This is a genomic window from Cupriavidus sp. 86D6 (genome assembly GCF_057815095.1).
Genome location: NZ_JBYPSB010000003.1, coordinates 1 through 57,223 on the forward strand (window position 1 = coordinate 1; position 57,223 = coordinate 57,223).

Genomic DNA, 57,223 nt, shown 5'->3' on the forward strand with positions numbered 1-57,223 from the left:
GTGCGGACTACCCGTGTGAAAGTAGGTCATCGCCAGGCTCTTATACCCAGAACCCCCAAGCCCTTAAAGCTTGGGGGTTTTGCTTTGGCGGGTGCGAAACGTGCGAGCGCATTCGAGTCCCGCACACCCTCCTGCGTCGCGCATTCCAGGCGCGCGGACAGTCGGCAGCGGTGCAGCCGTTACAGTAGTCTTGTAAAAGCGCATGCAGACACCGGCTCAACCTTCGATATTTCCCCTTATATTGTGCCCAATAAGGCGCAAATATAACCGGCACGGCTTTCGCTCCGTAGTGGCTACAGGGACAGCACCTCCGTTGTTCCACTGCTTTCCGGAGCTGACCATGCCAATGATTCGACCCCGAAGTGTTATCGCCGCAGGCGCACTTGCGCTGCTTTCGATCTCGGCTTTCGCCCAGATGACGCCGGGTCCGCGCGATCCGTATACCCAAGGTGGTGCGACCAGCGGGACTTACGATCCCAACACCAGTGGAGCCCGCGCCGGCGACAAGTTCGATCCGTACTCCCAGGGTGCGGACAGTTCGACAAGGCAAAACCTGGCCCCGCAACCGCAGACTTATCAGTCGCCTGCCCCGTCGTACCAGCCAGCGCCGACTGCTGGCATGGCTCCTGACAGCGCGCCCGGCTATCGGGGCGACATGCGCTGGAGCGGGCCGATGCTCGGCACCCGACTGGGTCCTCGCAATCGTTTCCTCGACGGCGCATAACGAACTTATCCGTCATCGAAATACGACGTCCCCGCCTGTTGGCGGGGATTTTCATTGGCGCGCCTGGCACTCACTGCCTCGAACCACTGTCCCGGCTACGCAACACACTGTCTCGCGAACCGGCAAATCGGTGCCCGGTCCCCTTCGATCCGGCGGTCATCGTTTCAAGTTTCCCCGATTCGATCGAGTATTTCACTTCATTACGCGCAATTTTCTGTCATCCTGATTTATCTCCGAGCTGGTAGCATATCGGCCGACGCGCGAAATAGGCAGCATGCTTATTGAACTGTTTGCCAGGCAGGCGGCTCAAATGCTGCATTGCGGTATCGACGGCTCACCTTGGAGGAGGGAGCGGTCAAAGCCGGCAGTTTCGGCGCATATTGTGTGAAAGGCGCCACAACAGACATGAGCGTCTGCAGATATCGGTGAAAACGATTATTGTTGTCGGTCGGCAGGACGATGCCCGCACAGATCGGCGCACGGCCTACGCATGCAACGGTAATCCCGATAATCGAAGATCGGGCAGGACATTTGAGAGTACGGGGAGCAGGATCGTCCTGATGGGCGGCCCTGTGCCGGACGCGCGCGCGGCGTGGCCGGTGTTCAGATTTTCCTCCAGGCCGGCGAAGCCGGCGAAAGCAGGGGCCCATGGTGACAATCCGTTGAGCCGTAATCCGATACGTGCCTGGTGACAGGTACGCCAATTGCGTCCACGCGCGCCGTGGCGCCCACCCGGCCCAGGCCGGGAACAAGAAGACCAATTCCGTTTCATCCTCGAGGAAATCGCTATGCAAGCAATGCGCGCCAGGCGTGCTTTGATTCCAGGCATGCTGGCTCTTGCCGTGACGGCTCTGACCGCCTGCGGCAAGAAGAATGAAGCCCCCGCGGCCCAGACGCCTGAAGTGAAAGTTGTCACGCTGAAGGACGAAACCGTCACGCTGGATACGTCCCTTCCCGGTCGCACCCTGCCTTACCGGATCGCCGAAGTTCGCCCGCAGGTCAACGGCATCATTCAGAAACGTCTGTTTGTCGAAGGCACGGACGTCAAGCAGGGGCAGCAGCTGTACCAGATCGATCCATCCACCTACGAAGCCACGGCGAAGAGCGCCGAGGCCACGCTTGCGTCGTCGAAACTGCTCGCCGAACGCTACGGCCGTCTGGTCGGCGACGAAGCGGTCAGCAAGCAGCAGTACGCCGAAGCCCAGGCGTCGTACCTGCAGTCAAAGGCTGCCGTGGACCAGGCCCACATCAACCTGCGTTACACCCGTGTGCTGGCACCGATTTCGGGCCGCATCAGCCGTTCGCTGGTGACCGAAGGCGCGCTGGTCACCAACGGCCAGGCCAACGCGCTGGCCACGATCCAGCAGCTCGACCCCATCTATGTGGATGTGACCCAACCGTCGGCGGCGATCCTGCGCCTGCGCAAGGAACTGTCCGATGGCAAGCTGCAGGGCGCCGGCGCCAATGCCGCCAAGGTGACGCTGCAGCTCGAGGATGGCAGCACCTATTCCCAGGCCGGCCGGCTGGAATTTTCCGAAGTGGCCGTGGATCAGAGCACCGGATCGGTGACGCTGCGCGCGGTGTTCCCGAACCCGCGCAATGAACTGCTGCCCGGCATGTTCGTGCACGCGCGCCTGGCCGAAGGCGTGCGGCAATCGGCCATCCTGGCGCCGCAACGTGCCGTGACGCGTGACCTGAAGGGCCAGCCCACGTCGCTGGTGGTCAACGCCAACAACGAAGTGGAACTGCGCGTGCTCAAGACGGACCGCACCATCGGCACCAGCTGGCTGGTGACCGACGGCCTCAAGGCCGGCGACCGTGTCATCGTCGAAGGCCTGCAGTTCGTGCGCCCTGGCGCCAAGGTGAAGGCTACCGAAGCCACTGCGGCGCAGGCGGGTGCAGGACCTGCCTCCGCACCGGCCGCCGCTTCGGCGCCGGCCGCCAAGTCCTGACCGGGACCGACGCATAAGGATTTTCCATGTCTAATTTCTTTATCGAGCGGCCGATCTTTGCGTGGGTGATCGCGCTCGTGATCATGCTGGCGGGCGTGCTGTCGATACGCTCGCTGCCGGTCACGCAATACCCCGCCATCGCGCCGCCCACGATCGCCATCTCGGTGAACTATCCGGGCGCATCGGCACAGACCGTGCAGGACACGGTGGTGCAGGTGATCGAGCAGCAGTTGAACGGCCTGGACCGGTTGCGCTACATCTCGTCAGAGTCGAACTCCGACGGCAGCATGACCATCACGGCGACGTTCGAGCAGGGCACCAACCCCGATATCGCGCAGGTGCAGGTCCAGAACAAGCTGGCCCTGGCTCAGCCTTTGTTGCCGCAGGAAGTGCAGCAGCAGGGCATCCGCGTGACCAAGTCGGTGCGTAACTTCCTGATCATCGTCGGCCTGATCTCGACCGATCCGGCGACCACGCGCGAAGACCTATCGAACTACATCGTCTCGAACCTGCAGGATCCGATCTCGCGGACTTCGGGCGTGGGTGACTTCCAGGTGTTTGGTTCGCAGTACGCCATGCGGATCTGGCTCGACCCGGCCAAGCTCAACAGCTTCCAGCTGGCGCCGCTCGATGTCAGCAACGCCATCAAGGCGCAGAACGTCCAGGTGGCCTCGGGCCAACTGGGCGGCCTGCCGGCGGTGCGCGGGCAGCAGCTCAACGCCACGGTGATCGGCAAGACCCGTCTGCAGACCGCCGAGCAGTTCGGCGACATCCTGCTGAAGGTGAACCCCGATGGCTCGCAGGTGCGCCTGCGCGACGTGGCCGAAGTCGGGCTGGGTGGCCAGGATTACTCGATCAACGCGCAGTACAACGGCAGGCCCGCTTCGGGTATCGCCATTCGTCTGGCATCGGGTGCCAACGCGCTCGAAACGGTCAAGAACATCCACAACACGCTGAACCAGCTGGAGCCGTCGTTCCCGCCGGGCATCAAGGCGGTGTTCCCGTATGACACCACGCCGGTGATCGCCGACTCCATCCAGGAAGTGGTCAAGACGCTGCTCGAAGCCATCGTGCTGGTGTTCCTGGTGATGTACCTGTTCCTGCAAAACTTCCGCGCCACGCTGATCCCGACGATCGCCGTGCCGGTGGTGCTGCTGGGCACGTTCGGCGTGCTGGCCGCCTTTGGCTATTCGATCAACACCCTGACCATGTTCGGGATGGTGCTGGCAATCGGCCTGCTGGTCGACGATGCCATCGTGGTGGTGGAAAACGTCGAGCGGGTGATGTCCGAGGAGGGGCTGGGGCCGAAGGAGGCCGCCCGGAAATCGATGGGGCAGATCCAGGGCGCCCTGGTGGGTATCGCGCTGGTGCTGTCCGCCGTGTTCCTGCCGATGGCGTTCTTTGGCGGCTCCACCGGCGTGATCTATCGCCAGTTCTCGATCACGATCGTCTCCGCGATGGTGCTGTCTGTGCTGGTGGCACTGATCCTGACGCCGGCGCTGTGCGCGACGATGCTCAAGCCGATCGAAAAGGGCGACCACGGCGAGCACAAGGCCGGCTTCTTCGGCTGGTTCAACCGCGGTTTCATCCGGTCCACGCAGAAGTACGAACGTGGCGTGGTGGGCATTCTCAAGCGCCGCGCCCCGTTCCTGCTGGTCTACGTGCTGATCCTGCTGGTCATGGCCTTCCTGTTCACGCGGATCCCGACGTCGTTCCTGCCGGAAGAAGACCAGGGCGTGCTGTATGCCCAGGTGCAGACGCCGCCGGGTTCGTCGGCCGAGCGGACGCAGGCCGTGCTGGACCAGATGCGCAACTACCTGCTCAATGACGAAGGCAAGATCGTGGAATCGCTGTTCACGGTCAACGGCTTCAATTTTGCCGGTCGTGGCCAGAGCTCGGGTCTCGCGTTCATCCTGCTCAAGCCGTTCAAGGATCGCGAAGGCGATGCCACGAGCGTGTTCGACCTGGCCAAGCGTGCGCAAGCCAAGTTCGGCACATTCCGCGACTCTTTGGCCTTTGCCTTTGCGCCGCCCGCCGTGCAGGAGCTTGGCAACGCCACCGGCTTCGACTTCTACATGCAGGACCAGGCCGGCCTGGGCCACGAGGCGCTGATGGAAGCCCGCAACAAGTTCCTGGCGCTGGCCGCCAAGAACCCGGCGCTGCAACGCGTGCGGCCGAACGGCCTGAACGACGAGCCGCAGTACGTGCTCGAGATCGACGACGAACGCGCGCGGGCGCTGGGCATCTCGCTGAGCGACATCAACAGCACGGTGTCGATCGCGTGGGGTTCCAGCTACGTGAACGACTTCATCGACCGTGGCCGCGTCAAGCGCGTGTACCTGCAGGGCCGTCCCAACGCGCGGATGAACCCCGAGGACCTGAACAAGTGGTTCGTGCGCAACGACAAGGGCGACATGGTGCCGTTCTCGGCGTTTGCCACCGGCAAGTGGGGGTATGGCTCGCCGAAGCTGCAACGCTACAACGGCGTACCGGCCGTGGAAATCCTGGGCGAGCCGGCAGCCGGCAAGAGTTCGGGTGAGGCCATGGCCGCTGTCGAGGAAATCATGAAGCAGATGCCGCAGGGTATCGCGTACTCGTGGACCGGCCTGTCGTACGAAGAGCGCCTGTCGGGTGCGCAGGCGCCGGCGCTCTACGCGCTGTCGCTGCTGGTGGTGTTCCTGTGTCTGGCGGCCCTGTATGAAAGCTGGGCGATTCCGTTCTCGGTGATGCTGGTGGTGCCGCTGGGCGTGATCGGCGCCCTGCTGGCGACGCTGGCGCGCGGACTGTCGAACGACGTGTTCTTCCAGGTGGGCCTGCTCACCACGGTGGGCCTGTCGGCCAAGAACGCGATCCTGATCGTCGAGTTCGCCAAGGACCTGCATGACCAGGGCAAGGGCGTGATCGAGGCGGCGGTCGAGGCCTGCCGCATGCGTCTGCGTCCGATCATCATGACATCGCTGGCGTTCATGCTTGGCGTGTTCCCGCTGGCGGTGTCGCAGGGCGCCGGCGCGGGCAGCCAGCACGCCATCGGTACCGGCGTGATCGGCGGCATGATCACCGCCACCGTGCTCGCCATCTTCTGGGTGCCGCTGTTCTTCGTCGTGGTGACGTCGATCAAGGAGCGGCGCCGCAAGTCCGGACCGTCCTCCCAGGAAACGGGAGCCCAAGCATGAGAAAGACGCTACTTTGCCTGGCCGCAGCGGCGGCCCTTGCCGGCTGCAGCCTGATCCCATCGTATGAACGCCCGGCCGCGCCGGTCGATGCCGCGTATCCGCAAGGAGACGCCTACGCCGCTTCTGCCGGCGATGCGCAGGTGGCTGCCGCGGCGGAGCTTGGCTGGCGCGATTACTTTGCCGATCCGCGCCTGCAGCGGCTGATCCAGATCGCGCTGGACAACAACCGCGACCTGCGCGTGGCGGCGCTCAACGTCGACGCCTATCGCGCGCAGTACCGCATCCAGCGTGCCGACCTGTTCCCCGAGGTGGGGGCGACCGGCCAGGGCACGCGCCAGCGCGTGCCGGCGGATCTTTCCTCTACCGGCCAGCGTGTGATCAGCAGCCAGTACGGCGTGTCGCTGGGCACCACGGCATGGGAGCTCGACCTGTTCGGGCGGCTGCGCAGTCTCAGCGAAGCGGCGCTGGAGCAATATTTCGCCAGCGAGGAAGCGCGCCGCAGCACGCAGATCGCGCTGGTGGCCAGCGTGGCCAATGCCTATCTGACGCAACTGGCGGACGAAGCGAACCTTCAGGTCACGCGTGACACGCTCGGTGCGTACGAGCGCACGTACAACCTCACGCGGCGCAGCTTCGAGGAAGGCATTGCATCGCGGCTGGACCTGCGCCAGTCGCAGACGCAGGTCGAGAACGCGCGGGCACAGCTGTCGCGCTATACGCGCCTGGTGGCGCAGGATGTCAACGCGCTCACGCTGCTGCTGGGCGCCGGTATCCCGGCCGACCTGCCTGCGGGCCTGACGCTGGACCAGAAGCTCGTGGCGGAAGTGCCAGCCGGCATGCCGTCGGACCTGCTGCAGTTCCGCCCCGACATCCTGTCGGCCGAGCACCGCCTGAAATCGGCCAATGCCGATATCGGCGCGGCGCGCGCGGCGTTCTTCCCGCGCATCACGCTGACGGCGTCGGGTGGGACGGCCAGTCGCCAGCTGTCCGGCCTGTTCGATGCGGGATCGGGCACGTGGCTGTTCTCGCCGCAGATCACGCTGCCGATCTTCACGGCCGGCAGCCTGCGCGCAAGCCTGGACTACGCGAAGATCCAGAAGGACATCAACGTCGCCACGTACGAGCGCACCGTGCAGTCTGCGTTCCGCGAGGTGTCCGATGGCCTGGCCGCACGCGGCACGTTCACCGATCAGGTGGCGGCACAGACCCGGCTGGTAGAGGCTAGTTCGGACTACTACCAGCTGGCGGAAGGGCGCTACCGTACCGGCGTGGACAGCTACCTGACCGTGCTAGATGCGCAGCGCCAGCTGTTCACGGCGCGCCAGGCGCTGATCGAGGCCCGCCTGAACCAGCTGACCAGCGAGGTCAACCTCTACAAGGCGCTGGGCGGCGGCCTGAACGAGGCCACCGGCGCACCGGCGCCCGACGCCGGCACCACCACGGGCAGCACGTCGAACGGCAGCAAGTCGGCGTCCTGATCGGCACTGCGGCATGGTCCGCAGGCAATGAGGGAGGCAGCTTCGGGCTGCCTCTTTTTTTGGCCGACGATGCGTCCGGTGCCATGCGCCGCGAGCGGCAGGCATGGCGCCGTAGCCGCCTACAACGTCGATTTGCCGAACAGGCTTTCGAGCAGCTCCACCACCAGTTCGGCCGTCTGGTTGTGCACGTCGCGCGCGGGATTCAGTTCGAGCACGTCGAGCGAGCCGAGCGCGCCGGTATCCTCGATCATCTCCAGGGCAAGGTGGGCTTCGCGGTAGGTCGGGCCGCCGCGCACGGGCGTGCCCACGCCAGGCGCGATCTGGCTGTCCAGGAAATCGACATCGAAGCTGACGTGCAGGTGCGTATTGCCGTCGATACCCGCCAGGGCGTGCTCCATGGTCAGGCGCATGCCGTTCTCGTCGATATAGCGCATGTCATAGACCGTCAGGCCCAGTTCCCGCAGCCGCATCTTCTCTTCGGCATCGACGCTGCGGATGCCGATCTGGCGGATCTGCCGCGCCGTCACAGCCGGGGTGACGCCGCTGAGCGCAGTCAGCGGTGCCGGCCCGTCGCCGCAAAGGCAGGCCACCGGCATGCCGTGTATGTTGCCGGTAGGGCTGGTGCTGCCGGTATTGGCATCGGCGTGGGCGTCGAGCCACAGCACCATCAGTCGCTTGCCCTGTTCGCGACAGTGGCGGGCGGCCGCGCTGACCGACCCGATGGCCAGGCAATGATCGCCCCCCATCAGCAGCGGCATGTGGCCCGCCGCCAGCGTCGCATAGGCGGTCTCGAAAACCTGCTCGTTCCAGGTCAGCACCTCCTGCAGATGCCGCATGCCGTCGACCGGCGCCTGCCACGGGTTGCCCGGCCCACTCAGGTTGCCCAGGTCGCGGACCTGCAGCCCGTTGCGGGCCAGCGCACTGGCGATGTCGGCCACGCGTAATGCGTCCGGGCCCATCGAAGCGCCGCGAATGCTGGCACCGACATCGGTGGGCGCGCCAATCAATGTGACTGACTTCATGCAATCTCCCCGGAGCTGGATGAATGTGTCGTGGGCCCGGTGCATCGAATGTCTCCTGTGATGCACCCGTGGCCCGCTGTCAATGAATGTGCTGATACCCATCATCGCACCGATCCTGAAAACCATCGTAGGAACGCCAAAAATCTTCTGCCGGAACAAATTGCCGCCCCTATAATCTGAAGATCATTGATCGCACAATTATTGATCGGGCAATAGATATGGCATCGGATTCGGGGCACACGCAGGGCAAGGCACAGGCAGGCAGCCAAGGGCAGGTCTTGCCATTTCGCGAGTCGCTGCTGGCGATGCTCGGCATTGCCTTTGTCGTGATGCTGGTCGCACTGGACCAGACCGTGGTGTCCACGGCGCTGCCGACCGTGGTGGCCGAGCTGCAGGGGTTCGAGTACTACGCGTGGGTGGCCACGGCATATCTGCTCACTTCGGTGGTCACGGTGCCGATCTTCGGCCGGCTCGGGGATTACTACGGGCGCAAGCCGTTTGTGCTGGCGTCGATCGTCGTCTTTCTGGTGGCTTCGGTGTTATGCGGCATGGCTTCGAGCATGCCGTACCTGGTGGCGGCGCGTGCGCTGCAGGGAATTGGCGGCGGCATGCTGGTCGGCACGGCGTTCGCCTGTGTTCCCGACCTGTTTCCCGATTCGCATGTGCGTCTGCGCTGGCAGGTCATCCTGAGCACGGCATTCGGGCTGGCCAACGCGCTCGGCCCGTCGCTGGGCGGGCTGCTGACCGAATGGTATGGCTGGCGCGCGGTGTTCTATATCAATGTGCCCGTGGGCCTAGTGGGGCTGGTGATCGCCTGGCGCTACCTGCCGCATCTACGCCAGTCGCGGCATGAGGGGCCGATTCGCATCGACTGGCTCGGGGCGCTGCTGATTGCGGCCGGGCTGGGCAGCCTGCAGCTGTCGGTGGAATGGTTGCCGGAACGCGGCTTCGACATCGTGACCATCGGCCTGCTGGTGCTGTCCTTCGCGTCGTTCATCGCGCTGTGGCAATGGTCGCGCCGGTGCGAGGCGCCGATCCTGCCGCTCGACATGTTCCGCAATCCGGCGCTGGCGCTGTTCCTGCTGGGCGTCCTGGGCGGTTTTGCGATGTTCGCGCTGCTGCTGTACGCGCCGCTGCTGTTCCAGGGCGGATTTGGCTATTCGCCGAAGGAAGCCGGCCTGCTGGTCACGCCGCTGGTGGTCTGCATTACCGTCGGCAGCATCGTCAATGGCCGTATCATTACGCGCATTCCGCAGCCCAACAGCATGCTGTATGCAGGGTTTGCCATGCTGGCGCTGGCGCTGCTCGGCCTGTCGCAGGCGACGCGCAGCATGCATCACAATGTGCTGCTGGCCATCATGCTGTGCGCCGGCCTGGGGCTCGGCTTCGTCCTGCCTAACCTGACCGTATTCGCACAACAGACGGCGGGGCGCGCGCACCTGGGCATCGCCACCGCCATGTTGCAGTCTCTGCGCATGGTGGGCGGCATGGTGGGCACGGCGCTGGTGGGGACGCTGGTGACGCGCAGCTACACCACAGGGGTGACGGCGTCGCTGGCAGCGGCGAATGCATCGGACTGGGCGTCCCGGCTGACCGATCCGCAGATCCTGATCGACAAGGCCGCCCAGGCGGAATTGCTGACCCATCTGCAAAAGGCAGGGCACAATGGAGCCCTGCTGCTGGAACAGGCGCGGGTGTCGCTGGTAAGCGCCATCCATCTTGGCCTGTTGCTGGCGGCCGTCGCGGCGCTGATCGGCATATGGCGGGTGCGCCGCGTACCGCCGATCAGGCTGGCGCGGGTGCATGAACCCGCGATGGCCGCGGACTGATATCTGCCAACTGGAGACTCGATTTTGGAACTGGAGCGACAAAGCCTGGCCGTGCTGCAACAGTTCGGACGCACTTACCGCGCATACGCCGCCGCGTTCGAACAGCGCATCGGGCATCCGTTGCCGCGCTGGCGCATTCTGTTTGCCCTGTACGGACACGAAGGCCCGATTGCGCAAAAGCCGCTGGCCGACCGCGTGGGCATGGACCCGGGCGCCCTCACGCGCCAACTCAAGGCGCTCCAGGAACTGGGCTGGATCGAGCGTTCCACGAGCGAGCGCGACAACCGCATGACCAACGTGACGCTCACCCAGCTGGGCCGCGACATCGTTGACCAGGCCATGCCGCGCCGTTCGGCATTCCTGCAGGACGTACTGACGGGCGTGTCGGAAACAACGATGCACAACCTGTCGAAGGGGCTGGCCCAGCTGGAAGCCGGCATCGCCGACGCCGTGGCACGCACCGAACGCGACGCCGCCTGACCCGCCGCCCGCTATCGCGCTTCCGTCAGCATGCGCCCAGCACCGCCGCAATCGCGGCGGGATTCGACGGAAAATAAAAATGGACGTACGACGCGGTGAGGCTGCCGGCCTGATAGACCGCTTCTCCCGTGCCGCCATCGCGTGGCGACACGGCCCTGACCGCTGGCGTCAGCGGCGTTGCTGCGCTCGAATAGTGGAACGTATGGCCGCGCAGCACTTCGCCTGTGCCCGGTAGTGTGACGGCCTGGTGGCCAATCGCAGCGAGCCTGCGCTGCATCGTCACCGTTCCGGGCAGCAGACCGGCCATGGCATGGCTGACGCCGTCCTTGTCGAAGAGGCGCTCGAACAGCGCCATCATTCCGCCGCATTCCGCCAGTATCGGCACGCCGCGCGCATGCGCGTCGCGCAGTGCATCGTGCATCGCCGAGTTGGCTGCCAGTGTGGCGCCATGCAGCTCAGGGTATCCGCCCGGAAGCCACACGGCGTCGCAAGGCGGCAAGGCGTGGTCGCGCAGCGGCGAAAACCATGCGACATGCGCGCCCATAGCCGTCAGCGTATCGAGGTTGGCCGGATAGATGAAGCGGAAGGCGTCGTCACGCGCAATGGCGATGCGCTTGCCCGCCAGCAGCCGTGGCAGCGGGGCCGCAGTGTTGGCCGGCCCAAACGTCACGGGCGCGGGCAGGTGCGACAGCGGCAGTGCGGCCAATGCGTCGGCCAGCCTGTCGAGCCGCGTCATCAGGTCCGGCAGTTCGTCGGCACTGAACAGTCCAAGATGCCGCTCAGGCAGGCTGGCCGATGCGTCGCGGGCCAGCGCGCCGGCCCACGCAATGCCCGGCGGCACGCTTTCGCGCAGCATCTCGGCATGACGGGCCGTGGCAACGCCATTGGCCAGCACATGCATCGCCCGGAACGGCTCGCCGTAGTGCGCCAGCCCGTAGGCCAGCGCACCGAACGTCTGGGCCATCGCGCCGGCCTGGATCACCGCCAGCACCGGCAGGCCGAACAGGCGCGCCACATCGGCGCTGCTCGGCGTGCCGTCGTGCAGGCCCATCACGCCTTCCACCAGGATCAGGTCTGCGTCGGCCGCGGCGTCGCCCAGGCGCGCCCTGGCATCGGCTTCGCCCGTCATCCAGAGATCGATCGACTGCACTGGCGCGCCGCTTGCCGCGGCCAGCAGCGTCGGGTCCAGGAAATCGGGCCCCGTCTTGAAGACCCGCACGCGGCGGCCCTGGCGTGCGTGCAGCCGCGCCAGCGCCGCGGTGACGGTGGTCTTGCCCTGGCCTGACGCTGGTGCGGCGATCATCAAGGCGGGCACCGCGCGGCCAGGGGGCGCGTCGGGAGGTAGCGAAGGCGGTGGCGATGTCGGCAACATGAACGTAGCGGGTGCGGCGGGCCGGTCCCCGCACGGTGAGGGCTTCGGAGGGGCCGGTTGGCGTGGCCGATTATAGCGAGCGGCGTCCATGGTCATCCGCCTTGTGGCAGCACCATGCCCTGCAGGGCCGCACATTCGAACAGCTCGCGGTCGTTGGTGACCCCGAGCTTGTGCATGGCGCAGTTCTTCTGCCGGCTGATGGTCTTGACGCTGCGGCACAGCGTGGCGGCAATCTCGGTGACCGAGCGTCCGGTCAGGTACAGGCGCAGCACTTCCGTTTCGCGCGCCGACAGCCGCTGCATGCCTTCGCGCCCGATCGGCATCATGGGGCGCACTTCGGTCGGCGCCAACGCCCGTAGCGCCGACTTGCCGATATAGGTGAAGCCGCGCTGGGCACGGGCAATCGCTGTCACGATTTCGGAAAGCTGGCTGTCCTTGAGCAGCAGGCCCTGCACGCGGACATCGAGTATCGTGCGCAGCACCAGCGGATTCGTGATCATCGTCAGCACCACGACCGCCATGGCCGGATAGCGGCGGCGCAAGGCCGTGAGCAGGCGTACGCCATCGAGCTCGGCCGGCCCGGGCATGTGATAGTCGGTGACCACGACATCGGGCCGCAAGTTGTCGGCCTGCTGCAGCAGGTCGGTGGCACTGATCACTTCCCCGCAGACCTCCCAGCCGGTCTGCGTCTGCAACCTGGCCCGGATCGCCGCCGTAATGACGGGGTGGTCGTCGGCCAGCAAAATCCTCAACGTCATCCATCGACTCCTGTCCTGTTCACATGGCTCTTCAGCGTTCGGCTTCGCGCTGGCGTCAAAAAATGCGCCGCACGCGGGAGTGGCGTGCGGCGCCAACACGCATCGACTGCGTGCACGCGCATGGCGGACTGCATGGGAGACAGCCCGCAACACTGCGATGCCCGGCGAGGTTAATGCCCGCAGGCGCGGATGGGAGTAAGAGGATTCGCAAAATGCACGAAAGACTGCTGCGATTGCGCAGGGGAAATGCAGACGGCCCCGCGATGTCGCCATCGCGGGGCCGTGTCAGTGGGTCGGGGCCGTAGTTGGGGCTGGTGCTGGCCGGATCGCCAGGCTCAGGCGATCGCCGCCAGCGCGGGGGTGCGGTGCTGTGCGTGGCGGCGCCCGTCGATGGCCTTGAGCGGATCGCGCAGGATCGACGCGCCCACGTCCATGATGTCGCGCAGCGCGGCGGGGTCCTGTGCCCGCTGCGGCGTCCAGAAATGCAGCGCCGCCCAGGCCGGAAACGCGGCAGGCGGTGCCAGCAGCCGGGTTTTGCGGTCGCGGGTGACCAGCGGCACGTTGAAATCCAGGACCGGGCAGATGCCGCCGGCGGAATGCAGCAGCGTGATCTGCGTATGCCATGACGGCACCACGGTCTCGCGATGGCCTGGCGTATTGGCGCGCCGCGCCAGAAACGCATGCAACGGGCTGCCGCTTTCGCAGTCCTCCTGCAGCAGGATCCAGTCGGTTTCCGCTTCGTCGTTCGTGCCCCCACGCGCGGCGCTTACCAGGCGGCGCGGCGTGGCCAGGATGCTATGCGGCAGCACGCTGTCGGGCACGTTGGCGCCATCCACCACGAACGCGCAATCGAGATGGCCGGCGTCGAGACTGTCCCCCAGCGACGCATCGGCAATGACCGGCCGCGTGACGAAGCTGTCATGTGGAAAGCGTTCGCACAGCGTGGTAAGGATTTCCGTGATGACCGGATCGCCGATCGACGATGAGAATCCGATCGAAATGCGCCGACGGTTGCCGGTGGCATGGGCCGAGTGGTCCTGCGGCTGGACCAGATGGTTCCAGCGCGCCAGGATTTGCCGGGCCGTCTGTTCGAGCCGCAGCGCGTGGGGCGTAGGCTCCAGCGTGCCATTGCGCTTGACGAACAGCGCATCGCCGGTGATCTCTCGCAGGCGGGCCAGGCTGTAGGCCACGGTTGGAATGCGTCCCTGTGTGCAAGCTGCCACCGCGCCGAGGTCGCGGTACTCCATGAGCAGGACGAACACATGCAATAGCTTGGTACTGACGTGCCGCATACTGACTTCTCCCGATCCGAACTTCTGTTTTTCTTGTTGTGGCGAAGCGTTGCAACTTCGTGACTGCGAGACCTGCCGTTGCCGGTCCTGCCATCACGCAACGCCTGCGACCTGTACAGCATGAAACTACGGGGGGCGGGAACGAAAAACATGTGCGCCCGGGCAATGCCACCCGCGTCTTTGCACGCGGGTATATCCACGATTGCCGCGCTTCTTCGACAGCGCATCGAAGGCATGTGCGGTACGGCAGTGGCTCCTCTTCCTCAGGCCCGGACCCGGCAATCGCCATCATCACCATGGCGGTGAAGGGGCTGCCGGACGCCTGTCTGGGTGCGCCGGGGAGGCGTGCCCTGCAGGCGTTTGAAATTTAGTTGATGCGAAGAAATCTTAATACAACATTTTGGAAACTACTAGAACGGCGTGTGATGTCATGTTTGTCATCTGACTTGCAAAGGCCCCTTTGTTCGCACATCCATACAAAGCGAAAACCCGCATGACACGTACGTCGCAGGGCGATGCACCTGACGCGGCACTGACCCGGAGGCGATTGCACGGTGTGCCAGAAAAGTGTTTCAACCCGATGTTCCGGCATGAATTCGGAATCGGAATATTCCAAGATGGAAAAACAAAATTTGGTCGCGGTGCCAAGGCTTGCGCCATAGGGGCGGAGTCCGCATGGGATGGCCGCCGCCAGCGTCGTTGATCATGCCGATGCTTTCATTCAATTTGCTTAACTCGTGCGGCGAAGACACTGAATTCCTTTTGCGCAAGGGCTGGGCTACCTTACCGGCATGAACGGCAGGCCGTTGCGCCCGCCGCGCGGGGGGAGCCACGAGCGGAGGCATCGGTGAACAGACGCTATTCGGAGGAGCAGATCCGCATGTACCTCGCCGAGGCCGCGAATGGCGTGCCCGTGCGGGAACTGTGCGCGCGCTATGGTTTCAGCGATGCCTCGTTCTACGGCTGGCGTGCCAGGTATGGTCCGACACGGCATGGCGACGGCGCCGACACGCGGCGCGTGCGTCAGCTCGAGGAAGAAAATGTGCGCCTGAAGAGTATGCTTGCGGATGCGCTGCTGCAACTTGAGCTGCTGCGCAACCGAACCGGCAGGCGGAGCCACGGCAAGACGGATGCATGACATCGTGCCCGGACACCTCGCCTGCCGGAAGCCGTCGCAAGGCAACTTCGATGTTGCCAATGAATTCTGGAGTTTTTCTGGTGAGAAAGGTTTTGGCAGCCATGGCTGCAGCCGTATGCGTGGTCCCATTCGTTGCCTACGGGCAGGCGCCATCGACGGATCCGTCCACGCCGATGATCGCCCCGCCGCCCCCGCGCATGCTTGATCCCGCCACGTCCACGGTAGATGATCCGGGCGGCGCGTCAGGCACATCGCAGCGCGAGCATTGCCGCCAGCTGCTCGACAAGATCAATGCATTGCCCGCGGGGCCGCAGTGGTCGCAGGGCCAGTCGAATGTCACCACCGCCGACGGGCGCAGCTATTCCACGCTCGAACGCGCGCCGGAACGCAAGCGCCTGGAAGAAGCCTACCGGCAGGAGTGCGCGCAGGCCCGCAAGTAAGTCAATCAGTCAGCCAGTCAGTCGGGGTAACGGGCCTGGGCCAGCATTGGCAGGCAGGTGTAGCGGTCCTTTTTCGTCATTGAGGGAGTGATCATGTTGCGCGTGCGACGAATCGTGGCCTGGCTGCTCGGGCTGACCCTGCTTGCCACGGCTGGCAGTGCGTTGGCCCAGGCCAAGCTGGACAAGCCTCATCTTGACCAGTTGCTGGCGCCCGTGGCGCTTTATCCCGATGCGCTGCTGTCGCAGGTGCTGATGGCTTCGACCTATCCCGCCGACGTGGCGGCAGCCGCGCAGTGGTCGAAATCGAATGCAAGCCTGTCGGGCGATGCCGCCACCAAGGCCGTGGCCAATGAGCCATGGGACCCGAGCGTGCAGTCGCTGGTGGCCTTTCCGTCGGTCATGGACATGATGGGGCGCCAGCCGCAATGGGTGCAGTCGGTGGGCGATGCGTTCCTGGCGCAGCCTGACGACGTCATGGATTCGGTGCAGCGGCTGCGCGTGCAGGCCCAGAAGGCCGGCACGCTGAAGACCACCGAGCAGCAGAAGGTGGTGACGCAGCAAAGTGGCGGTACGACGATCGTACAGATCGAGCCGGCCAATCCGCAGGTCGTGTACGTGCCCGCCTACAACCCCACCGTGGTCTATGGCACGTGGCCCTATCCTGCCTATCCGCCCGCCTACTATCCGCCGCCGCCGGGCTCGGTGTTCGCGACGTCGCTGGTGGCCGGCATCGGCTTCGGGCTGGGTGTGGCGGCGGTGAATTCGATGTGGGGCGGATTCAACTGGGGCGCGCATGACGTCAACATCAACGTCAACCGCTATAACAATATCAACGTGAACCAGCGGCTCGACGTCAACCGGGCCAACGTGAACTGGCAGCACAACCCGGCCAACCGCGGCAACGTGCCGTACAACAACCCCAACGTCGCCAACCGTTTCGATGCGCAGCGGCAGCAGGCCCTGGCCAATCGGCCCCCGCCCGGACAAGCCGGTGGTCAGCGGCTGGGGCAGGGCGGTGGCGGCGTCCAGAACCCGCAGCGGCCAGGACAGGCCGGGGCCGCCCAAAGCCAGCGGGACGCCGCGCGCGACCGCGCCGCACAGTCGTTCCAGGGACGGACCGGCCAGTCGATTGCGGGACACGGCTCGCCCGGCGTCAATCGCCCGGGCGGCGGGCAGAATCCTCGCCCGGCCGGTGCAGACCGCCAGCACGCCGATCAGATGGACGCGCGCAACCGGGCCCGCGACACCAATCATGCCAACGCCTTCCACGATGCCGGCAATGGCGACCGCATGCGCCAGCAGGCCGAGCGTGGCGGTACAGGACTGCAGAGCTTCGGTGGCCAGCGGACCATGCCGGACCACGGTGGATTCCAGGGTGGCGGCGGAGGCGGCGGCCATTTCGGCGGCGGAGGCGGTGCTGGCGGCGGTCATTTCGGTCACGGTCGGAGATAACGATGAAGCACAACCAGGGAACTCGCGGAAACGCACGCGGTTGGAAGTCGTTGCGCGCGCTGGCCATGGCCGTGCTGGTCGGCGCGTCGATATCTGCGCCGGCCGTGGCGTTGGCGCAGCAGGTATTCCCGTCGCCCGAGGCGGCCATGGACGCGCTGGGCGATGGCGTGGCACGCAGCGACACCGACGCGCTCAAGCGCGTGCTGGGCGCGCAGTATCGCCGGATCGTGCCGCCCCATCTGGACCAGCAGGACATCTACGATTTTCTTGGCGCCTGGGCCAATCACCATGCTGTCCGCAAGGACGGCGAGAATACCGCCAGCGTGGAAGTGGGCGGCAGCGGCTGGACGTTTCCGGTGCCGATCGTGAAACGCAAGGCCGGATGGCAGTTCGACCTGACGGCAGGCGAGCGCGAGGTCAGGGTTCGCCGGATCGGCCGCAACGAGATCGTGGCCATGGACACGCTGCTGCAACTGGCCGATGCCCAGCAACGCTATGCCGAGCAGGTGGGCAAGGGCGCCTACGCCGGGCAACTTGTCAGCACGCCGGGCAAGACCAATGGCCTGTACTGGCCGTCGGCATCGAAGGAAAACGATAGTCCGCTGGGGCCGGATGCCCTGGCCATGGGCCCGGAGACGCCGCCCGACGAGGCGTTCTTCGGCTATCGCTACCGCGTCATCGCGCCGCCGAAGGGCAGCGACGCAAAATTCGCGTTCATCGCGTGGCCGGCGCGCTATGGCGATTCCGGCGTGCATTCGTTCATGCTGGACAGCGAGCGCCGATTCTACGAGCGCGACCTGGGCAAGGCGACGGCGTCGCGCGCGGCGGCCATCCGGACGTTCGCGCCGCAAGGGTGGAAGCCGGTGGCAAAGGAGTAGGAGTTCTTCAGTCGCCCGGGCCCCGCAGCGCCACGCGGTCGGGGTCCGCGTAGACGTCTGCCAGTCCGTCCGGATCGACGATCCGCAGCATGCGGTGCCGTACCGTAATCAGTCCCACCGACCGGAACCGCGATAGCAGCCGGGACACCGTTTCCAGGGTCAGGCCAAGGTAGCTGGCGATGTCGTTACGCGTCATCGCCAGCGTCAATCCGCCGTCGGAAATGCCGCGACGCGCCTGTTCGGCAGCCAGGTCGAGCAGCAGCATGGCCAGCCGTTGCGACGCCTTCATCGACCCAATGGCGACCATCAGTTCGGCTTGACGCCCGGCCTGCCGCCGCAGGTTGGCCAGAATGGCGGCGCGCAATGCCGGATCGGCAAGGCTGTCATGCAAGGCCTCGATGGGGATGGTGCAGCACTCGGTGTCCTGGAGCGCAACGGCGCTGGCCCCATGGGCGGCGGATTCGTTCGGCTCCAGGCCGCATACATCGCCGCACTGAAAAAAGCCGCTTACCTGCCGCCATCCCAGGCGGGATTCGTAGACCAGCTTCAGCCCACCCGTGCGCAGGGGGAAGACCGCCAGCGTAGGCCGGCCCTGCGCATACAGCACGTCGCCCGCCCGTAACCGCACCCGGCCGGGCGCAAGCGGCACGGGTGCCCGCAATGCGCTATCGCCGCAGGCATGGCGACATGCCTGGCGGAATGGACAAATTGTGCAGGATGGGGCGCTTGCGCCGGGACGTTCGAAGGACATCGTCGCGCCGATCGGTCCATGGGGTGTTTATGCGCTTCAGTATAAGTGTCCGCAAATGGCACGGATTTTCCACCGTTCTGCATTCTTTCGTCGCCATGACGTAAGTTTTTTCGAAGGCATTAACCCGTTCGGGGGCAGGACGAATTCCACAAGGAAATCTTTGTTTCCAAAATTCATGTTGCATCTTGCAAACATTGACGACAGTTCGTCACGTCGGCTGTGTTATGCTGCGTCGCACAAATAGAGGAGGAGACTCGTTCCTAGATGAGCAGGAGTCTTCATATGGCCAAAAGCCTGTCTCCGACTTGGGATGCGCAGTGGCGACAATTCGGTCGCCCGCACTCCCAGGCCGCGAAGCAAATTCGTTCCTGGCTGGGGCGCCTTGATCCGGCGCAGCCGGCTGCACGGCGGCTGCGACACCCCGCGGCGGGTGAGCCCGCGCCAGCCGAACTGCCCGGATCGTGGCAATCCCACAAGCTGGGCCTGGAACCGCTGCCGGGCGAGCTGGTGCCGCAGCTGTCGTATCGTCTCTATATTCCGTCTGGCGCCAAGGGCGCGTTGCCGCTGGTGGTGATGCTGCACGGCTGCCAGCAGACGCCCGAAGATCTGGCTGCCGGCACGCGCATGAACGCACTGGCCGAGCGCGAGGGATTCATGGTGGCTTATCCGCAGCAGCCGTTGCGCCGCTCCGTACACCGCTGCTGGCAATGGTTCGACCTGGGCGACGGCGTGGGCGGTCGCGAGGCGCAGGCCGTGGCCATGCTGATCGACGAACTGTCCAGCCGGCCTGACGTGCGCACGGGCGAGATTTATCTGGCGGGTTTGTCCGCCGGGGCGGCCATGGCTGCCGTGGTGGCGCTGCGTTATCCCGAAAAAGTCGCGGCGGTGGGTTTGCACTCGGGCGTCGTGATCGGCGCGGCCGGCAATCCGGGCGCGGGCCTGAAGGCGATGCGCCATGGCACCGAGCTGGAACCGGCTTTGCTGCTCGATGCCGCCGGCGTGACGCCGGGCGGCCCGGAAATGCCCGCCATCGTCGTGCATGGCATGACCGATGACGCCGTGAATCCCATCAATGGCCGCCTGCTGGCCCGCCAATTTCTGACCTACAACGGGCTGAGCGAACGCACCGGCGCGCGTCTGGACTGCGCCAACGATGCGCCGCCGCTGGAAGCGGGCGACTATCGGGAAGCCCGCTTTGGCCGGTGGAATCGCGACGTCGTGCGGCTGGTGGAGGTGGCTGGCCTCGATCACGCGTGGAGCGGCGGCGACGCCAGCGTGCAGTACCACAGCGACGTTGGGCCGGACGCAAGCTGGATGATGTGGCAGTTCTTCCGGCAGCATCGCCGCCTGGCGTGACGCGGCCGCCGCGGAATGGAAAAAGGGGAAGGCTTCTGGCCTTCCCCTTTTTTGTCCGCACGTGCCGGTGAATGCGCCCTGAATCAGGCTTCCCGCTTGCGCACGAACAGCGCGGTGATGATGCCCATGACGCAGACACCGACCACGTAGTGTGCCGGGGCCAGCTTGTCGGTCTTCAGCATCAGCGAGACGATGACCGGCGTCAGCCCGCCGAAGATCGCGTACGAGACGTTGTACGAGAAGGACAGTCCCGAGAAACGCACCTGCGCCGGGAAGGCATGCACCAGCACATACGGCACGGCGCCGATCGTGCCGACGAAGAAGCCGGCCAGTGCGTACAGCGGCAGCAGCAGGTCAGGGCGCGTGCCGATGGTGGTGTACAGCAGGTAGGCCGTCGCCGCCAGCAGCGCGCCGCCGATGGACAGCGTCAGGCGGGCGCCGATGCGATCGGCCAGCACGCCGGCCACCACGCAGCCAATCGACAGGAACAGCGTGGCCGCACTGTTGGCAACCAGCGCCGTGCGGGCGTCGAAGCCGAACAGCGTCTGCAGGTAGGTGGGGGTCAGCAGGATCACCACCACGATGCCGGCCGACAGCATCCAGGTCAGCAGCGCCGAGATCAGCACGGCGCCGCGATGGTCGCGCACCACGGCCTTCAGCGGCATTTCGGCGGCCAGCGCCTTGCGCTGCTGCAGTTCGGCGAACACCGGCGTCTCGTGCAGCCAGCGGCGCAGGTACATCGAACCCACGCCGAAGATGCCGCCCAGCACGAACGGCACGCGCCAGCCATGGGCCAGCAGTTCCTGCGGGTCGAAGATCGCATTGATGCCGGTGGCCACCAGCGAGCCCAGCAGGATGCCGGCCGTCAGGCCCGCCGTCAGCGTGCCGCAGGCATAGCCGATGTGGCGCTTGGGCACGTGTTCGGACACGAATACCCAGGCACCCGGCACTTCGCCGCCCACGGCGGCACCTTGCAGGATGCGCAGCACCAGCAGCAGCACCGGGGCCAGCAGGCCGATGGTCGCGTAGGTGGGCAGCAGGCCCATCAGCAGCGTCGGCACCGACATCAGCAGGATCGACAGCGTAAACATCTTCTTGCGGCCCAGCAGGTCGCCGAAGTGCGCCATGATGATGCCGCCCAGCGGGCGCGCCAGGTAGCCGGCCGCGAAAATGCCGAAGGTCTGCAGCAGGCGCAGCCAGTCCGGCACCGAAGCCGGGAAGAACAGCTGGCCAATGACCTTGGCGAAAAAGACAAAAATAATAAAATCGTAGAACTCAAGCGCGCCGCCCAATGCTGCAAGGGCAAGCGTCTTGTAGTCCTGGCCGGTCAGCGGGCGGGCGGCGTGGCCGCCTTGCGCGCCCAGTTCCCCGGCAGTACTGCTGGACGTGGACATGAAAAGACTCGCATGGATACATTCACATGCGAAGCGCGCAACACGGATGACGTGGAGGAAGACGGCCGAGGGATGACGACACGAACTTGGCGAACCGGGGCCGGCGGGTAAGCCGGCGGGCACGACGGGACGCTTCGCAAAGGCGTAAAGATACCAGATCGATGTGTTTCATCTGCGATTTTGATCAGATTGAATACTAAATCGGCCGTCGCGCTGCCATAATCCGTCTCCATAATACAAAAGCAAGTGAAATCCGGGGCACAAAGCGCGAAATGCGCGGGGTCATATATTCTGGGGTGACATGGCTTTCAAGGATTCCATCCAGGCTGCAACAGGGGCGGCCATGGCAACGCCGCGCCGGCGCGTGGCCGTGCGCGTGGCGGGCGGCGTGGTGGCTGCGCTGGCTGTTTTCGGGCTGGCCGGCTATGTTGGCGGGCCGCCGCTGATCAAATATCTGGTAGAAAAGAACGCGACCGAGGCGCTGGGCCGCAAGGTCACGCTGGGTGGCGCGCAGGTGCGGCCATTCGAACTGGGCGCGACGCTGAACGACCTGACCATTTTCGAGCCCGATGGCAAAACGCCCATGCTGACGCTGGGCGAGGTCGAGGCCAATACCTCGGCCGCGTCGATCTGGCATCTGGCGCCGGTGGTCGATTTCCTGCATGTGGACCGGCTCAGCGTGCATGTGGTGCGCAATGCCGACGGCCGCATGAGCTTTGCCGACATCCAGGAACGCTTTGCCGCCCAGCCGCCCAAACCGGCCGACAGCAAGCCGGCGCGGTTCTCGGTCAGCAATATCGCCGTGTCCAACAGCAGCTTTGTTTATGACGACAAGCTGCTTGATACCGTGCAGCGCGTGGAGAACTTCACGCTGACCCTGCCGTTCCTGTCGAACCTGCCGCACGATGTAGCCATCAATACGCGACCGTCATTGTTTGCCAAGATCAATGGCACGCCGCTGGCGCTGGACGGCACCTCGCAACCGTTTTCCGATACTCACCAGACCGACCTCAACGTGAATCTGGACGGTCTGGAATTGGCGAAGTACATGGCATTCGCGCCAAAACTGAAGGATGCGGAAGTCAAGGGCGGTCTCGTCGATACCCGGCTGAAGGTGGGCTTCCGACAGGAAAAGGACAAGCAGGACCTGTATGTGTCCGGCACGATTGCGCTGCGCGATGCCGACGTGCAGACGCACGCCGGGGCGCCGATCGTCAAGGCCGGACGTCTGGCCGTCGATCTGGACCGCGTGCAGCCGCTGGCGCACACGGCCCATGTGAAAAGCATCGAACTGGAGGGATTCGACCTGCAGGCGCTGCGTCGCCGGGACGGTACGCTGAACCTGGCCACCGCGTTCCTGCCGGCAGCGGCCCCAGCACCGAAGGCCGCGGCGCAGGCCCCGGCCAAGGCCGCGGCGCCGGCATCGGCGGCATCGGCGGCATCGGCATCCGCGCCCGCGGCCGCAGGGGTTCAGTCGCCGCCGAAGGCCGAGGAGGTGCCGTGGTCGTATGCCGTGGACCGCGTGACGGTCAAGGAAGCCAGGCTCGGGTTTGTCGACGAACTGGCGCCATCGGGCCCCGGCAAGCTCGACGTCGGCCCGGTCAACGTCGATATCGTCAATCTCGCCAGTACCGGCGACAAGCCCGCGAAGCTTGACGCCAGTATCACGATCGCCAACGGGCAGACCGTCAAGCACACCGGCGAACTGGGCCTGAAGCAGGGCACGCTGACGGGCACGCTGGAAACGGCGGGCCTGCGGCCGCAAGGCTTCTCGGCGTGGTGGCCGCGCGCGCTGCACAGCCAGCTGGGCGAGACGGCCATCAACGCCGCGCTGCATTACACGATGGCGTGGGCGCAGCCAGTGTTCCAGTTCACGCTGCAGAAATCGCGCGTCGAGCTGTCGCCGGTCTATGTGGCCACGCGCGATCCGGTCAAGGTGCCGGCCGCGCAGGGCGCATCGGCCGCCGCCAATGACAGCGATGACGATGCCAAGGCCGCACCGGCCCGGCGCGGGGCCCGGGCGGCACGTACGGCGCGCGTGGCGGATACCGCAGGCGCCAACCTGCCGCTGATCCATGCCGACAAGCTGATCCTCGACGATATCCAGCTCGACCTGGCCAAACAGACTTTCGAAGCCGGGCAAGTGGCGCTGGTGAAGCCGCGCATCGCGGCCACGCGCGATCGTCGCGGCGAGTTGCTGGAATCGGCGCAAATCTGGGCCACCGAATCTGCCGAACAGAAGGCAGCGGACCAGAAGGCCGCTGCGAAGCCGGTACCGCAGGCCAATGGCGGTGCGGCGGCGCCGGGCTGGAAGGTGCGCGTGGGCAAGGTGGCCGTGGACGGTGGCGAGGCACGGCTGGCGGACTACGCGCCTGCCGAAGTCAATCGCGGCCGTCCGGTGATCCACCAGTTCCGCAATATCGGATTGAGCACCGGCACCATCACGTGGCCGCTGTCGCCGGGCGCGTTGCCGATGAAGCTGCATGCCGAAAGCGGCCGCAAGGGCGTGATGAACATCGACGGGCAGGTCGTGCCGACCGGGCCCGCCGCGCAACTGCAACTGGACCTGCGCGATCTCGACATGGCGCCGCTGCAGCCTTATCTGGCCGATCGCTTCAACGCGGCGCTGCGCAGCGGCACGATGACGGTCAAGGGCAAGGTGGCGTACGACGCGCCGGCCGGCAAGCCGATCGCCGTGCGCTTCAGCGGCAACGCCTTTGCGGGCAACGTGCGTACCGTCGATCGCATTTCCGGGGATGACTTCCTGCGCTGGCGCGCACTGGCGGTCAATGGCATCGACTTCAGCATGGACGATGCCAAGGGGCCGATGCAGGTCGGCGTGAGCAACGTGGCGCTGAACGACTTCTATGCGCGCGTGATTCTCAATGCCAACGGCCGGCTGAACCTGCAGGACGTAGTGGCCGGTGGTGCCGAGAAGGGCGAGGCGGCGCCATCCACGAGCCTGACGCAGGCGAGCCCGGCGTCGGCCCCGGAGGCCAGGCCCGCACCGCAGGCCGCACCCGCCAGGCAAGCGGCCGGCCCGAAACCGCAGATTCGCCTGGGCGGCGTGACGATCAACAAGGGCAACATCAACTTCTCGGACTTTTTCGTCAAGCCGAACTACTCGGCCAACCTGACCGACATGAAGGGTTCGGTGTCGAAGGTGTCGTCGGCCGATCCCACGCCGGCGGACCTGGTGCTCGACGGCCGGCTCGACGACGACGCGCCGGTCAGCATCAGCGGCAAGCTTAATCCGCTGGGCGAGCAGCTCTATCTGGACATCGCGGCCAAGGCAGCCGGCGTGGAACTGACACGCCTGACGCCTTACGCGGCCAAGTACGCCGGCTACCCCATCACCAAGGGCAAGCTGACTGTCGATGTGGCGTACAAGATCGAGAACGGCAAGCTCGACGCGAGGAACCACCTGTACCTGGACCAGCTCACGTTCGGCGACAAGGTGGACAGCCCCGATGCCGTGAAGCTGCCGGTGCTGCTGGCCGTGTCGCTGCTCAAGGACCGCAATGGCGTGATCGACATCAACCTGCCGGTGTCGGGCTCGCTGTCGGATCCCGAGTTCAGCATTGGCGGCGTGATCATGCGCGTGATCGTGAACCTGCTGACCAAGGCGATCACGTCACCGTTTTCGCTGATCGCCTCGGCGTTCGGCGGCAGCGGCGAGGAGCTTGGCTATATCGAGTTCGCGCCGGGATCGTCCACGCTGACCGATGAGGGCCGCAAGAAAATCGAGACGGTGGGCAAGGCGCTGAACGACCGCCCGTCGCTGCGGCTGGAAATCAGCGGGCGGATCGACCCGGCCACCGATGCCGATGGCGCGCGCCGCGTCTGGCTGGACCAGCGCGTGGCCGAAGCCAAGCAGCGCGATCTGCGCCGGTCGGCCCAGGCTGGCGCGCAGGCCGAGGAAGGCGAGGGCGGCGACCAGGGGGCCAAGGTGACCGTGTCGAAGCAGGAGTATCCAAAGTACCTGGAAGCGGTGTACAAGCGCGAGTCGTTCAAGAAGCCGAAGAATTTCATCGGCCTGAACAAGTCGCTGCCGCCGGCCGAGATGGAAAAACTGCTGCTGGAAAACGCCCCCGTCACCGATGCCGAGCTGCGGGCGCTGGCGGACCAGCGCGCGCTGGCGGTCAAGCAGTCGCTGGAACGCGACGGCAAGGTGCCCGAGTCGAAGCTGTTCCTGACCGCGCCGAAGCTGACCGCCGAGGGCATCAAGGACAAGGGCACGCCCAACCGCGTCGACTTCTCGATCCGGCAATAGCCGTCGCCCGGCATGCTGCCCGGTGCGGCGTTTGAACGAAAGCTTCGAACGCCGCAGCCGGGGTGCCTGCACCGAAACCGCGTATCATTCGCCCCGGACTGACCGATTGACGATCAAAAGGAGCGAGTGTTGGAGCAGGAAGCGATTGCCTACAAGACCTGGGTTTGCCTGATTTGCGGGTGGGTGTACGACGAGGAACAGGGTTGGCCCGAGGACGGCATCGCGCCTGGCACGCGCTGGGAAGCGATTCCCGAAGACTGGCGTTGCCCAGAGTGCGACGTCAGCAAGGGCGACTTCTCGATGATCGAGATCTGAGTTCCGGCGGGAATTCAGGGGATGTGGGAGTGCCTCTGCCGCAACTCCCTGCAAAGGCCGGCGCGGGCGCGCCGGCGCGCGCATCGCGTGTAGCGCATCCGGAAGGGATGGCTGCATCGCCATAGCGCGGACGCCACGGTCAGGACCAGCAGCGCCGCCATCAAGGCAGCGAGCAGTGTCAATGACATCGCGCCTCCTTCTCTCTCACAGGCGCTTCACTTCCAGCGGTCGCGCAGCTATATCAGCAGCGGCAACGCCTCCAGCACGAGCACCCCAAGGAGTACCCCGATGATTGCGCCCGCGCACCGGCAGCTGATACGCAGCGCCTTGGCGGCCACCGGGATCGCACCCATCGCCAACAGCCCGACGAGCGCCATGGGGATCAAAAACACAAGATCGTGCGCCTGTACGTGAATCATGGCGGTCTCCTGTCTTGTTTCGTTCTGATTCCAGTATAGGCCGTGGGTGGCGAATACAAGGCCGGAAGCGTCAGGGTTGTCCCGCAATGTTTGAAACGCTTGCAGAGTTCTGTCCTGCGGCGCATGTCGCGTCCCAGCGGCTCCGATGGGACCGTTCGTGCGCTGCGCCGCGCTGCACAACGTGACAGGAGGGTGGGCCGTCTGCATCTGCCGCGGCCGGTGTCCTATGCTGGACGCATGATGGCTATCGTCGGCCACCAATGGGAGGAAGCTATGGAACTTCACATGCATTCGCACCACTACGTGCGCCGCCTGCCCGACTGGTCTGCCGCCGCAGTATCGGGCCTGGCCGCAGGGGCGTTGCTGATCGTCGTGGAGATGTTCTGGTCGAGCATGGTGGCCGGCGTGCATCCGTGGGGCACCACGCGCCTGATCGCTGCCATCGTGATGGGCCCCGACGTGCTGCAGACGTCGATGTTCAGTGTCAGCACGGTGGCCGTGGCGCTGATCATTCACTTCGTGATCGGCATTGTGCTGGGGTGTGTGCTTTGCGCCATCATCGCGCCGTTCCAGCTCGATTCGAGCGTGGGCATGTCGATGCTGGTGGGCGCCGGATTCGGGCTGGTGGTCTACCTGTTCAACTTCCATGTGATGACGGCCGCGTTCCCGTGGTTCATCGACGCGCGGGGCTGGCATACGCTGGTGGGCCACCTGATCTTCGGCATGTGCATCGCGCTGTGCTACTGGAAGCTGGAATCGCGCGATGTCGTGCACTAGATACATCGTCTCGTGATGCAAGGTGTTGAGCGCATGGCATGGCTGTGAGCCACCGCCCGCGTGCGCCCACGGATGGCAGTTGGGACCAGGATGTCCCCACTGCCATTTTTGCTGTGCTGCACGCGTGACATGCCGGGTGCGGCCGCGCGAGTGTCTCCGAACGATATGGGGCACATGTCGCCTTGCAGTGGCCTGAACCGATGCACTAGTCTTATTCCACGTGCGTGAACGGGCGCACCTGCCTGCCCCTGCCTTCCGGCCCGTTCCCTTGCGTGCGTAAGAGGAGGGGGACATGGCGATCGCGGTCGTGCTCGTCATCATGGTCGCTGCTTCGGTGCTCTTTCATTTCCTGAGCCCGTGGTGGCTGACACCGCTGGCGTCCAACTGGAAACAGATGGACGACACGCTCACCATTACCCTCGTCATCACCGGCGCGTTCTTCGTCGGCATCAATGTGCTCCTGGGCTATATCGTCTGGCGCTTCCGGCATCGCGCGGGGCATCGGGCCGCCTACGAGCCCGAAAACCGCCGGCTGGAGCATTGGCTGATCGGCCTCAGCGCGGTGGGCATCATGGCACTGCTGGCGCCCGGGCTGATTGTCTACGCCGACTATGTCAGGCCGCCGCACGAGGCCATGGCGATGGAGGTGGTGGGCCAGCAATGGCAATGGGCATTCCGTTTTCCCGGCCGGGGCGGCACGCTGGGCACCACGGACCCGCGCTTCACCAGCGCCACCAATCCGATGGGCCTGAATCCGGACGACCCGAACAGCCAGGACGATGTGATCGTACTGGGTCCGGAAGTGCACCTGCCGTTGAACCGCCCGGTCAAGGTGCTGCTGAGATCGAAGGACGTGCTGCACGATTTCTATGTGCCACCGTTCCGGGCCCGCATGAACATGGTGCCCGGCATGGTGACCTCGTTCTGGTTCACGCCCACGCAAGTGGGCAAGTACGACATCCTGTGCGCGCAGCTTTGCGGCGTGGGGCACTACAACATGCGCGGCCATGTGGTGGTGGAGGAACCCGCGGCATTCGACGCCTGGCTGGCCAAGCAGCAGACCTTCGCGATGACCCAGGCCAAGGCGCCGCAGCCGGCCGCGCTGCCGGGAACCGGCGTTGCCCCCGGCGCGGGCGCCAGTGGCAACGTCGAGCAGGGTCGGGCGCTGGCGCAGAGCAAAGGTTGCGTGGCATGCCACAGCATCGACGGCACGCAGGGCGTGGGCCCGTCGTGGAAGGGCTTGTATGGCAGCACGCAGACGTTTGCCGATGGCAGCAGTGCCACCGTCGACGACGCCTTCCTGAAGAAGGAAATCGAGGATCCGCAGGCGCGTGTGGTCAAGGGCTTTGGGCCGGTCATGCCGAAGGTGCCCGTGACCGATGCGGAGGTGGCGGCGCTGTCCGCCTATATCCATTCGCTGGGCTCCGGCGCCGGTGCGGCGCCCCAGGCCGGGAAGTAGGCAAGGAGGACACGATGGCCTATGCCGACGACGCCACCCATCACGGTCCGCAGAGCTTCTGGACGCGCTACGTCTGGAGCCAGGACCACAAGGTGATTGCCGTGCAATACACGCTGGTGGCCATCTTCGTGGGGCTGGTCGGCGTGGCGCTGTCGAACCTGATGCGCATGCAGCTGGGGTTTCCGGGGAAGTTCGAGTTCATCGACGCCAACCGCTACTACCAGTTCGTCACCATGCACGGCATGATCATGGTGATCTACCTGCTGACGGCACTGTTCCTGGGCGGCTTCGGCAATTACCTGATCCCGCTGATGGTGGGCGCGCGCGACATGGTGTTCCCGTTCCTGAACATGCTCAGCTTCTGGGTCTACTTCCTGTCGGTGATCGTGCTGCTGGCCAGCTTCTTCGTGCCAGGCGGGCCCACGGGCGCGGGCTGGACGCTGTATCCGCCGCAGGCGATCCTGCCGGGCACGCCGGGGCATGACTGGGGCATCATCCTGATGCTGGTGTCGCTGCTGATCTTCATCGTCGCCGCCACCATGGGCGGGCTGAACTACGTGACCACCGTGCTGCAGGCGCGTACCGAGGGCATGACGATGTTGCGCATGCCGCTGGCCGTGTGGGGCATCTTCATGGCCACCATCCTGGCGCTGCTGGCGTTCCCCGCGCTGTTCGTCTCCGGGGTGATGATGCTGCTCGACAAGACGCTGGGCACCAGCTTTTTCATGCCGGCCATGGTGTCGATGGGCCAGCAGCTCAACTACAAGGGCGGCAGTCCGTTGCTGTTCCAGCACCTGTTCTGGTTCTTCGGGCATCCCGAGGTGTATATCGTGGCGCTGCCGGCGTTCGGCATCGTCTCCGACCTGGTCAGCGTGCATTCGCGCAAGAGCATCTTCGGCTACCGTACGATGGTCTGGGCCATCCTGGCGATCGGCCTGCTGTCCGTGGTGGTCTGGGCGCACCACATGTTCGTGAGCGGCATGAATCCGTACTTCGGCTTCTTCTTCGCCACGACCACGCTGATCATCGCCGTGCCAACGGCCATCAAGGTGTACAACTGGGTCATCACGCTGTGGCGGGGCGACATTCATTTCTCGGTGCCGATGCTGTTCGCCATCGCGTTCATCAGCACCTTCGTGATCGGCGGCCTGACGGGGCTGTTCCTCGGCAACGTCAGCGTCGACATACCGCTTTCCAACACCTATTTCGTGGTGGCGCACTTCCATATGGTGATGGGCGTGTCGCCAATCCTGGTGGTGTTCGGCGGCATCTACCACTGGTATCCGAAGGTGACCGGGCGCATGCTCAACGACACCATGGGCCGCATTCATTTCTGGGTGACGTTCGTGGGCACCTATGCGATCTTCTTCCCGATGCACTACCTGGGCATCATGGGCATGCCGCGCCGCTACTACGCCTGGGACAACTACAGCTTCATTCCGGAATCGGCGCATACGATGAACATGTACATTTCCATCGCGGCCTTCGTGGTGGCGGCGGCCCAGCTGCTGTTCGTCTTCAACCTGTTCTGGAGCCTGCGCCGCGGAAGGGTGTCCGGCCCCAATCCCTGGCGCGCGGCGTCACTGGAATGGCAAACGCCGCAGACGCCTCCCGTGCATGGCAACTGGGGGCCGCATCTGCCCGTGGTGTATCGCTGGGCCTATGCGTACAGCGTGCCGGGCGCCAGCGAGGACTTTATCGCGCAGAACGCGCCACCCGATGCCGGGGGTGGCGAGCCCGAGCCGTATCCCAGCCGGGGAGCCGTGGCATGAATGCCGATCCGATGGCGGCCGCTTCGGGAGCCGGCGTTTTCCGCGTATCGCCCGATTCGCCCGGCAGCGGCGCGGGCGGCGACGCCATGCACGGCCACGGCCAGCGTGCACCGGGCAGCACGGGGCTGTGGGTATTCATGGGCGTGGTGGCCGCGTTGTTCACGCTGTTCCTGGCGGCCTACGTCATGCGCATGGACAGCCCGGACTGGCATCGGATTGCCTTGCCGTGGCAGGTGTGGCTGTCAACGGGCCTGCTTGCGATGGCCAGCGTGGCGATGGCGGTGGCATCGCGTGCGGCCAGGGCTGGGCGCATGGCGCGCGCGCGCGGGGCGCTGCGGCTGGGCGGACTCGGCGCGTTGGCGTTCGTGGGATCGCAGCTTTGGGGGTGGGCGGCGCTTTATGCCGCGCATGTCGTGCCCGCCAGCAATCCGGCCGGCAGCTTTTTCTACCTGCTGACGGCCATGCACGGTCTTCACATGATTGGCGGGCTCGTCGCCTTTGCATTCGTGGCGTTCGATCGCGGCAGCGGCATGCGCACGCAGGTGCGCATCGGTCTTTGCGCCCGGTACTGGCATTTTCTGCTGGGCGTATGGATCGTACTGCTGGCCGCGCTGGCGTGGTTGACGCCCGAGCTCGTCAACTACATCTGCGGCCGGGGATGAGGGAGGTACACCGATGAGTTCGCAACTCTCCACCCCGGCGGCGTCGCCGCACGATCATCCGCCGGGCGGCCTGCGCGGCCTGGTCGCCGACTGGTCTTCGGACCAGCGCGCGTTCAAGGTGTCGTGGGGCAAGGCGATGATGTGGATCTTCCTGCTGTCCGACACCTTCGTCTTCAGCTGCTTCCTGACCGGCTACATGACCGTGCGGATCGCCACCACGGTGCCCTGGCCGAACGTGGCCGAGCTTTTCGGCATGAACATTGGCGGCCGGCAGGTGCCAATGCTGCTGATTGCGATCATGACGTTCACGCTGATCACCAGCAGCGGCACGATGGCCATGGCGGTCAACTGCGCCTACCGGCGCGACCGCATGAACTGCGCCAAGCTGATATTCGTGACGGCGTGGCTGGGCGAAGTCTTCGTCTGCATGCAGGCATACGAATGGACCAAACTCATCGTCCTGGAAGGAGTGCGGCCGTGGGGCAACCCGCATGGCGCTGCGCAGTTCGGTTCCGTGTTCTTCATGATCACGGGATTCCATGGCTTTCACGTGACGTGTGGCGTGATCTATCTGCTGGTGATCGCCAGCAAGGTGCTGCGCGGCCATTACGACATCGGCGGGAACTACCAGCCCGTGGAGATCGCCGGCCTGTACTGGCACTTCGTGGACCTGGTCTGGGTCTTCATCTTCGCGCTGTTCTACCTGTGGTGAGGCGCATCATGGCATCGACACCAACCCAAGCGGCGCCGCACGGCGAACCGGCCCAGGAGCACGGGGGGCAAACGCATTCGATCAAGCTGTACCTGAAGGTGTGGCTGCTGCTGTTCGTGCTGTCCACCATGTCGTACATGGTGGACTACTTCAACCTGACCGGGTACCTGCGCTGGTTCCTGCTTCTGCTGTTCATGTTGCTCAAGGCCGGGCTGATCGTTGCCGTGTTCATGCACATGGCGTGGGAACGGTTGGCGCTGATCTGCGCGATCCTGTTGCCGCCGCTGTGCCTGCTGGTGCTGGTATGGCTCATGGCTGCGGAAGCGGATTACACTTTCCTGACCCGCGGCGTGTTTTTCCGCTAGCGTCCCCATGCTGGCGGCGGGCGCCGCGACGTTTCCCAGGGACCTCGCACATGCACGCCGTCACCGAAAGCATCCTGCTCTACAACCATGGCCGCGACCCGGACCGGCTGACCATGAAGCTGGCCGCCATCGCGGCGGAGCCGTTCGCATTCTTCCGGGGCACCAACCATCTCTACGCGGCATCGCTGCGGGCCGAGATCGGGCTGGATGCGCCCCGCACCTATGTCTGCGGCGATCTGCACGTGGAGAATTTCGGATCGTTCAAGGGCGACAACGGGCTGGTGTACTTCGACCTGAACGATTTCGACGACGCGCTGGTGGCGCCATTTACCGTGGACGCCGTGCGCATGCTGTCGAGCGTGCTGGTGGCCGCGCACCAGTACGGCCTGTCCGAAGCGGACGCCCACGTGGCCTGCGCCAACATGCTGGGCGAATATACCCATACGCTGCGCACCGGCAAGCCGCGCTGGATCGAACGCGCGACGGCAACCGGGCTGGTGGCCACGCTGCTGCGCCAGGTGAAACGCCGCCGGCGGGGGGCGCTGCTGGCGGCGCGCACCACGCTGCGTGGCGGGCGCAGGCGGCTCAATCTTGACCGGCGGGCGCTGCGCGCCGAACGCGATGCGCGCGAACGGGCCGCGCATATCCTGGCCCTCTACTCGCAGCAGGAGCATCACGGTCATCGCTTTGTTGCCGAAGATGCCGCCCGCCGCGTGGCCGGCGTGGGCAGCCTGGGACTGGAACGCTACGTCGTGCTGGCGCATGACACGCAATTCCCCACATCGCAACGACTTATCGATATCAAGCGCGCGGCGCCCAGCGCCTGGCTGGATTTGCAGCGTCACCAGCCGCACTGGAGCAGCGACGCCCAGCGCGTGGTGACGACCCAGCAGATCATGCAGGCGGCCTCGCCGGCGCTGCTGTCATATGTCGCGCCAGGCCGGCGCGAGTCGTTTGTCGTCAAGAGCCTGCAGCCGACCACCGATCGCGTGGACCTGGCGTATTGCCGTGACAAGGCCGCATTGGTCGATGTGCTGGCCTGCATGGCGCGCGCGGCTGCCTGGGCCCACCTGCGTGGCTGCGGCCATCAGGCGGCGGACCGGATCGAGAAACTGCAGGATTACGCCGCGGGCGGGCGCTGGCAGTCGATGGCGCTACGGCTGGCCCGGCACGGCCGCGACGTGTCGCTGGCGCAGTGGAAGGCGTATGCGGAGGACTACAGGAAGGCCAGGGGCGGAAAGTAAGGCGCAGGGGCGGTGAACAACAGGCGGGGACAGCAAGGGCAAGGCGGAAGGCGCCCCTCTCCGGGTGGGAGAGGGGCCGCAACGGCGCTTAGACCTGCGTAATAAACTTGGTCACGAGGTAGCCGTCGAAGGTCTCCTGGCCGCCTTCGCTGCCGATGCCGGAATCCTTGATGCCGCCGAACGGCGTTTCAGACAGCGCCATGCCGAAGTGGTTGATATTGACCATGCCGGCTTCCAGGCCGTTCGAGACCTGGTGGGCCGTCTTCAGCGAGTTCGTGAACACGTACGAGGCCAGGCCAAACGGCAGGCTGTTCGCGCGGCGCAGTACTTCCTCGGTGTCCTTGAAGCGGGTCACCGGCGCGACCGGGCCGAACGGCTCGTCCACCATCAGCTTTGCGTCGTCGGGCAGGTCGGTCACCACGGTGGGGGCAAAGAAGAAGCCCTTGTCGCCGATGCGCGAGCCACCGGCGACGATCTTGCCGCCACGATGGTTGGCATCGTCGAGGAACTGTTCCATCGAGGCAATACGGCGCTCGTGCGCCAGCGGGCCCATTTGCGTACCGTCGTCGAGGCCGTTGCCGACCTTGATCGATCCGATCACCTCGGTAAAGCGCGCCAGGAAGCGGTCATATGCCTTTTCCTGGACGTAGAAGCGCGTCGGGGACACGCACACCTGGCCGGCGTTGCGCAGCTTGAAGCGAGCCAGCATCTCGGCGGCCGGCTCGATGTCGGCGTCATCGAACACCAGCACCGGGGAATGGCCGCCGAGTTCCATCGTCACGCGCTTCATGTGGGCGCCGGCCATGGCCGCAAGCTGCTTGCCCACCGGCACCGAGCCCGTGAACGAGATCTTGCGCACGATCGGCGACTCGATCAGGTAAGTGGACACTTCGCTCGGCACGCCCCAGACGATGTTCAGCACGCCCGGGGGCAGGCCTGCATCGTGGAACAGGCGCGCCAGTGCCACCACGGCGCTGGGCGAATCCTCGGGGCCCTTCAGGATCAGCGTGCAACCGGCGCCGATGGCTGCCACGATCTTGCGGATGGCCTGGTTGAACGGGAAATTCCACGGCGTGAACGCGGCGCAGACGCCAATCGGCTCGCGCACCACGATCTGACGCACATTGGGATTGCGCGGCGGAATCACGCGGCCGTAGATGCGGCGGCATTCCTCGGCGTGCCACTCCGCGTGTTCGGCGCAGATGGTGACTTCGGCCACGGCTTCGGCCAGCGGTTTGCCCTGGTCCAGCGTGATGTCGCGGCCGATTTCCTTGGCGCGGGTGCGGGTCAGTTCCGCCACGCGGCGCAGAATGGCCGAGCGTTCCAGCGGTGACGTTTTCTTCCACGTCTCGAAGGCACGCTGCGCGGCGGCCAGCGCGCGGTCCAGGTCGGCCTTGCTGGCGTGGGGCAGCTTGCCCAGCAGTTCCTGGGTGGCCGGGTTGATGACGTCCTGCTCGCGCCGGTCGCCTCCCTTGACAAATTCTCCATCGATGTAGAGGGCGAGATCCTGGTACGCCATGCGTGTCTCCTGTACGGGTTGGGACGGCCGGCCGGCGGCCGCGAACGATCGGTCGGAAAGCCGCAAGCTTAACGCGTCGCGGCTAAATGCGCATAGAGATCAGCGGTGGTCGATAATCGGCCGGGGCGTGTCAGCGCAATGCCGGTGGCGCGGCGGCGGACCGCCAACTAGACTGGCGGGTCCGCTGCCCGCTCCCGACTCATCCAACCGCGCCCTGCTGGTCTTTATTGCTGCAGTGCGGAAAAAATAGATTCCCCTATGAAGCCCGATGCCAGACTGACCACCGGCCCGATTGGCCGGACGCTGCTGATGTTCTCGCTGCCCGTGCTGGGCAGCAACATCCTCCAGTCGCTGAACGCCTCGATCAATTCAGTGTGGGTGGGCCGCTATCTGGGCGAAGCGGCACTGACCGCCACGTCCAACGCCAACATCATCCTGTTCTTTCTGCTGGGCGTGGTGTTTGGCATCAGCATGGCCAATACGATCATGATCGGCCAGGCTATCGGGGCACGGGACATCGACGAGGCGCGCCGGGTGGTGGGCACCAGCACCACGTTCTTCGTGGGCATGTCCGTGCTGGCATCCGCGCTGGGTTTCGTGTTCACCCCGCAGATCCTGGCGGCAATGCAGACGCCGCACGATGCCGCGCCACTGGCCGTCATCTACCTGCGCATCATTTTTGTCGCGCTGCCGTTCATGTATTTCTACAACTTCGTGATGATGACGCTGCGCGGCGCCGGAGACTCGCGCACGCCGTTCTATTTCATGCTGCTGTCGGCGGTGCTCGATGTGGTGCTGAATCCGGTGCTGATCTTCGGCGTCGGGCCGCTGCCCGCGCTGGGCATTGCCGGATCGGCGCTGGCCACGCTGATTGCCCAGCTGACCAGTCTGGTGGCGATGATTGGGCTGCTCTACCGGCGCAAGCATTTCCTGCTGCTGCATCGTACGCAACTGGCGCTGCTGAAGCCCGATGCGGCCATCCTCAGGGCGCTGGTGGCCAAGGGCCTGCCGATGGGCCTGCAGATGGTGGTGATCTCGTCGTCGGCCATCGTGATGATGTCGCTGGTCAACGGCTACGGGTCACAGACCACGGCCGCCTACGGCGTGGCGTCGCAGCTGTGGACCTACGTGCAGATGCCGGCGCTCGCGGTGGGCGCCAGTGTGTCGTCGATGGTGGCGCAGAACGTGGGCGCGGGCCTGTGGGCGCGCGTGTCGCGCATCACGCAGGTGGGCCTGCTGTTCAACGTGCTGATGACGGGCGCGCTCGTGGCGCTGGTCTACCTGTTCAACCGCCATTCGCTTGGCATCTTTCTGGGCGACGACAGCGTGGCCATCGAGATCGCCCAACACATCAACCGCGTGGTGCTCTGGTCGTTCATCCTGTTCGGCTTCACGATCGTGGTGTTCGGCACGGTGCGGGCAACCGGTGCGGTGATGGCGCCGCTGGTCATCCTGTTCATTTCGATGTGGGTGATCCGGCTGCCGTTTGCCTGGGGGCTGGCCGGTCATATCGGGGCCGAATCGATCTGGTGGAGCTTTCCGCTGGGTTCGGTGGTCTCGGTGGCGCTGGCCTTCCTGTACTACCGTTTTGGCAACTGGAAGCGCAGCCATATCCTGCCCGCCACGCCGCAACCCGAAGCGGTGGGCCAAGCGCCCGACACGAGCATGGGATGTCCGTGCGAGGACGTCGACGCAGGCGCCGAAACGGTCCGCTGAAGAAAAAAGACGCATGCACACATGCATCAGGCCCTCCGCATGACAACACATATGATTTCCACGGCCCGCGGCCCGATGCATCTGTAAGCCAGTCGAAAGCTGCGCGGCACCCCGGACGCCGCGCGGCCGCTTCACTGCGCAATCTTTCCTTTCATTCGTCTTACCACTCTGCCTTTCAGTTGGCTTGCACCGATGTCGTCGATGCCGGGCATTTGTATCACGATGTGATGTATTGCGGCAAGGTGCCCGCCGAAGTGGAGATCGGGAAATACCCTAAACCCAGACAAATGAAAGGCGGCTGAAAGTTCCTATTTTTATCGTTCGCCCCATCGCGTCGAACGTGTCCACACTCGCGCGTTCGCAGCGTGGCGTGCCAGAGCCGGTGAACCACGCGTACCGCTTTCACAACTTTGAGGAGAATCGTTTTGCGCATACGCAGCCAAAAGGACTTTGCCTCCGGCCTGATGTTCGTTCTGGTCGGCCTGGGCTTTTCCTTCGTCGCTCGCGGCTATTCCATGGGAACTGCCGCCAAGATGGGCCCCGGATATTTTCCGTTCCTGCTCGGGCTCGTGCTTGCACTGCTGGGCGCGGTCGTGACGATCGGGGCCCTGTCGTCCAAGGGTGAGCAAGACCAGCTCGCCCGCTGGGACCTGAAGATCCTGTTGTGGATTCTCGGTTCCGTCGTGCTGTTCGGCCTGCTGCTCAAGCCGCTCGGCATGGTGTTGTCGGTGTTCGTGCTGGTGATCGTGTCGTCGATGGCCAGCCATGAGTTCAGCTGGAAGGGCGCGCTGCTCAACAGCGTCGTGCTCGTGCTGATCAGCATGGGCGCGTTCGTGTACGGCATCAACCTGCAGATGCCGGTGTGGCCTGCCTTCATCACCGGCTAAGGAGTCGCCTCAAATGGAATTGTTTGAACACCTTGCCTTGGGCTTTTCCACGGCACTGACGCTGCAGAACCTGGCGTACGCGTTTCTGGGCTGCGTGCTGGGTACGCTGATCGGCGTGCTGCCGGGCCTCGGGCCTCTGGCCACCATCGCCATGCTGCTGCCGGTCACGTACTCGCTGCCGCCGGTCGCTGCACTGATCATGCTGGCCGGCATCTACTACGGCGCGCAGTACGGTGGTTCCACCACCGCCATCCTGGTGAACCTGCCCGGTGAATCGTCGTCCGTTGTGACCACCATCGATGGCTACCAGATGGCACGGCGCGGCCGCGCCGGTGTGGCGCTGGCCACTGCCGGTCTCGGTTCGTTCTTCGCCGGTTGCGTGGCCACGCTGATCCTGGCCGCATTCGCAACGCCGCTGTCGGAACTGGCGTTCAAGTTCGGCCCCGCCGAGTACTTCTCGCTGATGGTGCTGGGCCTGATCGGTGCCGTGGTGCTGGCTTCGGGTTCGCTGCCGAAGGCTGTGGCGATGATCGTGCTGGGTCTGCTGATGGGTCTGATCGGTACCGACGTGAACTCGGGCGCTGCGCGCTTCTCGTTCGACGTGCCTGAACTGACCGACGGCATCGACTTCGTGGCGCTGGCCATGGGTATGTTCGGCTTCGCGGAAATCATCGCGAACCTCGAACAGAAGGAAGCCCGCGAGACGTTCACGAACAAGGTGACGAACCTGTTCCCGACCAGGGAAGACTTCCGGCGCATGGTTCCTGCCGTGCTGCGTGGCACGATGCTGGGCTCGGCGCTGGGTATCCTGCCGGGCGGCGGCGCGGCACTGGCTTCGTTTGCAGCCTACTCGCTGGAAAAGAAGACCTCGAAGTACGCACACGAATTCGGCAAGGGCGCCATCGAAGGCGTGGCAGGTCCGGAATCGGCCAACAACGCCGCGGCACAGACGTCATTCATCCCGCTGCTGACGCTGGGTATCCCGCCGAACGCCGTGATGGCGCTGATGGTGGGTGCGATGACGATCCACAACATCCAGCCGGGCCCGCAGGTCATGACCAGCAACCCGTCGCTGTTCTGGGGCCTGATCGCCTCGATGTGGATCGGCAACCTGATGCTGATCATCCTGAACCTGCCGATGATCGGTATCTGGGTGAAGCTGCTGACCGTGCCGTATCGCTTCCTGTACCCGGCCATCCTGACGTTCTGCTGCATCGGCGTGTACTCGGTCAACAACCAGACCTTCGACGTGTTCATGGCAGCCGCCTTCGGTGTGATCGGCTACCTGTTCCTGAAGCTCAAGTGCGAGCCGGCGCCGCTGCTGCTGGGCTTCGTGCTGGGACCGATGATGGAAGAGAACTTCCGCCGTACGCTGCTGCTGTCGCGTGGCGAGTTCACGGTATTCTTCACCCGTCCGCTGTCTGTGGGCCTGCTGATTGCCGCAGCCGCCCTGGTTGCCGTGGTGGCGCTGCCGTCGATCAAGGCAAAGCGCGAAGAAGCGTTCCAGGAAGAATAACGCTCCGTGGCGTTCCTGAACGATCGCGCCGCCCAGGCGGCGCGACACTAGCAAGCTTTCGGGGTGCCACTGCGTGCACCCCGTTTTTTTGGCATTCAAGACGATGAGGGCCTGGCTGCGCAAGCAGTCTCGGGCTGCGCATGATGATTAGACTTACCGCACCTCTGGCTGCGTCACCTGCGCCTATGAAACCGCCTTCGCTCGACCGGATCGTTTCCCGGCTGTACATCCTCAAGCTGGTGCAGTCCAGCCCATCCACGGTGTTCAACCTGATGGAGCGTCTGCGCGAGCGCGGCATCGACAAGAACATCCGTGCCTTGCGGCCAGTGCTGCGCAGCCTGATGATGGCTCGCGCGATTACCGCCGAGCTGGTGGAGGGCAACGGGCGCGTGTACACGATCACCGATCAGGGCCGTGCCGAGCTGGATAGCTACCTGTCGCACCTTGCGGTGCTCAAGGACGAAGCCGGCATCGGCCAGGACTGACCGAGGCGGACCCGCCGGGATAGCCGGGGCGTCTGCCGGAAGCCGCTGGCGGTCGTGTGGACACTGCGGCGGATAGATTAAACCTGGCTGCCCCAGGAAAAACGCCCCGATGCCGCAAGGGCATCGGGGCGTCGCTGCCGAAAGGACCGGCGCAGGTCTGGCGTTACTGCGACGATGTCTGCGTCACCAGTTCCTGGGCCGTCGCATTGTTGGTGTTGCTTTGGGCCACCAGCACCTTGATCTTGTTCGGCACCACGGCGCCAAAGCCATCGGCCGGGATCGTGGTAATCAGCCAGTCGGCGTTCTTGCTGATGGTCAGCGCGCCCGAGTCGAAGATCACGTTCTTGGTGCCCGCCGTAGTGATGCGCAGGCGATAGGTGCCACCATCCACATATTGCGAGTCCTGGCCCGACGCTGGTACGGCGGCCTTGTACTGAACCGATGCCATGTTCGGCGACACCGAGTTCAGATCCACCGCGGGCGTGGTCAGGTACACGTCGATGTTCTGCGCGTTGATCGACGCATTGAAGGTCCGCACGCGCGCCGACGTATCAAGCAGCCCCTTGCCATACGGATCGTCAATCTGCGCCACGTCGGCGGTCGTGGTGCCGGGCAGGGCGATCACGGTGTACTTGTGGCCTGTGTGCGCATCCACGGTGGCCGAGCCAATCTGCGTCGACGTGCCCGTCAGATTGAAGGCGAACAGGTTGTTGCCCGTCGAGACGTCGAAGTAGCCCGACACTGTCTTGTACGGGATGTTCGTCAACGACGTCTTCGCGCCATTCTGCAGCACGTCGACATTGGGGCCTGCCGTGACTGCATGGATCACGCGCACCGCCGGCTTGCTGACGCCGATGCGGTCATCGATGCCGTCGTCGCCACCGCCGCAGGCCGCCAGTACGGCGGTCGTTGCCAGCGCCAGTCCCAGAATGATCCTTTTCCTGAATTGCGTCATGCTTTCACCTCGTTTCCGTTTGAAGTTCAGGGAGCGAGCCAGACATGCCTGCGACGACAGAATCTCCCGGCACCGACGTCGCGGTGCGTACCAAGGAAGATGCGTCGTTGCGTGCGATGCGCGCCGCGCTCGGCAATCGTTGATGCGGGTTGCAGCTGGCAGCCTTGTGTCATTGCGCTTGCCGTGATGACACGATAGGCATCCGGCCACAGGCGAAACAGACGCGGGGCTCCGAAATGGCTGTCGGAGGAATCCGACAATTTGGTTGCAAAGCTGACACACGCGCGTACGTTTCAAACGCTGGGCGAGTTGTCGCGCGATCGATGCATCCGCCGGCCTGCGGGGGACGCGCTAGAGGCCGAAAGGCCACGTCTCTGGCATGCCCATGCCGGGCGTCTGGTCCACGGGCAAGGGCGTGACGGCCGAGGTCTCCTCGAACCAGACCCACCCGTCGAACTGTTCTGGCAGCACCGCGCGTGCATAGTGGCTGACCAGTTCGGTCTCTGGACGGTAGATAACGCCGATAAACCGCTCCTGCCGGGGCGCCATCAAGGCCGCGCGCAGCGCCGCGCTGGAGGACGCCACATTGCCGCGCAAATCCACGAATGCGCGCGGCACCTCGGCTTCATGGGCGACGAAGCCGTAGCTGTCGGTCCGGGCGGGCAGCACGCGCTTGACCTCCATCGGACCATCCCAATCGGAGGCCGCCGCCACAGTGCCGACATAGGTGTCCTGGCCGATCAACGCTGCGCGGGTTCCGAAACGCTCGCGGCACAGTTGCCCGATGTTCAGTTCCTGGCGGTCGGTGCCCATGGCGGTGGCTGCCGCATTGCCAATATGCGAGTTGTGAGCCCAGACCACCGCCTTGGCGTGCTGGCCGTGTGCGTCGAGCAGGCGGGTGAGGACATCGAACATGTGGGTGTCGCGCAGGTTCCAGCTCGCGGCGGCACCGTAGTACATCAGCCGATAGTACTGTTCGGCCGACGCAACGAGCCGCGCGTTCTGGGCCGCGTCGAAATAGTCTTCGAAGCCTTGGGTGCCGTAGTCGATGCGTTGGGCCAGCAGCGACTGCAACTGCGCGATCACGGCGTCTTCGCATGCCGAGTATGCGCCTGACAGGACCGCGCGACCGTAGACAGCGGGCTGCTGCCGCCAGGGGTCCAGGCAGGCGTAGCGTTGCCGCGCCTCGGCCGCCGCTGCGGGGTCGATCCTGTCGAGGTAGGCCAGCACCGACGCCATCGACGCCTTCATGCTGTACAGGTCCAGCCCGAAAAAGCCCGCCTGGTCTGGCGCGGGGCGCTGCGCGTTGTAGCCGCGCAGCCATTGCACGAACGCCGCCACCTCCTGGTTGCGCCACATCCATGTAGGGAAGCGCGAGAACGGCGCGAACGCGTCGATGCCGCTGCTGGCCCGGGCGCCGGACGGCGGCGGCCGCTGGCGCACATAGCGGTCGATGGAGGCGGCGTCGGGCCAGTCCGCTTCCACGGCAACGATCGTAAAGCCGTGCCGTTCGATGAGCCGCTGCGTGGCGCGGGCACGGGCGCGATAGAACTCCGACGTGCCGTGCGACGATTCGCCCAGCAACACCACGCGGCAATCGCGGAAACGGTCGATCCAATCGGCAAAGTCGGGGGCGTCGATATCGGGAAGCGGGATCGCCGCATCGGCGAACGCCCGCGCAGCGGGGCTCATGTTGCCCGCGCGAGGGTCCTCCCATCCTTGCTCGCCGATCAGCGGCACGAACATGACCTGTCCGAGGTCGTCGCGCGTAATGCGTCCATCGGCCTCGCGAACGAGCCGCACCAGCGTTTGCTGCGAATGCAGGGCGCCCAGCGGCATGATCAACGCGCCGCCCGGTGCCAGCTGCTCGATCCATGCATCCGGGATGCGGGGGCCTCCCGCCGTGGCGATAATGGCGTCGTACGGTGCGCCCGCGGGCCAGCCAAGCGTGCCGTCCGCAATGTGAATCTCTACGTTCGATATACCGAGCGCCGCGAGCCGTCCGGCCGCTGCGTTCGCCAGCGCACCGTGCCGTTCCACGGAGACAACGTGGGCCGCGACGCGCGCGGTCACAGCGGCCGAATAGCCCGACCCTGTGCCGATCTCCAGCACGCGCGCAGCGGGCGACAGGCGCGCCGCTTCAATCATGCGCGCGACGATATAGGGCTGGGAGATCGTCTGGCCCTGTCCGATGCCAAGCGGCGCATCGTCGTAGGCGCTCGGCGTGGCCGCCTCGGGGACGAACCGCTCACGCGGCACGTCGCTCATGGCTTGCAGGACACGGGCATCCACGATGCCGCGCCGGCGTAGCTGCAGCGCCACCATGTTTCGGCGGCGATCAGCGGGGGTATCCATTCGGTGCCCCGGACATTGCGGCGGCTACCGCGCCGGCTTTTGAATCACCGGTTTGTAAGGCGTGCAGTCGCGGGTAGATACGCGCCCCCGCCGACGCCGCGCACCCGTGTGGTACGAATGCGCGGTGGCAGTCGGCGCGACGCGTCATCCGGTGGCGAAGGTCAGACGGGGCCGCCCACATTGGTCCAGTACGGGTCGCGGCCGTAATACTGGTGGACGGTGGTGGCCCACTGCGGATCGGCCATTCTCGGCCAGCTGTCCTTGTTGAAGCCGGGGGAGTTCTTGATGCGGTCGGCGGTCATTCCAAGCCGGAAGCACTTCGCGTCGGTGTCCATGACCAGCGCGCTCCAGGGAATCGCATGCAGCGTATCGCCAATGCCAAGAAAGCCGCCAGTCGTCAGCACGGCGTATGCGACCCGCCCGCTTTGAACGTCGATCATGATCTCCTTGATCTCGCCCACGTGCTCGCCATCGGACGCATAGACCTTCGTGTCGTCGAGGCTAGACGCGGCCATGACTTCGGGGCCCGGGCCTTCGCCCACGCCCGAACCGACGATGCCGGCGCCCTGGGAGGAAGAGAGATTGGATGCCATTGCAGTCTCCTGTGATGTGCCATCGGAAACCACCGTGGCGCAACAAGCGTGCCCGTCGATGTCACTGGCACCGACTGCCGCTTGCGTCGCCCGGCGACTGCTTATCCGGTAACGGCTAGTTCCAGCTGGTTGCGGATCTCATGGGACGGCAGGCATTCCTGCGCCACGCGTCCGATCCGGGCTTTCGTTTGCACGTCGTGCACGTGCCCGGTCAGCACGCAGACGCCGTCCGAGATCGTTGCCTTGACGGTGCCGGGATCGACCCACTGGGCCAGGCGCTCGTCCAGCACCTCGCGCTGCTGGATGGCGCTGCGTGGCGCGATGGCCTGCATGTCGACGTTGTCGTACTGGCCAAGAGAAGCGGGCCCGGGCAATGGTCGGGTGGATTCGGCCATGGTGGGCGGCGCGGCCGGGCGCGGCGCGGTGCCGTACATGCCGTGCTGTTCGATGCCGGCTGGTTCCGTCGTGCCGCACGGCGAATAGCGGGGCGTGGGAGCGTTATCGAGATGCGCAGGCATGGCCTGCTCGTATTGGCGCTTTCGATGATCGTCGCTCACGCCGCTGTGGCCGCCATAGCGATGGTTCGTCAGCGGCGCGCTGGTTTCAGGGCCGGCCGGGTTCTCCAGCTGCACGCCTTCCGGTGTCGTGTCGCTCATGGTTGCGCTCCTCATGCATGGGTTGCGAAGGGCTTTAGTCGACGCATCGACCGTGCCAGCCCGCAAAGGCACGACGCAGAGCACGGATGCAGCCGTTGCACGTACATCTGACGATCGGGCGGAGATTTTTACTACCCAATGGTCTATTGCGGCACCGCACGCGCCACATGCCGGCGACGCTGCGTTGCCGGCCCCGGCGGGTGACGGCAGGTGGCGCAAAGGCGGGATCTGACGCTTGAAGGCACGGCGTGCTGGAGCGGCCCGTCACCCGGCATGGGCGTTGCGAGGATCGTGCAGATCTTTCATCCACCGATTGGGAGAAAAGGCATGAAATCAGGCAAGCTGATCGCGATGACAGCAGTCGTGCTGTGCACGGGCGCCGTATATGCGCAGACAGGCAGCGGCGTGGGTGCAGGGGGCACCGGTGGCGGCGCCGGTTCGACGTCGCCCGGCGCGACGACGGTGCCCGGCGGTACCGGCTCCAACGCTGCCGGAAATCAGGCGGGCCAGCGCGGCCGCGCCAATCCGTCGAACTCGGGCAATCCATATGGCGCGCCGAATACGCGCCCGGGCACGGGGCCCACTGACAGCAGCAACTATGGCAGCGCGACGCCGTCCCCGGGCATGCCTGGGACGACGGGGACGCCGGGTACCGTGGGCAGGCCCGGCACGCCGGGAACGCCGGGTACTGCCGGCAGGCCCGGTACTTCCAGCGTGAACCCTGGCGACGGCAGGACCGATACGCCGACTGGCCTGCCACCGGGAACGGGCATGACGCCGGGCGGACGCGTGCCGGGCGGCAGCGCGGGAAGTGGCACGACGGGTGGCGCCACGGGCACCGGCACCATGGGTGGCGGTACCTCGGGCGGCGGGGTGGGTGGCACCTCCGGTGGCGGGATGGGCGGCACCTCGGGCGGCGGGATGGGCGGCACGTCTGGTGGCGGCGCGGGTGGCGGCGCGGCGGGCGGCGCCGGCGGTGGCGCGCGGTAATCGGCACCGGGGAGGAACACCATGAACCGGTTCCAGGACAAGGTCGTGATCGTGACAGGTGCGGGCTCGGGCATCGGCGCAGCGGCCGCGCGCAGGTTTGCATCGGAGGGTGCGGCCGTGGTACTGGCAGGGCGCACACGCGACAAGCTCGAACGGGTGGCCAGCGATTTGCCGAACGCGCAACGCCTCGTACAGGTGACCGACGTGAGCCAGCTCGACCAGGTGGAAGCCCTGGTCCGCGCCGCAGTGGATCGCTTCGGCAAACTCGATGTCATGGTCAACAACGCCGGTGTGGCGCCTGAGGGCCGTGCGACGGAAGCCAGTGTGGAGGATTGGCGCACTGTCATGGCGACCGACCTCGACGGGGTGTTCTTCGGCGCACGGGCAGCGCTGCCGCACCTGATCCGCACCAAGGGCTGCATCGTCAATACCGCGTCGGTGTCGGGGCTTGGCGCCGACTGGAAGCTCTGCTTCTACAACGCGGCCAAGGGCGGCGTGGTCAATCTGACGCGCGCGCTGGCGCTGGACTATGGCCGCGATGGCGTGCGCATCAACGCGGTGTGTCCCACGCTGACGCGCACCGACCTGACCGTCGACATGTTCAAGGACGAGGCGCTGCTCGACAAGTTTCGCGAGCGCATCGCACTGGGACGCACGGCGGAGCCGGACGATATCGCCGGGGCGATTGCCTTTCTGGCCAGCGACGATGCGCGCTTCATCACGGGCGTGAACCTGCCCGTGGACGGCGGCCTGAGCGCGTCGAACGGCCAGCCGCCGCAGTAACCGGACGATGGCGGACAAGCAACGGCAGGCCCCCCACGCAGAGGCCGCGCAGGACGTGCGCAAGGGGCAGGTCACGGCACAGATGCCGCGCGAGGTGTTCCGCGAACGCTTTCGCGCCCGGTTTTATGACCCCGCCTTCCGGACCGAGGACGCCGCGATCGACCGGCTGGAAGCCATCGCGTGGGATGCCTACCGCGAGGGGCGCAAGGCACCCGTGACCGCGAAGGCAGGCCCCGGTGCGGCCGATCCGGACTACGACCTGTCCGTCGAATGGCGCCAGTCGCGCGATGCCGTGCGCGATGCGCAGCGCGAGCATGACGATCCTGCCAGCCCATCGCGTGTGCTGCTCGTGGTTGGCGCGGCCAGGAATGACTACACCTGTCCTGGCGAGATCTCCAAATCGTGGCGCCTGGCCGGCATCGCCCGGGCAAGGATGGAAGCCCTGCGGATGACCGTCGACACGCTGGACCTGAGCCTGCTGACGTCCGATCCGGACCGGCATATCCACCCCTGCAAGGGGTGTGTCTCCACGTCGATGCCGCTTTGTCACTGGCCATGCAGTTGCTATCCGAACCATTCGCTGGGGCAGGTCAATGACTGGATGGCAGAGATCTATCCGCGCTGGGCCCGCGCGCATGGCGTGCTGATCGTGACGCCGACCTACTGGTATCAGGTAGCGAGTCCGCTGAAGCTGATGATGGACCGGCTGGTCTGCGCCGATGGCGGCAACCCCGATCCCAGCAGCACGCATGGCAAGAAGGTTCCGGAAGCCAAGGCGCTGGAACTGCAGGGCTGGGACTATCCCAAGCACCTGGCGGGCCGCGTCTTCGGCGTGGTGGTGCATGGTGACGTGGCGGGCATCGAAGGCGTGCGCCGGTCGCTGTCGGACTGGCTGAACTGGATGGGACTGCTCGAAGCGGGTCCCCAGGCACAACTCGACCGCTTTATCGGGTACTACGCTCCCTATGCCACGTCGCACCGGGCGCTCGACGCGGATACGGGCGTGCAGAAGGAGGTCGAGAATGCCGCCGCTGCCGTGGCGCAGGCCGTCACATTGCGCCGGCAGGGCAGGTTGCCCGCCGTGGGCGAAGACCTGAAGCCGCCGCGTCCGAAGTAACCGGGCAGACCCCGGTGCGCACGGCATGCTTCTTGCGCCAGCCACGATATCGGCAACCATGAGGAGCGGATCATGTTCGATTTTTTGCGCCGGCACAGGCATGACCCTGCCGGCGACGAAGCCACGCGCGATGCGGCACGCGATACCGAACCGCAGCGCCGCGAGTCCCGTGCGTCGTCCGGCGCCGAGAGCTGGCGTGCCAAGGCGCACCGCGACCGCGACCAGCGCCACGATGAGCCCGGCTATGGCGGTGCCGGGTACTTTGGCAACAGCGACAGCGGTGGCCAGTCATTCAACGGTGCCCAGCGCGTGTATCCCCGCGATCCCGGCTACCGCGCGCATCCCACGCAGCAGGTCAATTCCGCGCGTATCGGCGCCGCGCGCCATGCCGGCCCGAAAAACTACCAGCGCGCCGACGACCTGATCCGTGACGAAATCTGCGAGCGGCTGACCCTGCACGATGGCGTCGATGTGTCGGAGGTGTCGGTCGAGGTGGCCGCCGGCGTCGTGACCCTGTCCGGCATGGTCGAGGACCGCTATGAAAAGCACCTGATCGAGGATATCGCCGATGATGTGTTCGGGGTGCAGGATGTCGAAAACCGCATCCGCGTGCAGCGTCGTGAAGATCTCCACGACCGTAGCGATGGCCGGGTCGATAACGGGGCCGCGTCCGGGCAATCGGCATCCACGGCGCCCTCGGAGCGAACCCTGAACCTGAGCTGACGGTACAGGCCTGCGCATGGCGGCGAAGCGAGACATCCCGATTGCCGATGCGGCGCACCTGAATGCGTGCCGACGCTGCGACCTCTGGCACGACGCCACGCAGGCCGTGCCGGGCAAGGGGCCTGCGCACGCGCCGCTGATGCTGGTCGGCGAGCAGCCCGGCAACGACGAGGACCTCCGGGGCGAAGCCTTTGTCGGGCCCGCGGGGCGCCTGCTGGACGAGGCGTTGGCGCGGGCCGGCGTGCTGCGCAGCGCCGTCTACGTGACCAATGCCGTCAAGCATTTCAAGTTCGAACTGCGCGGCAAGCGCCGCATGCACAAGACGCCTGGGCAGCTTGAAGTCGAGGCCTGCCACCTGTGGCTGGAACGGGAAATCGCACAGGTGCGCCCCAAGGCCATCGTGGCGCTGGGCGCTACCGCCGCCGGGTCGGTACTCCACCGGAAACGCGTGACGCTGTCGGAACTGATGCGCGCACCTGTTGCGTGCGACGACATGCTGGTGGTCGTGACGTACCACCCCTCGTTCGCCTTGCGCCAGCGATCGTCAGAGGCGCGCGACGCGGCGCTGGACAAGATTGTGGCAAGCCTGCGCGAAGCCGCTCGCCTGGCCCATCTGGACACCGCGCGTACAGGCTGACCTGGCCGGGTGCAACGCCGGCCGGTCAGCCGCACCGCCTAGGCCGGAATCTTCATCGCATCGGGCCGTTGCCACCAGCGGTGCTGGCCCACCGCGTCGAGAAACGCCTGATGGGTCTTGGCATCCTCGCTTTTGCCGATCACCAGGCCCGGACCGGCAAAGCCGCCCTGTATGCCGGCGCGCCGCGCGGCTTCGGCCACCAGCATTGCACCGCTACCGCCGGCACCCACCGCCTTGAAGTGCTTGTAGGCCTCGCTGACGAACAGCAACGCGCGCGGATCGGGGTCAGCCGGCGGGTTCTTGCCGTCTGGCACGTAGACCGCATCGAACAGCACCGAGCCGACGGACGCCAGTGCATAGTCCACCGGCAGCGCGGCGCCGCCTGCCGTGGTCACGCTGCTGGCGCGCGGGCCGACGATCTTCGCGCTGGCGCGCAGCCCTTCAGCCAGCGATTGCAGCGACTGGATCGCGGCATCGTCCACGCCGTCGTTGACCAGCACCGCGATCTTGCGGCCCGTGATGTCGCCCTTGGGTTGCGCGTCGAGGCTCAGCGCAGGCGATGTCTGCACGCCATAGTCGTTGATCTGCACCGCCGGCCCGACCGGCTCCACGGCGATGCCCAGCTGCTGCGCCACGCCGTCTGCCAGCTCCTGCGCGATATGCACGATCTGCCCCACCACGCGCGAGCGGATGGCCGGGTCCTGCACCTTGGACAGCTCGAAGCTGTAGGCGTCGATGATCTGCTGCTTTTCCACGTCGGACTGGCTGCGCCAGAACAGGTTGGCCTGCGAGAAGTGATCGGCAAACGTATTGCTGCGCACGCGCGCCTTGACCGCGCCATCTTCGGCCGGCGCCGGATAGTGGCGGTACGCGTCCTTGTCGCCGGCCAGGAACGGGCAGCCGCCACTGACCGAGTTTGGCTGATAGCTTTCCTTGCCCTGCACCACGGTTTGCCGCATGAAGCCGTCGCGCTGGTTGTTGTGGACCGGGCATAGCGGGCGATTGATCGGCAGCTCGTGGAAGTTGGGACCGCCCAGCCGGGTGATCTGCGTGTCGATGTACGAAAACAGGCGCGCCTGCAGGAGCGGATCGTTGGTGAAGTCCATGCCGGGCAGCAGGTGCCCCGGGTGAAACGCCACCTGTTCGGTCTCGGCGAAGAAGTTGTCCGGGTTGCGGTTCAGCACCATCCGCCCGATGCGCTTCACGGGCACCAGTTCCTCGGGGATGATCTTGGTCGGGTCCTGCAGATCGAAGCCCAGCTTGAGCATGTCGGTCTCGGGCACCAGCTGCACGCCGAACTCGTATTCGGGGTACTGGCCCATCTCGATCGATTCCCAGAGGTCGCGCCGATGGAAGTCGGGGTCCTTGCCATTGATCTTCAGCGCCTCGTCCCAGATCAGCGAATGGGCGCCGCCCACGGGCTTCCAGTGGTACTTGACCAGCGTGGCCTCGCCCCTGGCATTGATGAGCCGGAACGTGTGGACGCCAAAGCCCTCCATGGTGCGGAAGCTGCGCGGAATGGCGCGGCCCGACATCGTCCACAGCACCATGTGCATCGATTCGGGCTGCAGCGAGACAAAATCCCAGAACGTGTCATGGGCCGACGCCGCCTGCGGAATCTCGTTATGCGGCTCCGGCTTCACCGCATGCACGAAGTCCGGAAACTTGATGCCGTCCTGGATGAAGAATACGGGGATGTTATTGCCCACCAGGTCGAAGTTGCCCTGGCGGGTATAGAACTTGGTGGCAAAGCCGCGCACGTCGCGCGCCAGGTCGGCCGATCCGCGCGAGCCAGCGACCGTCGAGAACCGCACGAAGACCGGCGTCTTTTCTCCGACGCGGGTGAACAGTTCGGCCGTCGTGTAGTCCTCGATGGACTCGGTCAGCTCGAAATAGCCGTGCGCTGCCGCGCCGCGCGCATGGACCACCCGCTCGGGGATGCGTTCGTGGTCGAAGTGCGTAATCTTTTCACGCAGGTGGAAATCTTCCAGCAGCGTGGGGCCCCGCAAACCGAGCTTCAGCGAGTCGTCATCCTCGGGAATCTGCAGGCCCTGGTTGGTGGTCAGCGTCTTGCCGGCGTTCGATACGACGTTGCCGACGCTGGGCGATCCCAGCCGCTCGGGGCGGCCGGAAAGGCGGTCTGCCACGGCTTTTTCGTAGGTGCCGTCCTGATTGCTGCCGGATGCGCGGTCCTGGCTGGGATTGTCGCCGGAGTGCTGGGGCGTGGTCTGGCCCGTAGGCACGGTCGTCGCTGAGGTTGGCTTCGGTGGGGACTGATCGGGCATGACGGCGCCTCCTTTGCGTTCCATGACGTATTGGGGAACCGTTTGTTCTGCAGAATGCGTGCCATGCCCGCACGCGCGCCTTTTGCCCGCCGCCGCGCCGGGCCGCTACACCATCACCACCTGGTTGCGGCCGTTGCGCTTGGCCTGGTACAGGCCGGTATCGGCCGCCTCGACCAGTCGGCTGAAGTTGCCGTCGCTGTCAGGGACGATCACGGCACCGCCGATGCTGACCGTCACGAAGCCGCTGGTGGGCGATCCGCTGTGCGCGATGCGCAGCGTCTCGATCGACCGGCGCACCTTCTCGGCCAGCAGGCGCGCGCCGCCGGGCGATGTGGCCGGCAGGATCATCGAGAACTCCTCGCCGCCAAAGCGCGCGGGCAGGTCCGCCGGCCGGGCGCAGTTGTCGCGGATCACGGAGGCCACGCGGCGCAGCACTTCGTCGCCCGCCACGTGCCCGTAGGTGTCGTTGTAGGCCTTGAAGGCATCGACGTCGATCATCAGCAGCGCCAGCTGGGTCTGTTCGCGCTGGGCGCGCTTCCACTCGGCGCCCAGGTATTCATCGAAATAACGCCGGTTGGACAGCCCGGTGAGGCCGTCGGAATTGGTCAGGCGCTGCAGTTCCAGGTTGGTCTCCAGCAGTTGCTGCTGACTCTGGCGCAGCGCGCGGTAGGCCTCGTCGCGCTGCAGCAGGTTCAGGTACGAGCGCGAGTGATAGCGGATGCGTGCCACCAGTTCGATCGTGTCGGGCAGCTTGACCAGGTAGTCGTTGGCCCCGGCGGCAAACGCCGCGCTCTTCATCGTGGGCTCTTCCTTGGTGGACAGCACGATGATCGGAATATCGCGCGTGCCGGCGTTCTCGCGATAGCGGCGCACCAGCGTCAGCCCGTCGGTGCCGGGCATCACCAGATCCTGCAGGATCACGGTCGGCTGCGTGCGCTCCGCCACGGCCACCGCGTCCTCCGGGTTGGCGCAATAGTGGAAGTCGATATCGGTCTCGCCGGCCAGCGCGCGGCGGATGGCTTCGCCGATGATGGCCTGGTCATCGACCAGCAGCACCATGGCCAGGTATTCGTTGCCGGCGGCCGACGGATCGGCCGGGTTCCCAAGTCTAGGCATTTCCATTACCCCTTGTTTCTTGTTGTCTCCTGCCCGCCGAAGGCCCGGATCAGCCGGGGTGCGATGCGTGGCAGCGGCAGGATCTCGCTGGCCGCCCCCAGCGTGGCGGCGGCCTTTGGCATGCCATAGACGGCACTGGTGGCCTGGTCCTGCGCGATGGTCAGGAAGCCGCGCTCGCGCATGGCCTTGAGGCCCTGCGCACCGTCACGCCCCATGCCGGTCAGCAGCACGCCCACGGCCTCGCCGCGCCAGTGTTCCACCACGCTTTCGAAGAACACGTCGATCGACGGGCGGTACAGATAGTCGCCCGGTTCGGGCGTGTAGGCCATCCGCGTGCCGCCCACCAGCCGCAGATGATCGTTGGTGCCGGCCAGCAGCACGGTGCCGGGCTGCGGCGTTTCGCCGGCGCGAGCAATGCGCACCGGCAGCGGGCTTTGCGCGTCGAGCCATTCGGCCATGCCTTGTGCAAAGGCCTCGTCCACGTGCTGCACGGCCACCACCGCCGCGCCGAACCCGGCGGGCAGGGCACCCAGCAGCGTGGCCAGCGCGGCCGGGCCGCCAGCCGACGCCCCGATCGCCACCAGCCGGGGGGCGGCCGGTGCCAATGCGGCTGCCGCCAGCCGGGGCGGCGTCTGGGTGCGGCCCGCCAGCAGGCGGCCGATATTGCGGATCTTGCGCAGCAGCGGGCCCGCGGCGAGCGTGGCGTCCGACTGGGTCAGCGTTGGCGTGTCGACGGCGTCGATCGCGCCGTGCCCCATGGCGTCGAACACCTGGTTGGCATTGCGCCCCAGGTCCATCGTCACCACCACGATCGCGCACGGCGTGGCCGCCATGATGCGGCGTGTGGCTTCCACGCCGTCCATCACCGGCATCAGCAGGTCCATCAGGATCAGGTCGGGCGTCTGGCTGGCGGCCATCTGCACGCCCTGCTCGCCGTTGCCGGCGACCCAGATAATGTCGAGCGATGGGTCGAGTGCCAGCGCGCGGCGTAGTGCGGCCACGGCCAGTGCGGAGTCGTTGACAATGCCGATCTTCATGCGCGTGCCTCGCCGATCAGGTCCCGCACGGCATCCAGCAGCGCGGTGTCATGGAAACTGCCCTTGGCCAGATAATAGTCCGCCCCGGCCTGCATGCCGCGTTCGCGGTCCTGCTCGCGGTCCTTGTACGACACGATCATCACGGGCAACTGCGTCAGCCGCGGGTCGCTGCGGATCCGCGTCACCAGTTCGATGCCGTCCAGGCGCGGCATGTCGACGTCGGTGATGACCAGGTCGAACGCCTCGGCGCGCAGCACGTTCCAGCCATCCATGCCGTCGACGGCCACGCTCACGTCGTAGCCCCGCCCGGCCAGCAGCTTGCGCTCCAGTTCGCGTACGGTCAGCGAGTCGTCGATCACCAGCACGCGCTTGCTGCGCACGACGGCCTTGTCGGCGGCCGACTGGCGTACGCGCTCGATGCGGCCTTCGGACACGAGCTTTTCCACTGAACGCAGCATATCCTCGACGTCGAAGATCAGCACCGGCGTGCCGTCGTCGGTCAGGCTGCCCGCCGCGATATCCTTGATCTTGCCCAGCGCCTGCGCCAGCGGCTGCACCACCAGCATCCGTTCGCCCAGCAGGCGATCCACGGCAATGCCGTAGACGCGCTCCTGTTCGCCAATCACCACCACGGGCGTGGTGTCGCCCTCGCGCGGCGGCTCCGGGCGCTGCAGGATCTGCGCGGCGCTGACCAGTCCCACCGGACGGCCTTCGTGGCGAAAGTGCTGATGCCGCTCGGTCTGCTCGATGGCGTCGCGCGGCACGGCCACGGCGCGATGCACGAGCCCGAGCGGAAAGGCATAGGCCTCGCCTGAGATTTCCACCAGCAGCGCGCGCACGACGGACAGCGTGAGCGGCAGTTCCAGATGGAAGTGCAGGCCGCTGCCGGGCTGCTGCGACAGCTTCAGGCTGCCACGCACCGCGCGGACCATGTCTTGCACAGCGTCGAGCCCGACGCCCCGGCCCGACACTTCGGACACCGTCTCGCGCAGGCTGAAGCCGGGCAGCAGCAGGAATTCGAGCATCTCGGCCTGCGACAGCCGCGCGGCGGTGTCGGCCTGGGCCAGGCCTCGGCGCACGATGGCCGCGCGCAGCGCATCGAGATCGACGCCGGCGCCATCGTCGAAGATCTCGATCACCAGGCGGCCGGCGTTGTGGCGCGCCATCAGCGTGATGCGTCCTTCCTCGGGCTTGCCAGCGGCACGCCGCGCGTCGGGAGGCTCGATGCCATGGTCCACGGCATTGCGCAGCAGGTGAGCCAGCGGCGCATCGAGCTGTTCCAGGATGTCGCGATCGACCTGCGTCTGCTCGCCGGACAGCTCCAGGTGCACGTGCTTGCCCAGCGCGCGGCCCAGATCGCGGACCATGCGCGAAAATCCGGTCATACCGTCCGACAGCGGACGCATGCGGCACGACAGGGCCGTGTCATAGATCCGGCGCGACAGGCGGCTGGCGCGATGATCGTACTGGTCGAACTCGTCCACGCGCTGCGACAACTGGCCGTGGCCGTCTTCGAGTAGCTGGCGCACCTCGGCCAGCGCGGCACGCATGCGCGGCACCGAGCCCTCGGGCGCGTCCAGCAGCGCCTGCACGCCATCGAGCGCCTGCAGCGCGCGCATCTGCTGGCGGCGCGCCTGCTGCAGGGCGCCGCCGAACGGCCGCAGCCAATGCGATTCGACCATGGCTTCGCCGGCCATCGCCAGCAGACGATCCAGGCGATCGGCATTGACGCGCAGCATGCGCTCGTGCGTGCCGCCGCCGGGCGCCGGTTCTGGCGCGCTGTCGTGAGACGGCGCAAGATCCGGGTCGGCCGCAGGCGCGGCGGCGTGTCCGGCCTCTTGCGGATGTGCCAGCGGTGGCGGCGCCAACGTGGCGCCGGGCGGCGGCAGGGCTTCGTCGCCGTCAAGCAACTGGCTCATCCGCGCGATCCAGGCGTCGATCTCGGCCCGGCCCTCGCCTTCGGGCCAGTCGAGGTTGCCGCCGGGCGGGTGGCCGATACGCTGAAGCAGGTCGGTGCCTTGCAGCAGGGCGTCGATATGGGCGGGCGCCAGCACGATGCCGCCGCGCTGGGCCGCGACCAGGCAGTCTTCCATGACATGCGCCACACGCACGCCGCCATCGAGCCCGACGATCCGCGCCGCGCCCTTGAGCGAATGGGCGGCACGCATGCACGCTTCCAGATGCGAGGCGGCGGCGGGATCGCGTTCGAGCGCCAGCAGGCCGGTGTTCAGTACCTCGGCCTGCGCGTCCGCTTCGAGCGCGAACAGGTCCAGCATCGAGGCATCGCGCAATTGCTCGGGGTTCATGCCAGGCTCCGCGACAGGGCCTGCCGCAGCAGGTCGGCATCGAGCAGCCCGACGCTATGGCCGGCGTGTTCGAACAGCGCCTGCGTATAGCGTGACGAAGCGCGTGTCAGCGTGGCGGGCAGCGGCAGCAACGCGTGACGCGGCACGTGCTCGACACCGGCCACCTCGGCCACCGGCAGCGCGATGGCATTGCGGCCCTGGCCCAGGATCAGGCAGCGCGCGGCCTGCCGGTCGGCACCTTCCGGGGCGCCGAACAGCAGCGCCAGCGATACGCAGGTCAGCAGCACCCCCCGTACCGCAGCCACGCCGATCAGGGCGGCATGGCGCCGGTGCGGCAGCGAATGCACGGGAACGGGCGCCGTGATCTCTCCGAGCGCGGCGGTGGGCAGCGCCAGCCATTCGTCACCGACGCGAAAGATCAGCAGCGACTGGCCGGCGGCGCGATCGATGCCGGTGGCGGCGTTGGCGCCGGCATTGTCGATGGTGCTGTCCCACAGGCTGCCGGCCGAGAGCGAATCGAGCACGGTCACGGCGGCCTGCGCATAGACCGGGCAGTTGCGGCAGCGCAGGTGTTCGTCAAGCTTGGGGCAGGAGCGGTCGCCGCCGGTGCCGATGCGGCGCCAGCAGTCGTCCACGGTGCCGGCGGCCAGGCCGGGCAGCGTGTGGGGGGCGTGTTGGACGATCGAATCAGCCATGGCTCGGTCGGGCATGTCGCTGGGCGCGCTCGCGCAGCCGGTGGGCGCCCGAGGCATCGCCCTCGCTGTCGAGCAGGGCGGCCAGATGATAGAGCGCTTCTTCGTGGGCCGGGTCAAGATACACCGCCTTGCGGTAGGCGGCATGCGCATCGGCGATCCGGCCGGCCGCGTCGTGCAGCACGCCCAGCAGGCACCAGCCGTCTGGCGACGATCCATGTCCGGTCAGATACTGCTGGCACGCGGCCGTGGCGGCATCGAGTTCGCCCCGGTCGGCCATGGCCGAGATCGCGGCCAGCGTGTTGCCGGCCGCCACTGTGGCGGTGACGCCGGCCGTCGGCATTTGCGCGGTCCGGGGCGCTGGCATGGCGGCAGCCAGCGCCGGGTGCCGGATGGAGGCCGCAGGCTTCCAGGCCGGTGGCCGTGGCAACTGTGTCCTTGCAGCCGGGGCTGTGTCAGCCGGCGCGGGATGGAACGCGAACGCTAGCGGTACGCCGGCGCCGGGCAGCCCATCGCGCGTCAGCAGGCTGGCTTCGGCCGGCCCCACGAAGATCAGTCCGCGCGCGGCGGTCAGGCGCCGCAGTGTCTGCACCGTCTGCTGCTGCGTGGCCAGATCGAAATAGATCAGCAGGTTGCGGCAGAACACGAAGTCGTAAGGCCGTTCGTCGGCCAGCAGCCCGGGCGACATCAGGTTGCCCTGCAGCAGCCGCACCTGCGCCCGGACCTTTTCCGACAACTGGTAGCCGGTGGGCGTGGGCGCGAAATAGCGGTCGCGGAAATCGGGCGGCGCGCCGCGAAAGGCGTTGCTGCCGTACAGGCCTGCGCGGGCGCGTTCCAGTGCGCGGGCGCTGACGTCCACCGCATCCACACGGAAGCGGTCGGCCGGCAGTCCCGCATCGAATAGCGCCATGGCGATCGAGTACGGTTCCTCGCCGGTCGAGCACGGCAGGCTCAGCACGCGCAGCAGGCGCTCGCCGTCGCCGAACGCACGGTGCGCGGCAAAGCGGCCCAGCGCCAGCAGGGCTTCGCGGTGGCGAAAGAACCAGGTTTCGGGGACTACTACGGCTTCGATCAGCGCTTGCAGTTCGTCAGGCACCGCGTGCAGCAGGTTCCAGTAGGCGGCGGGGTCCGGGGCGCCAACGGCCTGCCGGCGCTCGTCGACCGCGCGGGCGATCACGGCCGGCCCGATCGCGGCGGCGTCCAGCCCGATGCGTTCCTTGAGCAGCGCTTCGATCTGCGTGGGGGGATGCGGCAGATCCGTCATGCGGGGTTTGTCTCCGGAAACAGCAGCGTGTGTACCGCGTCGGGCAGCAGGTTGGCCACGCGAATCCATTGCACGAGCCCGCGCGCGTCCTGGCGTACGGGGCC

48 protein-coding genes (1 of these 48 cut by a window edge) are annotated in these 57,223 nt (G+C 66.1%); 29 read left to right on the forward strand and 19 right to left on the reverse strand.

Going from position 1 to position 57,223, the window contains the following annotated elements:
- Positions 1-340: 340 nt before the first annotated feature.
- The 4 genes from AC3G88_RS09050 to adeC all read left to right on the forward strand — a co-directional run bounded on the left by AC3G88_RS09050 (position 341) and on the right by adeC (position 7,327).
- On the forward strand, positions 341-724 hold the full coding sequence (locus AC3G88_RS09050) for an endonuclease (RefSeq protein ID WP_488893351.1): 384 nt from the start codon (positions 341-343) through the stop codon (positions 722-724).
- 788 nt (positions 725-1,512) lie between these two features.
- On the forward strand, positions 1,513-2,676 hold the full coding sequence (locus AC3G88_RS09055) for an efflux RND transporter periplasmic adaptor subunit (protein ID WP_488772819.1): 1,164 nt from the start codon (positions 1,513-1,515) through the stop codon (positions 2,674-2,676).
- Positions 2,677-2,702: 26 nt separating this feature from the next.
- Positions 2,703-5,849, forward strand: a complete 3,147-nt coding sequence (locus tag AC3G88_RS09060) for an efflux RND transporter permease subunit (RefSeq protein ID WP_400394429.1) — start codon at positions 2,703-2,705, stop codon at positions 5,847-5,849.
- Entirely contained in the window at positions 5,846-7,327 is a 1,482-nt protein-coding gene (gene adeC, locus AC3G88_RS09065; RefSeq protein ID WP_488772818.1) for an AdeC/AdeK/OprM family multidrug efflux complex outer membrane factor, read from the forward strand. The genes AC3G88_RS09060 and adeC overlap by 4 nt, the downstream gene beginning before the upstream one ends.
- Before the next feature lie 119 nt (positions 7,328-7,446).
- On the opposite strand, the gene rocF is transcribed toward adeC, so the two are convergent.
- A complete protein-coding gene (gene rocF, locus AC3G88_RS09070; RefSeq protein WP_488772817.1) occupies positions 7,447-8,349 on the reverse strand; it encodes an arginase in 903 nt (300 codons plus the stop codon).
- Between the two features lie 218 nt (positions 8,350-8,567).
- On the opposite strand from rocF, the gene AC3G88_RS09075 reads away from it, so the two are divergent.
- Both AC3G88_RS09075 and AC3G88_RS09080 read left to right on the forward strand, forming a co-directional pair.
- Positions 8,568-10,178 (forward strand): MFS transporter, encoded by a 1,611-nt coding sequence (locus AC3G88_RS09075; RefSeq protein ID WP_488893352.1) that lies wholly within the window; start codon positions 8,568-8,570, stop codon positions 10,176-10,178.
- A gap of 24 nt (positions 10,179-10,202) precedes the next feature.
- Positions 10,203-10,658, forward strand: coding sequence for a MarR family winged helix-turn-helix transcriptional regulator (locus tag AC3G88_RS09080; RefSeq protein ID WP_092602590.1), 456 nt, complete (start codon positions 10,203-10,205; stop codon positions 10,656-10,658).
- A gap of 25 nt (positions 10,659-10,683) precedes the next feature.
- Here AC3G88_RS09080 and AC3G88_RS09085 read toward each other — a convergent pair whose 3' ends face one another.
- The 3 genes from AC3G88_RS09085 to AC3G88_RS09095 form a co-directional block, all read right to left on the reverse strand.
- Positions 10,684-11,961 (reverse strand): cobyrinic acid a,c-diamide synthase CobB, encoded by a 1,278-nt coding sequence (locus AC3G88_RS09085; RefSeq protein ID WP_488772815.1) that lies wholly within the window; start codon positions 11,959-11,961, stop codon positions 10,684-10,686.
- 161 nt (positions 11,962-12,122) lie between these two features.
- Complete coding sequence (locus AC3G88_RS09090; RefSeq protein WP_488772814.1) at positions 12,123-12,788, reverse strand: response regulator; 666 nt, start codon at positions 12,786-12,788, stop codon at positions 12,123-12,125.
- 335 nt (positions 12,789-13,123) lie between these two features.
- Positions 13,124-14,080: a LysR family transcriptional regulator gene (locus tag AC3G88_RS09095; protein WP_153949183.1), complete on the reverse strand. Its 957-nt coding sequence runs from the start codon at positions 14,078-14,080 to the stop codon at positions 13,124-13,126.
- Positions 14,081-14,927: 847 nt separating this feature from the next.
- On the opposite strand from AC3G88_RS09095, the gene AC3G88_RS09100 reads away from it, so the two are divergent.
- The 4 genes from AC3G88_RS09100 to AC3G88_RS09115 all read left to right on the forward strand — a co-directional run bounded on the left by AC3G88_RS09100 (position 14,928) and on the right by AC3G88_RS09115 (position 17,988).
- Entirely contained in the window at positions 14,928-15,218 is a 291-nt protein-coding gene (locus tag AC3G88_RS09100) for a transposase (protein ID WP_194946572.1), read from the forward strand.
- Positions 15,219-15,319: 101 nt separating this feature from the next.
- A complete protein-coding gene (locus AC3G88_RS09105) occupies positions 15,320-15,658 on the forward strand; it encodes a hypothetical protein (RefSeq protein WP_153949185.1) in 339 nt (112 codons plus the stop codon).
- Positions 15,659-15,751: 93 nt separating this feature from the next.
- Entirely contained in the window at positions 15,752-17,110 is a 1,359-nt protein-coding gene (locus AC3G88_RS09110) for a DUF3300 domain-containing protein (protein WP_488893353.1), read from the forward strand.
- Between the two features lie 2 nt (positions 17,111-17,112).
- Positions 17,113-17,988, forward strand: a complete 876-nt coding sequence (locus tag AC3G88_RS09115; RefSeq protein ID WP_488772812.1) for a DUF2950 domain-containing protein — start codon at positions 17,113-17,115, stop codon at positions 17,986-17,988.
- Between the two features lie 7 nt (positions 17,989-17,995).
- On the opposite strand, the gene AC3G88_RS09120 is transcribed toward AC3G88_RS09115, so the two are convergent.
- Positions 17,996-18,637 carry a Crp/Fnr family transcriptional regulator gene (locus AC3G88_RS09120; RefSeq protein WP_488772811.1) on the reverse strand — a complete coding sequence of 214 codons (642 nt, stop codon included), beginning with the start codon at positions 18,635-18,637 and terminating at the stop codon, positions 17,996-17,998.
- Positions 18,638-19,021: 384 nt separating this feature from the next.
- Here AC3G88_RS09120 and AC3G88_RS09125 point away from each other — a divergent pair, with 384 nt between their 5' ends.
- Positions 19,022-20,095: an extracellular catalytic domain type 1 short-chain-length polyhydroxyalkanoate depolymerase gene (locus tag AC3G88_RS09125; protein WP_488893354.1), complete on the forward strand. Its 1,074-nt coding sequence runs from the start codon at positions 19,022-19,024 to the stop codon at positions 20,093-20,095.
- Positions 20,096-20,178: 83 nt separating this feature from the next.
- Here the strand turns inward: AC3G88_RS09125 and AC3G88_RS09130 are convergent, their stop codons facing one another.
- Entirely contained in the window at positions 20,179-21,489 is a 1,311-nt protein-coding gene (locus AC3G88_RS09130; protein ID WP_488772809.1) for an MFS transporter, read from the reverse strand.
- Positions 21,490-21,790: 301 nt separating this feature from the next.
- On the opposite strand from AC3G88_RS09130, the gene AC3G88_RS09135 reads away from it, so the two are divergent.
- Complete coding sequence (locus tag AC3G88_RS09135; protein WP_488772808.1) at positions 21,791-25,762, forward strand: DUF748 domain-containing protein; 3,972 nt, start codon at positions 21,791-21,793, stop codon at positions 25,760-25,762.
- Positions 25,763-25,891: 129 nt separating this feature from the next.
- Positions 25,892-26,077: a rubredoxin gene (locus AC3G88_RS09140; RefSeq protein WP_153949192.1), complete on the forward strand. Its 186-nt coding sequence runs from the start codon at positions 25,892-25,894 to the stop codon at positions 26,075-26,077.
- A gap of 236 nt (positions 26,078-26,313) precedes the next feature.
- Here the strand turns inward: AC3G88_RS09140 and AC3G88_RS09145 are convergent, their stop codons facing one another.
- Entirely contained in the window at positions 26,314-26,496 is a 183-nt protein-coding gene (locus tag AC3G88_RS09145) for a hypothetical protein (protein ID WP_092602616.1), read from the reverse strand.
- A gap of 273 nt (positions 26,497-26,769) precedes the next feature.
- Between AC3G88_RS09145 and AC3G88_RS09150 the strand changes: the two genes are divergently transcribed.
- The 7 genes from AC3G88_RS09150 (at position 26,770) to AC3G88_RS09180 (ending at position 33,487) form a co-directional block, all read left to right on the forward strand.
- Complete coding sequence (locus tag AC3G88_RS09150) at positions 26,770-27,273, forward strand: hypothetical protein (RefSeq protein ID WP_400394341.1); 504 nt, start codon at positions 26,770-26,772, stop codon at positions 27,271-27,273.
- Between the two features lie 292 nt (positions 27,274-27,565).
- Entirely contained in the window at positions 27,566-28,732 is a 1,167-nt protein-coding gene (locus AC3G88_RS09155; protein WP_488772806.1) for a cytochrome c oxidase subunit II, read from the forward strand.
- A 14-nt stretch (positions 28,733-28,746) separates the two neighbouring features.
- Positions 28,747-30,504, forward strand: coding sequence for a cytochrome c oxidase subunit I (gene ctaD, locus AC3G88_RS09160; protein WP_488772805.1), 1,758 nt, complete (start codon positions 28,747-28,749; stop codon positions 30,502-30,504).
- Positions 30,501-31,166 (forward strand): cytochrome c oxidase subunit 3, encoded by a 666-nt coding sequence (locus AC3G88_RS09165; protein WP_488772804.1) that lies wholly within the window; start codon positions 30,501-30,503, stop codon positions 31,164-31,166. The genes ctaD and AC3G88_RS09165 overlap by 4 nt, the downstream gene beginning before the upstream one ends.
- 13 nt (positions 31,167-31,179) lie before the next feature.
- Positions 31,180-31,878, forward strand: coding sequence for a heme-copper oxidase subunit III family protein (locus AC3G88_RS09170; RefSeq protein WP_153949197.1), 699 nt, complete (start codon positions 31,180-31,182; stop codon positions 31,876-31,878).
- An 8-nt stretch (positions 31,879-31,886) separates the two neighbouring features.
- The gene (locus tag AC3G88_RS09175) at positions 31,887-32,243 is read left to right on the forward strand and encodes a cytochrome C oxidase subunit IV family protein (RefSeq protein ID WP_488772803.1); all 357 of its coding nucleotides are present in this window, start codon (positions 31,887-31,889) and stop codon (positions 32,241-32,243) included.
- A gap of 50 nt (positions 32,244-32,293) precedes the next feature.
- Positions 32,294-33,487 (forward strand): DUF2252 family protein, encoded by a 1,194-nt coding sequence (locus AC3G88_RS09180; RefSeq protein WP_488772802.1) that lies wholly within the window; start codon positions 32,294-32,296, stop codon positions 33,485-33,487.
- Between the two features lie 88 nt (positions 33,488-33,575).
- Here the strand turns inward: AC3G88_RS09180 and AC3G88_RS09185 are convergent, their stop codons facing one another.
- Complete coding sequence (locus AC3G88_RS09185) at positions 33,576-35,006, reverse strand: NAD-dependent succinate-semialdehyde dehydrogenase (RefSeq protein WP_488772801.1); 1,431 nt, start codon at positions 35,004-35,006, stop codon at positions 33,576-33,578.
- Between the two features lie 258 nt (positions 35,007-35,264).
- Here AC3G88_RS09185 and AC3G88_RS09190 point away from each other — a divergent pair, with 258 nt between their 5' ends.
- From AC3G88_RS09190 to AC3G88_RS09205, 4 genes are all read left to right on the forward strand, one after another.
- Positions 35,265-36,722, forward strand: coding sequence for an MATE family efflux transporter (locus tag AC3G88_RS09190; protein WP_488772800.1), 1,458 nt, complete (start codon positions 35,265-35,267; stop codon positions 36,720-36,722).
- A 425-nt stretch (positions 36,723-37,147) separates the two neighbouring features.
- Entirely contained in the window at positions 37,148-37,609 is a 462-nt protein-coding gene (locus tag AC3G88_RS09195) for a tripartite tricarboxylate transporter TctB family protein (protein WP_153949202.1), read from the forward strand.
- Between the two features lie 13 nt (positions 37,610-37,622).
- A complete protein-coding gene (locus AC3G88_RS09200) occupies positions 37,623-39,125 on the forward strand; it encodes a tripartite tricarboxylate transporter permease (RefSeq protein WP_488893355.1) in 1,503 nt (500 codons plus the stop codon).
- Positions 39,126-39,310: 185 nt separating this feature from the next.
- On the forward strand, positions 39,311-39,610 hold the full coding sequence (locus AC3G88_RS09205; protein WP_488772797.1) for a helix-turn-helix transcriptional regulator: 300 nt from the start codon (positions 39,311-39,313) through the stop codon (positions 39,608-39,610).
- A gap of 163 nt (positions 39,611-39,773) precedes the next feature.
- Here AC3G88_RS09205 and AC3G88_RS09210 read toward each other — a convergent pair whose 3' ends face one another.
- The 4 genes from AC3G88_RS09210 to AC3G88_RS09225 form a co-directional block, all read right to left on the reverse strand.
- Positions 39,774-40,565 (reverse strand): DUF4397 domain-containing protein, encoded by a 792-nt coding sequence (locus AC3G88_RS09210; RefSeq protein WP_487522754.1) that lies wholly within the window; start codon positions 40,563-40,565, stop codon positions 39,774-39,776.
- Positions 40,566-40,916: 351 nt separating this feature from the next.
- Positions 40,917-42,920, reverse strand: a complete 2,004-nt coding sequence (locus tag AC3G88_RS09215) for a protein-L-isoaspartate(D-aspartate) O-methyltransferase (RefSeq protein ID WP_488772796.1) — start codon at positions 42,918-42,920, stop codon at positions 40,917-40,919.
- Between the two features lie 161 nt (positions 42,921-43,081).
- Positions 43,082-43,513: a PRC-barrel domain-containing protein gene (locus tag AC3G88_RS09220; RefSeq protein ID WP_488772795.1), complete on the reverse strand. Its 432-nt coding sequence runs from the start codon at positions 43,511-43,513 to the stop codon at positions 43,082-43,084.
- 101 nt (positions 43,514-43,614) lie between these two features.
- Positions 43,615-44,169, reverse strand: coding sequence for a BON domain-containing protein (locus AC3G88_RS09225; protein ID WP_488772794.1), 555 nt, complete (start codon positions 44,167-44,169; stop codon positions 43,615-43,617).
- A 327-nt stretch (positions 44,170-44,496) separates the two neighbouring features.
- Between AC3G88_RS09225 and AC3G88_RS09230 the strand changes: the two genes are divergently transcribed.
- The 5 genes from AC3G88_RS09230 (at position 44,497) to AC3G88_RS09250 (ending at position 48,419) form a co-directional block, all read left to right on the forward strand.
- Positions 44,497-45,159 (forward strand): hypothetical protein, encoded by a 663-nt coding sequence (locus AC3G88_RS09230; RefSeq protein ID WP_488772793.1) that lies wholly within the window; start codon positions 44,497-44,499, stop codon positions 45,157-45,159.
- A 21-nt stretch (positions 45,160-45,180) separates the two neighbouring features.
- Positions 45,181-45,942 (forward strand): meso-2,3-butanediol dehydrogenase, encoded by a 762-nt coding sequence (budC, locus tag AC3G88_RS09235; RefSeq protein ID WP_488772792.1) that lies wholly within the window; start codon positions 45,181-45,183, stop codon positions 45,940-45,942.
- Between the two features lie 7 nt (positions 45,943-45,949).
- Positions 45,950-47,059: a flavodoxin family protein gene (locus tag AC3G88_RS09240; RefSeq protein ID WP_488772791.1), complete on the forward strand. Its 1,110-nt coding sequence runs from the start codon at positions 45,950-45,952 to the stop codon at positions 47,057-47,059.
- A 72-nt stretch (positions 47,060-47,131) separates the two neighbouring features.
- Positions 47,132-47,782, forward strand: coding sequence for a BON domain-containing protein (locus AC3G88_RS09245; protein ID WP_488772790.1), 651 nt, complete (start codon positions 47,132-47,134; stop codon positions 47,780-47,782).
- A 16-nt stretch (positions 47,783-47,798) separates the two neighbouring features.
- Complete coding sequence (locus tag AC3G88_RS09250) at positions 47,799-48,419, forward strand: UdgX family uracil-DNA binding protein (protein WP_488772789.1); 621 nt, start codon at positions 47,799-47,801, stop codon at positions 48,417-48,419.
- 38 nt (positions 48,420-48,457) lie between these two features.
- Here AC3G88_RS09250 and AC3G88_RS09255 read toward each other — a convergent pair whose 3' ends face one another.
- The 7 genes from AC3G88_RS09255 to AC3G88_RS09285 form a co-directional block, all read right to left on the reverse strand.
- Positions 48,458-50,704: a catalase gene (locus AC3G88_RS09255; RefSeq protein WP_488772788.1), complete on the reverse strand. Its 2,247-nt coding sequence runs from the start codon at positions 50,702-50,704 to the stop codon at positions 48,458-48,460.
- Between the two features lie 105 nt (positions 50,705-50,809).
- A complete protein-coding gene (locus AC3G88_RS09260) occupies positions 50,810-51,820 on the reverse strand; it encodes a diguanylate cyclase (protein WP_488772787.1) in 1,011 nt (336 codons plus the stop codon).
- Between the two features lie 5 nt (positions 51,821-51,825).
- A complete protein-coding gene (locus AC3G88_RS09265) occupies positions 51,826-52,857 on the reverse strand; it encodes a chemotaxis response regulator protein-glutamate methylesterase (protein ID WP_488772786.1) in 1,032 nt (343 codons plus the stop codon).
- Positions 52,854-55,163 (reverse strand): hybrid sensor histidine kinase/response regulator, encoded by a 2,310-nt coding sequence (locus AC3G88_RS09270; protein WP_488772785.1) that lies wholly within the window; start codon positions 55,161-55,163, stop codon positions 52,854-52,856. The genes AC3G88_RS09265 and AC3G88_RS09270 overlap by 4 nt, the downstream gene beginning before the upstream one ends.
- A complete protein-coding gene (locus AC3G88_RS09275; protein ID WP_488772784.1) occupies positions 55,160-55,858 on the reverse strand; it encodes a chemotaxis protein CheW in 699 nt (232 codons plus the stop codon). The genes AC3G88_RS09270 and AC3G88_RS09275 overlap by 4 nt, the downstream gene beginning before the upstream one ends.
- A complete protein-coding gene (locus tag AC3G88_RS09280; protein WP_488772783.1) occupies positions 55,851-57,119 on the reverse strand; it encodes a CheR family methyltransferase in 1,269 nt (422 codons plus the stop codon). Before AC3G88_RS09280 ends, AC3G88_RS09275 begins: the two co-directional genes overlap by 8 nt.
- Positions 57,116-57,223 carry the final stretch of a chemotaxis protein CheW gene (locus AC3G88_RS09285; RefSeq protein ID WP_488772782.1) on the reverse strand. The gene runs 366 nt beyond the window's last position, so 108 of the gene's 474 nt are visible here — the last part of the coding sequence; the start codon falls outside the window, past its right edge; its stop codon occupies positions 57,116-57,118. Before AC3G88_RS09285 ends, AC3G88_RS09280 begins: the two co-directional genes overlap by 4 nt.

What these genes read in the sequence shown, in the direction of transcription:
- AC3G88_RS09050 (WP_488893351.1), top strand. Translation starts at nt 341, where the DNA reads ATGCCAATGATTCGACCCCGAAGTGTTATCGCCGCAGGCGCACTTGCG.
- AC3G88_RS09055 (WP_488772819.1), top strand. Translation starts at nt 1,513, where the DNA reads ATGCAAGCAATGCGCGCCAGGCGTGCTTTGATTCCAGGCATGCTGGCT.
- AC3G88_RS09060 (WP_400394429.1), top strand. Translation starts at nt 2,703, where the DNA reads ATGTCTAATTTCTTTATCGAGCGGCCGATCTTTGCGTGGGTGATCGCG.
- adeC (WP_488772818.1), top strand. Translation starts at nt 5,846, where the DNA reads ATGAGAAAGACGCTACTTTGCCTGGCCGCAGCGGCGGCCCTTGCCGGC.
- rocF (WP_488772817.1), bottom strand. Translation starts at nt 8,349, where the DNA reads ATGAAGTCAGTCACATTGATTGGCGCGCCCACCGATGTCGGTGCCAGC.
- AC3G88_RS09075 (WP_488893352.1), top strand. Translation starts at nt 8,568, where the DNA reads ATGGCATCGGATTCGGGGCACACGCAGGGCAAGGCACAGGCAGGCAGC.
- AC3G88_RS09085 (WP_488772815.1), bottom strand. Translation starts at nt 11,961, where the DNA reads ATGATCGCCGCACCAGCGTCAGGCCAGGGCAAGACCACCGTCACCGCG.
- AC3G88_RS09090 (WP_488772814.1), bottom strand. Translation starts at nt 12,788, where the DNA reads ATGACGTTGAGGATTTTGCTGGCCGACGACCACCCCGTCATTACGGCG.
- AC3G88_RS09095 (WP_153949183.1), bottom strand. Translation starts at nt 14,080, where the DNA reads ATGCGGCACGTCAGTACCAAGCTATTGCATGTGTTCGTCCTGCTCATG.
- AC3G88_RS09105 (WP_153949185.1), top strand. Translation starts at nt 15,320, where the DNA reads ATGGCTGCAGCCGTATGCGTGGTCCCATTCGTTGCCTACGGGCAGGCG.
- AC3G88_RS09110 (WP_488893353.1), top strand. Translation starts at nt 15,752, where the DNA reads ATGTTGCGCGTGCGACGAATCGTGGCCTGGCTGCTCGGGCTGACCCTG.
- AC3G88_RS09115 (WP_488772812.1), top strand. Translation starts at nt 17,113, where the DNA reads ATGAAGCACAACCAGGGAACTCGCGGAAACGCACGCGGTTGGAAGTCG.
- AC3G88_RS09125 (WP_488893354.1), top strand. Translation starts at nt 19,022, where the DNA reads ATGGCCAAAAGCCTGTCTCCGACTTGGGATGCGCAGTGGCGACAATTC.
- AC3G88_RS09130 (WP_488772809.1), bottom strand. Translation starts at nt 21,489, where the DNA reads ATGTCCACGTCCAGCAGTACTGCCGGGGAACTGGGCGCGCAAGGCGGC.
- AC3G88_RS09135 (WP_488772808.1), top strand. Translation starts at nt 21,791, where the DNA reads ATGGCTTTCAAGGATTCCATCCAGGCTGCAACAGGGGCGGCCATGGCA.
- AC3G88_RS09145 (WP_092602616.1), bottom strand. Translation starts at nt 26,496, where the DNA reads ATGATTCACGTACAGGCGCACGATCTTGTGTTTTTGATCCCCATGGCG.
- AC3G88_RS09150 (WP_400394341.1), top strand. Translation starts at nt 26,770, where the DNA reads ATGGAACTTCACATGCATTCGCACCACTACGTGCGCCGCCTGCCCGAC.
- AC3G88_RS09155 (WP_488772806.1), top strand. Translation starts at nt 27,566, where the DNA reads ATGGCGATCGCGGTCGTGCTCGTCATCATGGTCGCTGCTTCGGTGCTC.
- ctaD (WP_488772805.1), top strand. Translation starts at nt 28,747, where the DNA reads ATGGCCTATGCCGACGACGCCACCCATCACGGTCCGCAGAGCTTCTGG.
- AC3G88_RS09165 (WP_488772804.1), top strand. Translation starts at nt 30,501, where the DNA reads ATGAATGCCGATCCGATGGCGGCCGCTTCGGGAGCCGGCGTTTTCCGC.
- AC3G88_RS09170 (WP_153949197.1), top strand. Translation starts at nt 31,180, where the DNA reads ATGAGTTCGCAACTCTCCACCCCGGCGGCGTCGCCGCACGATCATCCG.
- AC3G88_RS09175 (WP_488772803.1), top strand. Translation starts at nt 31,887, where the DNA reads ATGGCATCGACACCAACCCAAGCGGCGCCGCACGGCGAACCGGCCCAG.
- AC3G88_RS09180 (WP_488772802.1), top strand. Translation starts at nt 32,294, where the DNA reads ATGCACGCCGTCACCGAAAGCATCCTGCTCTACAACCATGGCCGCGAC.
- AC3G88_RS09185 (WP_488772801.1), bottom strand. Translation starts at nt 35,006, where the DNA reads ATGGCGTACCAGGATCTCGCCCTCTACATCGATGGAGAATTTGTCAAG.
- AC3G88_RS09190 (WP_488772800.1), top strand. Translation starts at nt 35,265, where the DNA reads ATGAAGCCCGATGCCAGACTGACCACCGGCCCGATTGGCCGGACGCTG.
- AC3G88_RS09200 (WP_488893355.1), top strand. Translation starts at nt 37,623, where the DNA reads ATGGAATTGTTTGAACACCTTGCCTTGGGCTTTTCCACGGCACTGACG.
- AC3G88_RS09205 (WP_488772797.1), top strand. Translation starts at nt 39,311, where the DNA reads ATGAAACCGCCTTCGCTCGACCGGATCGTTTCCCGGCTGTACATCCTC.
- AC3G88_RS09210 (WP_487522754.1), bottom strand. Translation starts at nt 40,565, where the DNA reads ATGACGCAATTCAGGAAAAGGATCATTCTGGGACTGGCGCTGGCAACG.
- AC3G88_RS09215 (WP_488772796.1), bottom strand. Translation starts at nt 42,920, where the DNA reads ATGGATACCCCCGCTGATCGCCGCCGAAACATGGTGGCGCTGCAGCTA.
- AC3G88_RS09220 (WP_488772795.1), bottom strand. Translation starts at nt 43,513, where the DNA reads ATGGCATCCAATCTCTCTTCCTCCCAGGGCGCCGGCATCGTCGGTTCG.
- AC3G88_RS09225 (WP_488772794.1), bottom strand. Translation starts at nt 44,169, where the DNA reads ATGAGCGACACGACACCGGAAGGCGTGCAGCTGGAGAACCCGGCCGGC.
- AC3G88_RS09230 (WP_488772793.1), top strand. Translation starts at nt 44,497, where the DNA reads ATGAAATCAGGCAAGCTGATCGCGATGACAGCAGTCGTGCTGTGCACG.
- budC (WP_488772792.1), top strand. Translation starts at nt 45,181, where the DNA reads ATGAACCGGTTCCAGGACAAGGTCGTGATCGTGACAGGTGCGGGCTCG.
- AC3G88_RS09240 (WP_488772791.1), top strand. Translation starts at nt 45,950, where the DNA reads ATGGCGGACAAGCAACGGCAGGCCCCCCACGCAGAGGCCGCGCAGGAC.
- AC3G88_RS09245 (WP_488772790.1), top strand. Translation starts at nt 47,132, where the DNA reads ATGTTCGATTTTTTGCGCCGGCACAGGCATGACCCTGCCGGCGACGAA.
- AC3G88_RS09250 (WP_488772789.1), top strand. Translation starts at nt 47,799, where the DNA reads ATGGCGGCGAAGCGAGACATCCCGATTGCCGATGCGGCGCACCTGAAT.
- AC3G88_RS09255 (WP_488772788.1), bottom strand. Translation starts at nt 50,704, where the DNA reads ATGCCCGATCAGTCCCCACCGAAGCCAACCTCAGCGACGACCGTGCCT.
- AC3G88_RS09260 (WP_488772787.1), bottom strand. Translation starts at nt 51,820, where the DNA reads ATGCCTAGACTTGGGAACCCGGCCGATCCGTCGGCCGCCGGCAACGAA.
- AC3G88_RS09265 (WP_488772786.1), bottom strand. Translation starts at nt 52,857, where the DNA reads ATGAAGATCGGCATTGTCAACGACTCCGCACTGGCCGTGGCCGCACTA.
- AC3G88_RS09270 (WP_488772785.1), bottom strand. Translation starts at nt 55,163, where the DNA reads ATGAACCCCGAGCAATTGCGCGATGCCTCGATGCTGGACCTGTTCGCG.
- AC3G88_RS09275 (WP_488772784.1), bottom strand. Translation starts at nt 55,858, where the DNA reads ATGGCTGATTCGATCGTCCAACACGCCCCCCACACGCTGCCCGGCCTG.
- AC3G88_RS09280 (WP_488772783.1), bottom strand. Translation starts at nt 57,119, where the DNA reads ATGACGGATCTGCCGCATCCCCCCACGCAGATCGAAGCGCTGCTCAAG.